At 63.2% G+C, this 56,556-nt stretch carries 54 protein-coding genes, 1 tRNA gene and 1 pseudogene (2 of these 56 cut by a window edge); 31 read left to right on the plus strand and 25 right to left on the minus strand.

Translation table 11 applies throughout. From position 1 onward, the window contains the following. Nucleotides 1-550: the 3' portion of an SDR family NAD(P)-dependent oxidoreductase gene (locus tag LY632_RS04985; protein ID WP_234093143.1), read on the plus strand. Its footprint begins 257 nt before the window's first position; only the last 550 of its 807 coding nucleotides appear in the window; its start codon lies off the left edge, out of view; the stop codon is at nucleotides 548-550. Nucleotides 551-973: 423 nt separating this feature from the next. On the opposite strand, the gene LY632_RS04990 is transcribed toward LY632_RS04985, so the two are convergent. Beyond that, complete coding sequence (locus LY632_RS04990; RefSeq protein WP_234092703.1) at nucleotides 974-1,177, minus strand: hypothetical protein; 204 nt, start codon at nucleotides 1,175-1,177, stop codon at nucleotides 974-976. A gap of 150 nt (nucleotides 1,178-1,327) precedes the next feature. After that, on the minus strand, nucleotides 1,328-3,004 hold the full coding sequence (locus LY632_RS04995; protein ID WP_234092704.1) for an alpha/beta fold hydrolase: 1,677 nt from the start codon (nucleotides 3,002-3,004) through the stop codon (nucleotides 1,328-1,330). Between the two features lie 125 nt (nucleotides 3,005-3,129). Between LY632_RS04995 and LY632_RS05000 the strand changes: the two genes are divergently transcribed. Together LY632_RS05000 and LY632_RS05005 are read left to right on the plus strand one after the other, a co-directional pair. Continuing rightward, the gene (locus LY632_RS05000; RefSeq protein WP_234092705.1) at nucleotides 3,130-3,405 is read left to right on the plus strand and encodes a hypothetical protein; all 276 of its coding nucleotides are present in this window, start codon (nucleotides 3,130-3,132) and stop codon (nucleotides 3,403-3,405) included. A 57-nt stretch (nucleotides 3,406-3,462) separates the two neighbouring features. Next, complete coding sequence (locus LY632_RS05005) at nucleotides 3,463-4,455, plus strand: tetratricopeptide repeat protein (protein ID WP_234092706.1); 993 nt, start codon at nucleotides 3,463-3,465, stop codon at nucleotides 4,453-4,455. A 13-nt stretch (nucleotides 4,456-4,468) separates the two neighbouring features. Here LY632_RS05005 and LY632_RS05010 read toward each other — a convergent pair whose 3' ends face one another. Beyond that, nucleotides 4,469-5,536 carry a fatty acid desaturase gene (locus LY632_RS05010; RefSeq protein WP_234092707.1) on the minus strand — a complete coding sequence of 356 codons (1,068 nt, stop codon included), beginning with the start codon at nucleotides 5,534-5,536 and terminating at the stop codon, nucleotides 4,469-4,471. A gap of 453 nt (nucleotides 5,537-5,989) precedes the next feature. On the opposite strand from LY632_RS05010, the gene LY632_RS05015 reads away from it, so the two are divergent. The 4 genes and pseudogenes from LY632_RS05015 to LY632_RS05025 all read left to right on the plus strand — a co-directional run bounded on the left by LY632_RS05015 (nucleotide 5,990) and on the right by LY632_RS05025 (nucleotide 10,007). Then, the gene (locus tag LY632_RS05015; RefSeq protein ID WP_234092708.1) at nucleotides 5,990-6,571 is read left to right on the plus strand and encodes a hypothetical protein; all 582 of its coding nucleotides are present in this window, start codon (nucleotides 5,990-5,992) and stop codon (nucleotides 6,569-6,571) included. Further along, nucleotides 6,568-8,199: an ATP-binding protein gene (locus tag LY632_RS05020; protein WP_234092709.1), complete on the plus strand. Its 1,632-nt coding sequence runs from the start codon at nucleotides 6,568-6,570 to the stop codon at nucleotides 8,197-8,199. Before LY632_RS05015 ends, LY632_RS05020 begins: the two co-directional genes overlap by 4 nt. A gap of 80 nt (nucleotides 8,200-8,279) precedes the next feature. After that, nucleotides 8,280-8,342: pseudogene (locus tag LY632_RS14360) on the plus strand (hypothetical protein); the annotation flags it as partial. A 177-nt stretch (nucleotides 8,343-8,519) separates the two neighbouring features. After that, nucleotides 8,520-10,007 carry a sigma factor-like helix-turn-helix DNA-binding protein gene (locus LY632_RS05025; protein ID WP_234092710.1) on the plus strand — a complete coding sequence of 496 codons (1,488 nt, stop codon included), beginning with the start codon at nucleotides 8,520-8,522 and terminating at the stop codon, nucleotides 10,005-10,007. 19 nt (nucleotides 10,008-10,026) lie between these two features. Here LY632_RS05025 and gmk read toward each other — a convergent pair whose 3' ends face one another. Genes gmk through LY632_RS05040 form a run of 3 tightly spaced genes read right to left on the minus strand, consistent with a single transcriptional unit; the run spans nucleotide 10,027 to nucleotide 11,677 of the window. After that, a complete protein-coding gene (gene gmk, locus LY632_RS05030; RefSeq protein WP_234092711.1) occupies nucleotides 10,027-10,668 on the minus strand; it encodes a guanylate kinase in 642 nt (213 codons plus the stop codon). Nucleotides 10,669-10,715: 47 nt separating this feature from the next. Continuing rightward, the gene (locus LY632_RS05035; RefSeq protein WP_234092712.1) at nucleotides 10,716-11,135 is read right to left on the minus strand and encodes a hypothetical protein; all 420 of its coding nucleotides are present in this window, start codon (nucleotides 11,133-11,135) and stop codon (nucleotides 10,716-10,718) included. A gap of 38 nt (nucleotides 11,136-11,173) precedes the next feature. After that, nucleotides 11,174-11,677 carry an SspB family protein gene (locus tag LY632_RS05040; protein ID WP_234092713.1) on the minus strand — a complete coding sequence of 168 codons (504 nt, stop codon included), beginning with the start codon at nucleotides 11,675-11,677 and terminating at the stop codon, nucleotides 11,174-11,176. A gap of 82 nt (nucleotides 11,678-11,759) precedes the next feature. Here LY632_RS05040 and hisB point away from each other — a divergent pair, with 82 nt between their 5' ends. From hisB to pal, 13 genes are all read left to right on the plus strand, one after another. After that, complete coding sequence (hisB, locus tag LY632_RS05045; protein ID WP_234092714.1) at nucleotides 11,760-12,353, plus strand: imidazoleglycerol-phosphate dehydratase HisB; 594 nt, start codon at nucleotides 11,760-11,762, stop codon at nucleotides 12,351-12,353. Between the two features lie 120 nt (nucleotides 12,354-12,473). Next, entirely contained in the window at nucleotides 12,474-13,103 is a 630-nt protein-coding gene (hisH, locus tag LY632_RS05050) for an imidazole glycerol phosphate synthase subunit HisH (protein ID WP_234092715.1), read from the plus strand. Then, the gene (hisA, locus tag LY632_RS05055) at nucleotides 13,100-13,840 is read left to right on the plus strand and encodes a 1-(5-phosphoribosyl)-5-[(5-phosphoribosylamino)methylideneamino]imidazole-4-carboxamide isomerase (protein ID WP_234092716.1); all 741 of its coding nucleotides are present in this window, start codon (nucleotides 13,100-13,102) and stop codon (nucleotides 13,838-13,840) included. The genes hisH and hisA overlap by 4 nt, the downstream gene beginning before the upstream one ends. Before the next feature lie 142 nt (nucleotides 13,841-13,982). Continuing rightward, nucleotides 13,983-14,744 (plus strand): imidazole glycerol phosphate synthase subunit HisF, encoded by a 762-nt coding sequence (gene hisF / locus LY632_RS05060; protein WP_234092717.1) that lies wholly within the window; start codon nucleotides 13,983-13,985, stop codon nucleotides 14,742-14,744. A gap of 110 nt (nucleotides 14,745-14,854) precedes the next feature. Next, complete coding sequence (locus LY632_RS05065) at nucleotides 14,855-15,028, plus strand: PEP-CTERM sorting domain-containing protein (protein WP_234092718.1); 174 nt, start codon at nucleotides 14,855-14,857, stop codon at nucleotides 15,026-15,028. A 55-nt stretch (nucleotides 15,029-15,083) separates the two neighbouring features. Next, nucleotides 15,084-15,413 carry a phosphoribosyl-ATP diphosphatase gene (locus LY632_RS05070; RefSeq protein ID WP_234092719.1) on the plus strand — a complete coding sequence of 110 codons (330 nt, stop codon included), beginning with the start codon at nucleotides 15,084-15,086 and terminating at the stop codon, nucleotides 15,411-15,413. Between the two features lie 252 nt (nucleotides 15,414-15,665). Continuing rightward, complete coding sequence (locus LY632_RS05075; protein ID WP_234092720.1) at nucleotides 15,666-16,052, plus strand: histidine triad nucleotide-binding protein; 387 nt, start codon at nucleotides 15,666-15,668, stop codon at nucleotides 16,050-16,052. 75 nt (nucleotides 16,053-16,127) lie between these two features. Continuing rightward, nucleotides 16,128-16,598, plus strand: coding sequence for a YbgC/FadM family acyl-CoA thioesterase (locus tag LY632_RS05080; RefSeq protein ID WP_234092721.1), 471 nt, complete (start codon nucleotides 16,128-16,130; stop codon nucleotides 16,596-16,598). Beyond that, the gene (gene tolQ / locus LY632_RS05085) at nucleotides 16,595-17,287 is read left to right on the plus strand and encodes a protein TolQ (protein ID WP_234092722.1); all 693 of its coding nucleotides are present in this window, start codon (nucleotides 16,595-16,597) and stop codon (nucleotides 17,285-17,287) included. Before LY632_RS05080 ends, tolQ begins: the two co-directional genes overlap by 4 nt. 102 nt (nucleotides 17,288-17,389) lie before the next feature. Continuing rightward, the gene (locus tag LY632_RS05090; protein ID WP_234092723.1) at nucleotides 17,390-17,833 is read left to right on the plus strand and encodes an ExbD/TolR family protein; all 444 of its coding nucleotides are present in this window, start codon (nucleotides 17,390-17,392) and stop codon (nucleotides 17,831-17,833) included. A 9-nt stretch (nucleotides 17,834-17,842) separates the two neighbouring features. Beyond that, on the plus strand, nucleotides 17,843-18,628 hold the full coding sequence (locus LY632_RS05095; RefSeq protein WP_234092724.1) for a hypothetical protein: 786 nt from the start codon (nucleotides 17,843-17,845) through the stop codon (nucleotides 18,626-18,628). 3 nt (nucleotides 18,629-18,631) lie between these two features. Then, nucleotides 18,632-20,011, plus strand: a complete 1,380-nt coding sequence (gene tolB / locus LY632_RS05100) for a Tol-Pal system beta propeller repeat protein TolB (protein WP_234092725.1) — start codon at nucleotides 18,632-18,634, stop codon at nucleotides 20,009-20,011. A gap of 73 nt (nucleotides 20,012-20,084) precedes the next feature. Further along, nucleotides 20,085-20,603, plus strand: coding sequence for a peptidoglycan-associated lipoprotein Pal (gene pal / locus LY632_RS05105; RefSeq protein ID WP_234092726.1), 519 nt, complete (start codon nucleotides 20,085-20,087; stop codon nucleotides 20,601-20,603). A 212-nt stretch (nucleotides 20,604-20,815) separates the two neighbouring features. Here pal and LY632_RS05110 read toward each other — a convergent pair whose 3' ends face one another. After that, complete coding sequence (locus LY632_RS05110; RefSeq protein WP_234092727.1) at nucleotides 20,816-20,968, minus strand: hypothetical protein; 153 nt, start codon at nucleotides 20,966-20,968, stop codon at nucleotides 20,816-20,818. 181 nt (nucleotides 20,969-21,149) lie between these two features. Between LY632_RS05110 and LY632_RS05115 the strand changes: the two genes are divergently transcribed. Then, complete coding sequence (locus tag LY632_RS05115) at nucleotides 21,150-21,683, plus strand: J domain-containing protein (RefSeq protein WP_234092728.1); 534 nt, start codon at nucleotides 21,150-21,152, stop codon at nucleotides 21,681-21,683. A gap of 65 nt (nucleotides 21,684-21,748) precedes the next feature. Continuing rightward, nucleotides 21,749-22,648, plus strand: coding sequence for a sterol desaturase family protein (locus tag LY632_RS05120; RefSeq protein WP_234092729.1), 900 nt, complete (start codon nucleotides 21,749-21,751; stop codon nucleotides 22,646-22,648). A gap of 87 nt (nucleotides 22,649-22,735) precedes the next feature. On the opposite strand, the gene LY632_RS05125 is transcribed toward LY632_RS05120, so the two are convergent. The 10 genes from LY632_RS05125 to pdeM all read right to left on the minus strand — a co-directional run bounded on the left by LY632_RS05125 (nucleotide 22,736) and on the right by pdeM (nucleotide 33,431). Then, a complete protein-coding gene (locus LY632_RS05125; protein WP_234092730.1) occupies nucleotides 22,736-23,503 on the minus strand; it encodes an SDR family NAD(P)-dependent oxidoreductase in 768 nt (255 codons plus the stop codon). Between the two features lie 4 nt (nucleotides 23,504-23,507). Continuing rightward, nucleotides 23,508-24,695 (minus strand): formate-dependent phosphoribosylglycinamide formyltransferase, encoded by a 1,188-nt coding sequence (gene purT / locus LY632_RS05130; RefSeq protein ID WP_234092731.1) that lies wholly within the window; start codon nucleotides 24,693-24,695, stop codon nucleotides 23,508-23,510. Nucleotides 24,696-24,907: 212 nt separating this feature from the next. Continuing rightward, on the minus strand, nucleotides 24,908-26,227 hold the full coding sequence (locus tag LY632_RS05135) for a cystathionine gamma-synthase family protein (RefSeq protein WP_234092732.1): 1,320 nt from the start codon (nucleotides 26,225-26,227) through the stop codon (nucleotides 24,908-24,910). 167 nt (nucleotides 26,228-26,394) lie between these two features. After that, on the minus strand, nucleotides 26,395-27,708 hold the full coding sequence (locus LY632_RS05140) for a tetratricopeptide repeat protein (RefSeq protein WP_234092733.1): 1,314 nt from the start codon (nucleotides 27,706-27,708) through the stop codon (nucleotides 26,395-26,397). Nucleotides 27,709-27,823: 115 nt separating this feature from the next. Beyond that, nucleotides 27,824-28,537 (minus strand): DUF4331 domain-containing protein, encoded by a 714-nt coding sequence (locus tag LY632_RS05145; protein ID WP_234092734.1) that lies wholly within the window; start codon nucleotides 28,535-28,537, stop codon nucleotides 27,824-27,826. Further along, entirely contained in the window at nucleotides 28,537-29,190 is a 654-nt protein-coding gene (locus LY632_RS05150; RefSeq protein ID WP_234092735.1) for a DUF4331 family protein, read from the minus strand. Before LY632_RS05150 ends, LY632_RS05145 begins: the two co-directional genes overlap by 1 nt. 89 nt (nucleotides 29,191-29,279) lie before the next feature. Beyond that, the gene (locus LY632_RS05155; protein WP_234092736.1) at nucleotides 29,280-30,689 is read right to left on the minus strand and encodes a DASS family sodium-coupled anion symporter; all 1,410 of its coding nucleotides are present in this window, start codon (nucleotides 30,687-30,689) and stop codon (nucleotides 29,280-29,282) included. 62 nt (nucleotides 30,690-30,751) lie between these two features. Next, a complete protein-coding gene (locus tag LY632_RS05160; RefSeq protein ID WP_234092737.1) occupies nucleotides 30,752-31,906 on the minus strand; it encodes a DUF547 domain-containing protein in 1,155 nt (384 codons plus the stop codon). A gap of 172 nt (nucleotides 31,907-32,078) precedes the next feature. Further along, complete coding sequence (gene infC / locus LY632_RS05165) at nucleotides 32,079-32,597, minus strand: translation initiation factor IF-3 (protein ID WP_234092738.1); 519 nt, start codon at nucleotides 32,595-32,597, stop codon at nucleotides 32,079-32,081. A gap of 144 nt (nucleotides 32,598-32,741) precedes the next feature. Further along, nucleotides 32,742-33,431, minus strand: coding sequence for a ligase-associated DNA damage response endonuclease PdeM (gene pdeM / locus LY632_RS05170; protein ID WP_234092739.1), 690 nt, complete (start codon nucleotides 33,429-33,431; stop codon nucleotides 32,742-32,744). A gap of 44 nt (nucleotides 33,432-33,475) precedes the next feature. On the opposite strand from pdeM, the gene hemF reads away from it, so the two are divergent. Genes hemF through LY632_RS05195 form a run of 5 tightly spaced genes read left to right on the plus strand, consistent with a single transcriptional unit; the run spans nucleotide 33,476 to nucleotide 39,143 of the window. Then, the gene (gene hemF, locus LY632_RS05175) at nucleotides 33,476-34,333 is read left to right on the plus strand and encodes an oxygen-dependent coproporphyrinogen oxidase (protein WP_234092740.1); all 858 of its coding nucleotides are present in this window, start codon (nucleotides 33,476-33,478) and stop codon (nucleotides 34,331-34,333) included. Beyond that, nucleotides 34,330-35,202, plus strand: coding sequence for a Rieske (2Fe-2S) protein (locus tag LY632_RS05180; protein ID WP_234092741.1), 873 nt, complete (start codon nucleotides 34,330-34,332; stop codon nucleotides 35,200-35,202). Before hemF ends, LY632_RS05180 begins: the two co-directional genes overlap by 4 nt. After that, the gene (locus LY632_RS05185; protein WP_234092742.1) at nucleotides 35,202-36,530 is read left to right on the plus strand and encodes a TrkH family potassium uptake protein; all 1,329 of its coding nucleotides are present in this window, start codon (nucleotides 35,202-35,204) and stop codon (nucleotides 36,528-36,530) included. Before LY632_RS05180 ends, LY632_RS05185 begins: the two co-directional genes overlap by 1 nt. Further along, a complete protein-coding gene (locus LY632_RS05190; protein WP_234092743.1) occupies nucleotides 36,520-37,182 on the plus strand; it encodes a TrkA family potassium uptake protein in 663 nt (220 codons plus the stop codon). The genes LY632_RS05185 and LY632_RS05190 overlap by 11 nt, the downstream gene beginning before the upstream one ends. 44 nt (nucleotides 37,183-37,226) lie before the next feature. Beyond that, nucleotides 37,227-39,143, plus strand: coding sequence for a M1 family metallopeptidase (locus LY632_RS05195; RefSeq protein WP_234092744.1), 1,917 nt, complete (start codon nucleotides 37,227-37,229; stop codon nucleotides 39,141-39,143). On the opposite strand, the gene LY632_RS05200 is transcribed toward LY632_RS05195, so the two are convergent. Continuing rightward, nucleotides 39,140-40,531 (minus strand): patatin-like phospholipase family protein, encoded by a 1,392-nt coding sequence (locus LY632_RS05200; RefSeq protein WP_234092745.1) that lies wholly within the window; start codon nucleotides 40,529-40,531, stop codon nucleotides 39,140-39,142. The genes LY632_RS05195 and LY632_RS05200 overlap by 4 nt on opposite strands. Nucleotides 40,532-40,668: 137 nt before the next feature. On the opposite strand from LY632_RS05200, the gene LY632_RS05205 reads away from it, so the two are divergent. Next, nucleotides 40,669-42,762 carry a bifunctional (p)ppGpp synthetase/guanosine-3',5'-bis(diphosphate) 3'-pyrophosphohydrolase gene (locus LY632_RS05205; protein WP_234092746.1) on the plus strand — a complete coding sequence of 698 codons (2,094 nt, stop codon included), beginning with the start codon at nucleotides 40,669-40,671 and terminating at the stop codon, nucleotides 42,760-42,762. Next, the gene (locus LY632_RS05210) at nucleotides 42,762-43,121 is read left to right on the plus strand and encodes a VOC family protein (RefSeq protein ID WP_234092747.1); all 360 of its coding nucleotides are present in this window, start codon (nucleotides 42,762-42,764) and stop codon (nucleotides 43,119-43,121) included. Before LY632_RS05205 ends, LY632_RS05210 begins: the two co-directional genes overlap by 1 nt. Here the strand turns inward: LY632_RS05210 and LY632_RS05215 are convergent. From LY632_RS05215 to LY632_RS05225, 3 genes are all read right to left on the minus strand, one after another. Beyond that, entirely contained in the window at nucleotides 43,118-43,432 is a 315-nt protein-coding gene (locus tag LY632_RS05215; protein WP_234092748.1) for a DUF1905 domain-containing protein, read from the minus strand. The genes LY632_RS05210 and LY632_RS05215 overlap by 4 nt on opposite strands. 235 nt (nucleotides 43,433-43,667) lie before the next feature. Next, on the minus strand, nucleotides 43,668-44,780 hold the full coding sequence (locus LY632_RS05220) for a peptidylprolyl isomerase (protein WP_234092749.1): 1,113 nt from the start codon (nucleotides 44,778-44,780) through the stop codon (nucleotides 43,668-43,670). 103 nt (nucleotides 44,781-44,883) lie between these two features. Continuing rightward, nucleotides 44,884-45,291: a metallopeptidase family protein gene (locus LY632_RS05225; RefSeq protein ID WP_234092750.1), complete on the minus strand. Its 408-nt coding sequence runs from the start codon at nucleotides 45,289-45,291 to the stop codon at nucleotides 44,884-44,886. Nucleotides 45,292-45,426: 135 nt separating this feature from the next. Between LY632_RS05225 and LY632_RS05230 the strand changes: the two genes are divergently transcribed. Beyond that, a tRNA-Ser gene (locus tag LY632_RS05230) sits at nucleotides 45,427-45,517 on the plus strand. 310 nt (nucleotides 45,518-45,827) lie between these two features. Here the strand turns inward: LY632_RS05230 and LY632_RS05235 are convergent. Genes LY632_RS05235 through LY632_RS05245 form a run of 3 tightly spaced genes read right to left on the minus strand, consistent with a single transcriptional unit; the run spans nucleotide 45,828 to nucleotide 51,693 of the window. Then, on the minus strand, nucleotides 45,828-47,189 hold the full coding sequence (locus LY632_RS05235) for an efflux transporter outer membrane subunit (RefSeq protein WP_234092751.1): 1,362 nt from the start codon (nucleotides 47,187-47,189) through the stop codon (nucleotides 45,828-45,830). A gap of 14 nt (nucleotides 47,190-47,203) precedes the next feature. Next, entirely contained in the window at nucleotides 47,204-50,326 is a 3,123-nt protein-coding gene (locus LY632_RS05240) for an efflux RND transporter permease subunit (protein ID WP_234092752.1), read from the minus strand. Next, on the minus strand, nucleotides 50,323-51,693 hold the full coding sequence (locus tag LY632_RS05245; protein WP_234092753.1) for an efflux RND transporter periplasmic adaptor subunit: 1,371 nt from the start codon (nucleotides 51,691-51,693) through the stop codon (nucleotides 50,323-50,325). Before LY632_RS05245 ends, LY632_RS05240 begins: the two co-directional genes overlap by 4 nt. Nucleotides 51,694-52,160: 467 nt before the next feature. On the opposite strand from LY632_RS05245, the gene LY632_RS05250 reads away from it, so the two are divergent. Then, nucleotides 52,161-55,241, plus strand: a complete 3,081-nt coding sequence (locus LY632_RS05250) for an ATP-binding protein (RefSeq protein WP_234092754.1) — start codon at nucleotides 52,161-52,163, stop codon at nucleotides 55,239-55,241. A 14-nt stretch (nucleotides 55,242-55,255) separates the two neighbouring features. Here the strand turns inward: LY632_RS05250 and LY632_RS05255 are convergent, their stop codons facing one another. After that, nucleotides 55,256-56,556, minus strand: the 3' portion of a protein-coding gene (locus tag LY632_RS05255) for a glycosyltransferase family 2 protein (protein ID WP_234092755.1). 127 nt of this gene lie beyond the right edge of the window; only the last 1,301 of its 1,428 coding nucleotides appear in the window; the start codon falls outside the window, past its right edge; the stop codon is at nucleotides 55,256-55,258.

The raw sequence follows: 56,556 nt of genomic DNA on the forward strand, positions 1-56,556 counted from the left end.
GCTCGACCTCCTTGTCAACAATGCCGGTGCCGCCTGGGGCGAGCCCTTCGAGGAGTTCACCGAAGCCGGCTGGGACCGGACGATGGACCTCAACGTCAAGACGCCTTTCTTCCTGACCCAGAAGCTTGCGCCCCTGCTCAAGGCGGCGGCGACACCTGAACGCCCGGCCAAGGTGCTGATGATCGCCAGCATCGACGGGATGAAGTCCAACCCCTGGCCGACCTATCCCTACCAGGCCTCGAAGGCAGGTCTTATCCACCTAACCCGGCGGATGGCAGCGGAGCTTGTGCGCGACAACATCATCGTCAACGGCATCGGCCCGGGGGCCTTCCCAAGCGCCATGAACCGCGCCGCGCGCGACAACCCGGAAGCCTCGGCCCGGGGTATCCCCTCGGGCCGGGTCGGCGTGACCGAGGACATGGCGGCCGGTGCGATCTACCTGCTCAGCCGCGCCGGAGACTATGTCGTCGGCACGACGCTGGCGATCGACGGCGGGGTGGTCAACGCCAATGTCGGCGCCGGCAACTTCGTCGATCCGTCAGGTAAATGAAACGTCCTGTCGATCGCCGAATAGCTGCGGGTTTGTCCTGCCAAGACACGGGATTCCAGCAGGGTATGGTCCGGCGCGGGCATATGAAAGCCTTGCCTTGATTGCGAGCGGCGGATGCGGCCGCAAAATGGCCGAGCAGGACCACGCGGAACTCCAGCTTGCAGGACAAGAATGATGGGACCGCGATGTAGATGCCCATCTCCTCGCTCCGCATAACGGCTCGGCGGGCAAAACTGTCGTGGGTCTGCGCCGGAAATTTATGTGCGTGAGTTGAGGGCGCCTGGACGGAACTCGTCGGATGACAATTGCAGTCCCCCTTTGCATAGCATCTGCGGGAGCGTAGGCTCAGGCGCAATCCGGCATGACCTGCATCGAATGTACCCCTGAAAAACATTCATCCTTCGCATTCACGCTCGATTGCCTTCACCGGCGCTTGACCTGAGCGGCCTCGCGTTCTGGAAAGTCGCTGGCGAGTACAGGCACCGCTACCGATGCATGCATGGGGTGCGTTGCAGCGTCGATGCCAATACCTGCCGCGCCGTTCTCAATACGGGTGGCAAAATCACGATTTCCCACGCCACCAGGGCCATCGCAGTCGTCCAGAATCAATGGGGTAAATGCTGCCAACGAAAAGGGCACTTATATCCGAGCAGATCCCCCCATGTCGCGGAAGAATGCTTTTTGAAGCCCGTTTCGTCCGAGACAATTGCATAGTGAAGTTGTGGCGTGCCGAGATGCCGATACCAGCAGACTGTTTCGGTGTGTCGACAGAATACACTAGCGTTGCTCCATCAGCTCAGCGGCGACTGCCTCCGGGTGGGTGTACATCAACATTTGACCAGCTCCACGGATTGTGCGGCATCGCAAGCCACGCACCTTCTGCGAAAAGTATTTCTGTGCGTGTCCGGGATCGTGGAGGACGAACGCGGATCCGAACAGGGCCACGCAGTCATGTTTAAAGGTCCCGCCGCACGGCTCCCACCCGCGTGCCCAGCCTACGTTTTCGATCACGTAGCCGTCGAGGTTGGCTTTCAGCGGACTTGTAGCGCGGAGATAATCGTTCACCATGACGGGATCGTCGAGACCCTGCAGGTCGGGTGGACTTTGCGCAAAGGCGCGGCGCATGGAGTTGCGCAGGCGTTCCGGTGATGTCAGGCGTAATAACAGGCTGATGAGAGCGCGCATCGATGTGGGATTGCGAGTAAATCTCCGTTTGATCGCGCCGAGCGGTCCGCGATCCACAGGTGTAAACGAGACGGCTGGCGTAGGATTTATCAGGACTACCCGATCAACGAGATCGGCCAGAGCAGCTGCGATGGCGATCGTAATCTGTCCGGCCCCCCGCCCGACAAGTGACACGGGACCAAGAGCATGATGCGAGATGATCGAACGCAGATCGCTGACGGCGGTCTCGAAATGTCGTTCGGCATCCAGGGTAGCGGGGCTGTCCGTCGTTCCGAAACCCGGTCGGTCGATTGTCACGACCCGCCAGCCACCTTCCAGCATCAAGCGCACGAATCGTGATGGCGGGTGACGACAGCTTATGGTGCTGTGCATAATGGCTGCGACTGGACCGGTGCCCTCACCATACATCGAGTACCCCACGTTGCGACCGTCATCCTGACGCAGTGTGCGATCGATGCCGACGGGCAATCTCTGCAAAGCTTGCCCGTCGATCGACGCAAGATGTTCCAGCACGAGCCGCGCCTGACCGACAAGCGAGGAGAGTTCGGCCGTCGAACCGAGAGCAAAATCGTCGAAGACCTGTCCGAGAAGCGCCTTCACAGTCGACAGTGATTTGCCCACGTCCTTCGCGACCCGGCTACGTGAATTGCCGTCGGCCAGCGACAAAACGATGGCGAGTTGGCGTGGGGTTAGATCAAGAAGGTCCGCCAGTACATTGTCGACAGCCACGCCACCCTTGTCATGAGGCTGGCACATCAGCGTCAGGACGTGGCTCACGAGCTCTGCTACATTGCGCGCACCGCATTTCTGGCGCAACCTCACAAGTGCGTTTCTCGAAGTCGTTGGTCCGACCCCGATCCGGCCCGATGCGTCGTCAAGTTTGCCGAATTCGATCAGTTCTCGAACGAGGCGCTGTTCGAGTTCGGTAAGTCCAAACGCGTGCGCGACTCGCGCCACCGCGCGGTCCCAGTATTGCGACGTGAATCGGACGAATAGTCCAGCAGGCTCTCCGCACGCGGAGGCGCATGCCGTCCACTGATGCCAGTCCGGCGCCAAGACCCCCCCAGGCAAGTGAAACACCCTGCCACGCTCGTCCCACGTTGGAATAAGCTCGGCCCCCAGGATGGAAATGCCGCCATCGCGGCGTAACGCTTCTGCCGCCTGATCGATTTCGATCTGTAGCGCAGCCTTGTCCGCTGCGACTGTATCCAGGTTTGTACCGGTGCCATCCCGGTCCAATATGATTGCCGCGAAGATCGTCTCACGCATACTTTTGAGATGACGCCAATTATTTTCGCGCGCAAGCATACAAATGGCCATTCCTCCGAATGCTCGCGGGTGAGAATGATTACACCACGAGGTCGCTTTATGGTCTCGACCAAGGGAGGAAGCACATGTTGAGAAAGAAATCTTCGTTCGCAGCGCAAATCATTACGGCATCGACCGTCTTGGTTTCCGCAGCGGCCATCGCGGGAACCGCCGTTTACGGTTACGGATCGACCCGGGCCGACGCGATCAGGGACGCGAACGCGCAGGCGGAGTCAGCTTCGATGGCGCGCTTCGGCAAGCGGACCTGTATCACTCGCGCCACGCATTCCACCTGCAGCAAGGACAGCGAAGGTTGGGTGTGTACTGCGTATGTCGCCAATCATGCCGGAAGCTGTCGTTGATACGGAATGCGGGGCGCAGGATTAGGCGCGCCCCGCACTTTCGAAAAGGGGAACGCGATGAAGAATTTGATCCGGTCAGCCATTGGCGCGGTCAGTATTGGGTTGTGCCTGACGCCGACCACTGCACTAGCCGATTTCGCCAGCCACCCCATAGACAGCAGCGACCGCACTCTTGATCGCTGGAATCTTAGCGATGCCGACTGGCTTGTGCTGACCGGGCCGGAACTGCGGCGGAAGGCAGGTCTTCCGGAGAATATCGCTGCAGTCATTCGTGAGGCGAAAGGAGGGGATGCCAAGGCGGCAGCACTCTTGTCGGGAGCTTATGCGACAGGTGTTGGCGTACAGAAGAATCCGCAGGAGGGCCTGCGCTGGGCCAAAGTGGCCGCCGATGCCGGTCTGCCTTTCGGCCTGTTTGTTTACGGCCAGTACTTCCGCAACGGAATAGGCGTGACCGCCGATTATCGCCAGGCTGCCCAATTGTACGCAATTGCCTACCAAAAGGGGGTTAGGGCCACTGCAGTGGAATACGCAACCCTTCCCGCGTTTAGCGAAACAAAAGACATTCTGCCGATCTATACCGATCAGATAGATATGCTCGAACAAGCGCGAGATGATCAAGCGCCGCTGGCTGCCGAGTTCCTTGAGATATTCGCGCTACAGGAGGAGTTCGGCAAGATAATCGACGGAATGCCAATGTGGAAAACATCCCGCGGCTTGCTTTCGGGACATGTTGATTTCGCCCTCCCGCTGAACGCCTGCACAACAGTCATCAGAACGACTGGAGGTACCCGATTCACGCTCCTTTGGAATTTGGGATACAAGGGCCGCAACCCACAGAGCACTAGCTTTGTCCTCGAAGGGCGCATTATGGCGGGTTCGTCATCGAGCCAGTCCATCAATGGGCCGCATGATGGCACTTGGGAACTGGGCGTGTTCTTGAAGGAAACCAACACGTCTTTCACGCCGTCCGAAACCCGCGCGAAATTCGCCCGACTGAGCACGCTTGCCAATCAGCTTTCCAGTAAATGCGTGACTTACGTCGGAAGCTGACACGAACCAGCTACTAGCCCGCAACAACGTATTTGCCAGCGGCCCGCAACCGCCTCGCCTCGCGGAAGGTCACCAGCTTGCGCTGCTGCTCGTCCCACAGCGCCAGCATCATCGGCTTGACGGTCTGGCGCAGGGTGAAGCGGTTGAGCTCGGCCAGCCGCGGATGCGCGCGCAGCGCTTCGGGCAGGCGGTAGAACGGGATCCGGCTCGCCAGGTGGTGGACATGGTGGATGCCGATATTCCCGGTGAACCACTGTAGCCACGCCGGCAGCTGGAGATAGGAACTGCCCCCCAGCGCCGCCTCGTGAAACTCCCACTCGCCCTTGCGGTCCCAATGGGCATCCTCGAACTGGTGCTGGATATAGAACAGCCACACCCCCATGCTCGCCGCGGTCAGCAGCACGGGGAAGAACACCGCCGCCACCGCGCCGATCCCGAAGGCCCAGATCAGCCCGCCCAGGATCGCCGCGATCATCGCATTGGTGCCCATCGAGCTGATCCAGTACTCCTTGCCTTCGCGCATCAGCCCGATCGGCAGGCGATGGCGCAGCAGGAACAGATAGGCAGGGCCAAGCCCCATCAGCACCACCGGATGGCGATAGAGCCGATAGCCGAAGCGCTTGAGCCGGCTCCCCTCGAAATACTCGCGCACGGTCAGCGTATCGACATCGCCGAACCCCCGCGCGTCGAGATTGCCGGTCGCCGCATGGTGCAACGCATGGCTGCGCCGCCAGCAGTCGTAGGGGGTCAGCGTCAGCACGCCGAGCGCGCGCCCGACCCAGTCGTTGCCGCCGCGCTTCTTGAAGAAGGCGCCGTGGCCGCAATCGTGCTGGATGATGAACAGCCGCAGCAGCAGCAGCCCGGCGAGCGGCGCCAGCACCAGCGCCGCCCAGTACCCGCGCTCGACCGCGAACAGCATCGCGCCGAACACCGCGATGAAGGGGGCGAGGGTGATCGCCAGCTCGGTCCAGCTGCGCAGATGGCGCGGCTCGTAGAACGGCTTCAGTTCGCGCGCCAATTGACGCGGGTTGATCTCTTCTGCCTGCGCCAACTGCGCCGGGGCAAACTCTTGCGGCCTCACTGCGATCCTCTTGTGCGATGGGTTTGGCAGCGATGTAGCAGGCGGAGTGTGAATGTCACGTGGCAGCGGTGCATTGGCTGGCGAGAAGGCGGCGGCAGCGGGGTTGTTGCACGCCACGCAAGTTGATGAAGTACAGGCGGAACGCAGGGCCGGAAGAGATCCATGGAGGGAGCCCAGATACGACAAAGCCCCGCGGATGAGACGGGGCTTTGTGGCGAAGGCCTGGGATGGCGGGCGAGGCGGAGGCATGGCGGCGGCGCGGTGGTAGCGGGGAGGGGGCGTGTAGGAAAATGGTTTGTAAGGGACGTGGCTCTCGAACTCTATCGACGATAGTTGCCTGTTGGCGATTTGCTGACAATGAAGTCCAAAATCCGGACTTGATCACATGTATTAATCTACTACGGTCCGCATACTGCGAACATCGATGCATTGTGAGGAAAGCTGGAGCGAGAGTTGAGCGGAAAAGCCACCCTATCGAATGACAAGATCGTCGTTCTTGCAGCTTTTCTCGCCGGTGCGGACAAGGGGCTCGCAGATACTGAAGATATCGCAATGCGAGCCAATGATCTTGCCCCCGGAAAATTCACTTGGAGAAAATACCAAGAGCAAATCAATATCGAGGCCGTGCGGAAGAGACTTTACGACGCCGCGAAGGAATCTCGTGGCGGACTAATAGCGGGAGGAGAACGTGAGGGGTGGCTACTGACCTCCGCTGGCATTGCGTTCTGCAAAGAACATGCGGGACTGTTGGAGCGGGGGTTGAGCTTTTCACCGCGCCTCTCTGCCAAGGAAAGAACTTGGCAGCATAGGGAAAGGATCAGAATGCTGGCGGAGGCTGCCTACAGAAAATGGAAGGCCGGCGAAGCCGACCAAATTTCTAAACAGGAAGCCGAACGATTTTTTGCGGTGGATGATTATATCAAAGATGCAGCACGAGCGAAGCGAGTAGAGCGATCAGGGCAAGTATTCCGAGGTGATCCAGAGTTGGAGGAAGCGATCTCGGAGATTGGTAGGATTCTAGGAGGATATCATTGACGGGCCTTTCGGTAACAAGCCATGTGGGAAGGGACATCCTCCAGAGCTCGGCCCTTTTTAAGCACGAGCATCAAGTAGTATGGGAGTACGTATCAAACGGCCTCCAATACATAGCGAACGAACAGCCGCTGGTCAGGGTAACCATCGACCAAGTTGCCAAAAAAATCACTATCATAGATAATGGTCGTGGAATGGGTTTCGCGGATTTGCACCAGTTCTTTCAGATGCATGGTGAGAATATCGACCGCGCGTCAGGAAAACCAGGGCGTGGCTTCTTCGGTACAGGTAAGTCGGCAGCTTTTGGAATTGCCAACAAGTTGAGAGTGACAACCGTCAAAAATGGGAAACGATCAACTGTTGAGCTCACGCGGAGCGACATCGAATCGCCAGCTGCAGAGACGAAGGTCCCGGTTACAGTAGTTGAACGCGAGGTAATTGTTGAACGTCACGATGGGACACAGATTGATATCGAAGAGATCAACATCAAGAAGATTGATCGAAACAGCATTATCAAAGAGATTGAGCGGCACGTTGCCCACTGGCCCAATGCAACGGTTTATGTCGATCACCACAAATGCGAGTATGTTGAGCCAGTTGCGGGGAGGCAGGTTGCTATTCCGGTTGCGGGAACCCCTTTCGAGGGACACCTAGGAGGAGTTGAGCTTGTCCTGAAGGTTGCGAAGGCGCCACTTGAGGAGGGGTTACGAGGCATTGCCATTACATCCAAGGGCGTTCTGCACGAAACGACGCTGGCGGGATGTGAGTCAAAACCCCTCTCGAGATATGTTTTTGGTGCGATCGAGGTTCCACAACTTGCGGAAGACACGAGCGGCATCTCGCCGTTCGATATGTCTCGATCAATGATCCTCAACCGCCAAAACGAGACCGTACGAAGCCTAATCGCTTTCATCGGTATGAACGTTCAGAATCTCATTAGCGAATTGGAAAAAGAAGAGAGGGACAGAAAGGCGTCTGAGGACGCAAAAAGGCTCAAAAAGGAAGCAGACAAGATCGCAGAAATAATCAACTCCGATTTTCATGACTGGAGCGCCCAGTTGAAGAAGGTTGTTGCCGATGCTCAGGGAACGTCGGACATGCGCGACGGTCCGAGTGCCTCAGGAGAGACCGAGATCCTTACTCAAGGAGATGACATACTCGCAATCCTCATTGATGAAGAAGCCGGTCTAAACGTCATCCATGATCAGTCCACGCCACCTGGCGCGAACCCAGAGCCTAGGCCCGGACCGGAGTTCGAAGCGAACGAAGATGGCGAGAAGCAGGCTCAGGCAAAGCCTGCATCGCCAAATATCAAGCGAAGGCGAGGGGGATTCAATGTTGATTTCCGCGAAATGGGTGAGGAGAACGCGCGGGCCAAGTACGAAGATAATACGAGGACGATTTTGATCAATTTGGACCATCCACAGATTTCGGCGGCGAAGAGAAATAACGGAATTGAAGACCCGCTGTTCAAGAGAATGGCTTACGAGGTTGCGTTCTCAGAATATGCAATTGGCTTGGCAGCCGAGTTCAACAACGCGGGTTGGTACATTGACTCGGCCGAGCCTATCGTAGCCATCCGCGAGACGCTAAATCGCCTGTCTCGCGCAGCTGCCTCACTTTACGAGTGACGGTGGGCGCGACCCTCCCCTTAGGCCCAGCTGGCTTCACCCAGCTAGACTTCCTCCTTTCTGCTGAGGTTACGGAGCTAATGCTTCCACCGCGAGCGGAAAACGCATTCAAGCTTTCCAATATACGATACGTCGGTCAACTAGTCCAAAGGCGACCAGCCGACTTTTTACGTATGGCTAATGTAGGAAGGACATCGCTTCGAGCTACAGAACATACCCTTTCAATCCTCGGGCTCCATTTTGGGATGGATGTTGGCTGTTGGAATGTCGAACGCGCTGCTTCTGTTCGAGCTAGTCATACCGAACAATGCAGGAGAGCTGTGGCAGTTGCGCTGGGTCTCTTTAAGTCAGCCTATCGGTGTATCGGGGACGAAATTGAAGCAATATTGTCTGTCGTCTTGGAGGGTCGAAATAGGGAGCTTGCTTCCAAGTATTGGGGCTTCTCTGGCGAGAAACCTCGGACTTTGGAATCGGTGGGCCAAGAATATGCCATGACCCGCGAGCGTGTAAGACAAATTGTCCAACGAGCGGAAGACCTGTTGCGACAATTGTGGTTGCCGACCGCGAATTTGCGGATGGTCCTTACACGCCTTTCAAAGAGAGCTCCGCTTCCCATTCGAGATGCGGAAGGTTTGCTAGCGGAGCGCACGGGCGGAAGCTCATTGAGCATCGAATCAATCTTGAGGGCTGCTGAGATATTCGAGGTTTCAACCGACGTCATTTTGATCAGGGAAGGTTCTGACGTTTTTGTCGATCAAAGGGGGCGTATCCCGAGCGTCCACGAAGTTGTTATTGATTTCCGCAAGGCTACCAGCACTAGCGGCTGTATCAACGTGGACCGGATGAGCCTGCGGCTCACTGGAGGACTAGATGTCAGTCGCGCGATTCAAAGCATATTAGGTGGTCTCGAAGAAGCGATTTGGCTAGATAGCGCGCAAACCTGGGCTTGCTCTTTGCTGCCGGAACGCAGCCGTTTGGACAATATCGTAAACAAGGTTCTATCCGTCTCGGAGACAATCCATATTTCGGAGCTTCGACAAGCGATATTGAGGTATTATCGTGTCAGCTTTGTCCCGCCGCAGCCAGTCCTTGCCAGCTTTGTCGAAACCATCAGTGGCCATTGTGTAAGAGACGGAATGGTCCACCGTGGATCAAGATTCGTTCCTACAAATTTAGGTGATGTTGAAAGTGCATTTGTCGCTTGCTTCCATGAACTTGGATCTCCTCTAAGACGAGAAGTTATTGAAGATTTTTGCATAGATCGGTACTCGATCAATGCGAATACATTTTATGTCTACTTGAGTTATTCGCCGATAGTGCAGAAAATTGGAACAGGCATTTACGGTCTGGTGGGAGCGCACGTTCCGGTCGGTACGGTCGAACAGTTCGAAGCTGAAAAGAAAGCCGAGGTGAGAACTGAACACGGCTGGGACAAGGCTGGACGCTTGTGGTTCGCTACGCGCTTGAGCCGGATGAGCATACGAATGGGAATATTCTATCTGCCATCATTTGTGCTCAATCTGACAGTTGGAGAATGGTTTGCCAAACTTTCCGACGGAACTACATCCGGGATTCTAGAAATAACTGAGAGGGGAATGACTGGCCTCGCCCCCATCCTCACACTTGCTGGTGCAGAGTCTTCTGACGTCCTCTGCGTGAGGTTCGATTTCAATGCGAAAGTGGCGGAAATAGAAATTGGCAGCGATGAGCTATTCGATATGTCATTTGTTCCGGTTTCTGACGGTGGAAACTTTCAACTTGAAGCCGAAGAAGAGCAGATGGAGAAATCTGAAGACCGCGATTGCTGAGAGGGGCGATCTCCACCCCCTACCCCATCAACCCCCGCACAAACGGGATCAGCCCGGTCTGCCGGGTCCGCTTCATCCGCTCGGCGTGCAGGATCTCGCGCACCTTGACGAAACACGCGTCGACATCGTCGTTGATCACGACATAATCATATTCCGCCCAGTGGCTGATTTCGGCCCGGGCGCGGTCCATGCGGCGGTCGATCACGTCCTCGCTGTCGGTCCCGCGGCCTTCCAGCCGCTGGCGCAGCGCCTCCAGCGTCGGCGGCAGGATGAACACGGTGACGACGTCCTGCTCGTCCTTCTGCTTCAATTGCTGGGTGCCCTGCCAGTCGATATCGAACAGGAAGTCGCGCCCTTCCTTCAGGCCGCGGCGGATATAGCCCTTGGGCGTGCCGTAGCGGTGGCCGAAGACATGCGCCCATTCGTAGAAGTCGTCTTCCTCCACCATCGCGTCGAACTTCGCATCGCTGACGAAGTGGTAGTCGACCCCGTCGATCTCGCCGCTGCGCGCAGGGCGGGTGGTGGCCGAGACGGACAGCTCGATCGCGTCGTCGGCGCCCAGCAGCATCCGGCTGATGGTGGTCTTGCCCGCGCCACTGGGCGAGGAGAGGATGAACAGGAGGCCGCGCCGGTTGAGCGCGTCGGATTGATCGTGAGCCATGCGCGTCCTTGCACCGGCAGGGGGACGGAAATCAAGTCGCAGGCGCGCTAGTCCTCGCCTTTCGCCTGCCTGGCCAGCTTGCGCTCGCCCTTCAGCCGGGCGCGGCGCTTGTTGCTGAGGTCGAGCAGCATCTTGAGCCCGATCCCGGTGCCGACCACCGCCGCGCCGGGCACCGAGCGGGTCGCCAGCCGCGCGGCGGCGAAGGCGGCGAAGGTCTGGCCCGGCTTCCGGTTGGCGAGGATTTCCTTGGCCGTATCCTTGCCGTACCGGCCCTTGAGCAGGTTCTTCTCCACCGCACGCCGGACGATATAGCCGCCCGCGCGGATGAGGATGTCGGCCATGACGAGATTGGTGACGGGATCCGGGCTCGGGCCGGGGACGGCCGGCTCCGCAGCAAGATCGACCTCAGGCCCTGCAGCCGGTTCGACTGTCTTGCTGCTGGCTTTGCGTGTGCGCTTTGCGGCCATGGGTCCCTTCCGTGGCGCATCTTCTGGCGGTGCGCCGGTTACTTCTTGCGGCCGAAATCGACCGTGACGACATTCGATCCGTCGTCCTTTTCGGTAACGGCTGGATGGGTGCCGTGTTCCGACTGGTCGTTTTCCGGATCGTCATGCGGCTCGGGCGCCATGTCGGCGACAGTGGCCTGGAACTGCAGCCCGAAATCGACCGCCGGATCGACGAAGGCGGTGATCGCGGCGAAGGGGATGTCGAGCTTGGCCGGCATCTGGTTGAAGCTGAGCCCGACGGAAAAGCCGCTGTCGCTGACCTTGAGGTCCCAGAACTTGTTCTGCAGGACGATGGTCATCTCGTCCGGGAAGCGTTCGGACAGGTGCTGGGGGATGGAGACCCCTGGCGCACCGGTCTTGAAGGTGATGTAGAAATGGTGGCTGCCCGGCAATTCGCCGCCGCCCTGCTCGATTTCCCCCAGTACGCGGCCGACCACGGCGCGCAGCGCCTCCTGCACGATCTCGTCGTAAGGGATGAGGCTGTCGGGGGTGTCGTCGCTCATGCGCGTCACCTGACTTGTGGCGCGGCGCGGGTCAAGCGCAGATTGCTTGCCTATCCGCCACCTAAGGTTGTAGCGGGCCCGCATGCGCAGCGGCAGAATCGAGCGGAACACCGCGGAAACGAAGATCCTCGTCGAGGTCGGCCTCGACGGGACCGGCAGTTATGACGTTTCGACCGGGATCGGCTTTCTCGACCATATGGTCGAACAGTTCAGCCGCCACTCGCTGATCGACGTGACCATGAAGGTCGACGGCGACCTGCATGTCGACCAGCACCACACCACCGAGGATAGCGCCATCGCGCTCGGCCAGGCGCTCAGCGCAGCGCTGGGCGACAAGGGCGGGATCGGGCGTTACGGCCAGGCCTACAGCCCGATGGACGAGACGCTGAGCCGGGTGGCGCTCGACATTTCCGGGCGGCCCTACCTCGTCTGGCGGGCGGGCTTCACCCAGGAGAAGCTGGGCGAGTGGGACACCGAGCTGATCGAGCACTGGTTCCACTCCGTCAGCCAGAGCGCCGGGATCACGCTGCATATCGAGCTGCTGTACGGTTCGAACAACCACCACATCTGCGAGAGCATCTACAAGGGCTTCGCCCGGGCAATGCGGCAGGCGGTCGAACTCGACCCGCGCAAGGGCGGGGCGATCCCCAGTACCAAGGGGCAACTCGGTGGGTAGGTTTTTTTATTTCCGCACGCCCCTCCGGGCGCGCGATTTCCTCGCTCATGCGATCGAAGATCGCGTCGCTGCGGGCGGGCGGTCGCCCTTGCGGTCGCTTCGCGCCCGAAGGCGCTAGCAATGGCTGAAACCATTGCCTTGATCGATTACGGCGCGGGCAATCTTCACTCGGTGCACAACGCGCTGAAGGCGGCGGGGGCGCATGGGGTGAAGGTGACCCACAACCCCGATCTCGTGCGCCGGGCCGACCGGGTGGTGCTGCCGGGCGTGGGCGCGTTCGGCGCCTGCGCGGCGGGGCTGCGCGGGGTCATCGGCATGGTCGATGCGCTGGAGGAGCGGGTGCTGCTCGGCGGCGTGCCATTCCTGGGCATTTGCGTGGGGATGCAACTGCTCGCGACGCGCGGCCTCGAGCATCTCGAGACCCCCGGGCTCGACTGGATCCCGGGCGAGGTGCGGCTGATCGAGCCGGCCGATGCCAGCGTCAAGGTGCCGCACATGGGCTGGAACGATGTTGCGCTGACGCCGCATGCGCGCGATCACGCGCTGGTGGCGGCGGGCGAGGCCTATTTCCTCCACTCCTACCACTTCCATGCGCGCGAGGGGCGGCATGTGCTGGCGATGACCGACCACGGCGGCGGACTGGTGGCGGCGGTCGCGCGCGACAATATCGTCGGGGTGCAGTTTCATCCCGAGAAGAGCCAGGCCTACGGGCTGGGGCTGTTGTCGCGTTTCCTGGAGTGGAAGCCTTGATCATCTTTCCCGCCATCGACCTCAAGGGCGGCGACGTCGTGCGGCTCGCCGAGGGCGATATGGCCCGCGCCACCGTCTATGGCGACAACCCGGCGGCGCAGGCGCTGCTGTTTGCCGAGGCCGGGGCGCAGCATCTGCATGTGGTCGATCTCGACGGCAGCTTCGCCGGGCGCGCGGAGAACCGCGAGGCGGTCGAGGCGATCGTCGCGGCGTTCCCGGGCTACGTCCAGCTGGGCGGCGGGATCCGCACGCGCGAGGCGGTCGAGGGCTGGTTCGATCTCGGCGTGGCGCGGGTGGTGATGGGCTCTGCGGCCTTGAAAGACCCCGAATTCGTCAAGGACATGGCGCGCGAGTTTCCCGGCGGGATCGTGGTCGCGGTCGATGCCAGGGACGGCATGGTCGCGACCGAGGGCTGGGCCGAAGTGTCCGACGTGCCGGTGGTCGAACTCGCCCGCAGGTTTGAGGATGCCGGGGTCGCCAGCCTGCTGTTCACCGATATCGGCCGCGATGGCCTGCTCAAGGGGGTGAACATCGAGGCGACCGTGGACCTCGCCCGCCGGGTCGATATCCCGGTCATCGCCAGCGGCGGGGTCAAGGGACTGGACGACATCCACATCCTCTCACTCCACGCGCATGAGGGGATCGAGGGGGTCATCACCGGGCGCGCGCTTTACGAGGGGCGGCTGGACCTCGCTGCGGCGATTGCGATGGGCCAAAGGGCGGAGGCACGCTCGTGATCCTCCCCGGAACGGAGAGGGGGACCAGCGAAGCTGGTGGAGGGGCAGGCTCGGCTGCTCCGTTCGTCGGCGGTGCGGCTCACACCCATGTGCCCCTCCACCATCCTTCGGATGGTCCCCCTCCCCGTTCCGGGGAGGATCTATGACCGTCCGCATCCGCGTCATCCCCTGTCTCGACGTTGCCGATGGCCGCGTGGTCAAGGGGGTCAATTTCGTCGATCTGGTCGATGCGGGCGACCCGGTCGAGCAGGCGCGGGCCTATGATGCGGCGGGCGCGGACGAGCTGTGCTTCCTCGATATCTCCGCCAGCCACGAGGGGCGCGGGACGCTGCTCGATGTCGTGCGGCGCACGGCGGAAGTGTGCTTCATGCCGCTGACCGTCGGCGGCGGGGTGCGCTCGCCTGAGGATGCCCGCGCGCTGCTGCTGGCGGGGGCCGACAAGGTCGCGATCAACAGCGCCGCCGTCGCCCGGCCCGAACTGGTGCGCGAGATCGCGGAGAAGTTCGGCAGCCAGTGCGTGGTCGCGAGCGTGGATGCGCGGCGGGTCGGCGCGGGCAAATGGGAAATCTTCACCCACGGTGGCCGCAAGCCGACCGGCATCGATGCGGTCGAATATGCCGGGCTGGTGGCTGACCTGGGCGCGGGCGAATTGCTGGTCACCTCGATGGACGGCGACGGGACCAAGGTGGGCTATGACCTCACTTTGACCCGGACTATCGCCGACAGCGTTTCCGTGCCCGTGATCGCCAGCGGCGGGGTCGGCAATCTGGAGCATCTGGTCGAAGGCGTGACCGAGGGCCATGCCAGCGCCGTGCTCGCGGCCTCGATCTTCCATTTCGGCACCCACACCATTGCCGAGGCGCATGCGGCGCTGCGGGCGGCGGGGCTGCCAGCGCGCGGATAAGTGTCGGGCTGGCTTACAGCCTTCACCAGCCGGCACATATGGTTAACCATCGAATTGGCGGAGATGCGGGCCGCTGCGGATTATGGCGCGGCTCTTGCTTAACCACGGGCATGGACCGCTTGATCGCCGCCGCTGCCCTGCTGCTGATCGCTTCGCCCGCTTGGGCAGAGGGCGGCACCGCGATTCCGGAACCGAGCAACTGGGCGCTGTTCGCGCTGGGCGTTGCCGGGATGCTGATCGGCCGTTTCGGGATGCGTAGCCGCAAGCGGCCCGATGACAAGTAGGCTGCCTCACTTCCCCGCTTGACGAGAGCGCCTGCGCACCCGCATGGCGCAGGGCATGGATACGCTAAAGCGCCTCGAACAGACCATCGCCGCGCGCCGCTCGGCCGATCCTGACAAGAGCTATGTCGCCAGGCTTCATGCCAAGGGCTTGGGCGCAATCGCGCAGAAGCTGGGCGAGGAAGCGACCGAGACAGTCATCGCCGCGCTCTCCGGCACAGCCGAAGAGCTGACCGGCGAAGCGGCAGACCTGCTGTTCCACCTCACCGTCCTGCTCGACGCCAAGGGGGTGACGCTGGCCGAGGTGATGGCCGAACTCGACCGGCGCGAGGGCGTGTCCGGTCTCGATGAGAAAGCTTCACGGAGCGAACGGGGCCTGTCCTTGTGAGCTGGAAACGTTGTCATCGCGTCAGGAAGCCCGCTGGACAGGAGCGGCGTGCAGCAGGGGCTGGTTGCCCCTGCAATCGCTGCGACGAAGCCAGCGGGCTTCCTGACGCGACCCCGCAGAGGCGGGCCGCTTTTGGCCCAGCGCCACTTCGCTCGTCGGTCACGATGCGTAGACATCGCTCCCTCCTCGCTTCTCGCGCTGGGCCAAAAGCGGCTCCGTGCCAATGCTTCCAGCTCACAAGGACAGGCCCCTATGCCGATCGACGCCACTCAGCCCTATGATGACAACAATATCTTCGCCAGGATCCTGCGCGGCGAGATCCCCTCGAACAAGGTCTATGAGGACGAATGGGCCTATGCCTTCGAGGATATCAACCCGCAGGCCGAAATCCACACGCTGGTGATCCCCAAGGGGCGCTACGTCAGCTGGGACGATTTCTCGCACCATGCGAGCGACGCGGAAATCGCCGGCTTCGTCCGCGCGGTGGGCGAAGTGGCGCGCGCGAAGGGGGTGGTCGAGCCGGGTTACCGCCTGCTCGCCAATATCGGTGGGCACGGCCACCAGGAGGTGCCGCACCTGCATGTCCATATCTTCGGCGGCCATCCGCTGGGGCCGATGCTCGCACGCCAGGCACGCTAGGCCGCGCATCCCCCGACGAATAAAAATCCCATACTTGCGGTGCGACTCGCCGCTCCGCTAAGGGCGGCGTCAAGCATGGTGGCACACAATCATCCCGATCTCCCGCGGCCAGGCGGCGTCTTCGACGGCGCGGTGCATCTCTATGCCGTGCGGGTGTATTACGAGGATACCGATCTTTCGGGCATCACCTACCACGCCAACTACCTGCGCTGGTTCGAACGGGCGCGGTCGGACGTGCTGCGGATGCTGGGGATCGACCAGCGCGCTGCGATCGAGGCGGGAGAAGGTGCCTATGCCGTGGCGGACCTGTCGCTCAAATATTTCCGGCCCGCCAAGCTCGATGACGATGTGATCATTCATACGCGGTGCAGCCAGATCAAGGCAGCCAGCGTCACCATGCACCAGCGCGCCTATCGCAATACCGAATTGCTCACCGAAGCGACTTTCCGCGTCGGCTTCGTGGCCCCCGATGGCCGCCCGCGCCGCCAGCCCGAAGCCTGGCGCACGGCCTTCCACACCGTTCTGTCCGAGGACCCTGCCGAATGATGCTCGAAATGCTTGCCGTTGCTCCGACCAGGCTCGAACCGATGAAGCTGTTCATGGATGCCGATATCGTGGTCAAGGTCGTGATGATCGGCCTCATCCTGGCGTCGATCTGGAGCTGGATGATCATCGTCAGCTTCATGCTTCGTCTCGGCAAGCTGCGCAGCACCTCGGCAGCGTTCGAGAAAGAATTCTGGCAGGCCGACGATTTCGAGACGATCATGCGCGAATATGCCCGCAAGGACGTCCCCAGCGCGCGCATCGCCGGGGTGGCAATGAGCGAGTGGAAACGCTCGACCGCGAAAGGCCTGAAGGATCGCGATGCCGCCTCGCAGCGTATCGGCGCGGCCATGGCAGGGCAGGTGGCGGAGGAAGCGGACAGCCTCGCCGCGCGATTGAATTTCCTTGCCACCACCGGTTCGGTCGCGCCCTTCATCGGGCTGTTCGGCACCGTCTGGGGCATCATGAACAGCTTCTTCCAGATCGGGCAGCAGGAATCGAGCTCGCTCGCGGTCGTCGCACCGGGGATTTCGGAGGCGCTGTTCGCCACCGCGATCGGGCTGTTCGCGGCGATCCCGGCGGTTATCGCCTACAACCGCTTCAGCGCCAGCGTGAACCAGTACGAGGCCAAGCTGCAGCGCTTCGCCGACAAGTTCCACGCCAACCTCGGCCGTGAGCTGGAGCGGCTGTGATGGTACTTCGCTTTTTGCACCCGTTCGCCTCGAGCGTAGTCGAGAGGCCTCACGTGGAGTGTCTCGACTTCGCTCGACACGAACGGGAAGGGGGGCGCTGACATGGCGATGGGTGTCCTTTCCTCGAAGCGCGGGCGCAACAGCCGCCGGGCGCCGATGGCGGAGATCAATGTCACGCCGTTCGTGGACGTGATGCTGGTGCTGCTGATCATCTTCATGGTCACCGCGCCGCTGCTCAATGCGGGCGTGCCGGTCGATCTGCCCGAAAGCCGCGCCAACCCGCTGCCCGAAGAGCCCGATCCGGTTTCCATCTCGATCGCGCCTGACGGGGTGATCTATATCGACAACGAGGCACAGGCCCCGGGCCGGCTGGCCGAGGGGTTGGCGAGAATCCCGATGGCGGCTGACGGCGCACCGCCGCAGATCACGCTGCGGGCGGACCAGACGCTCGATTACGGCAGGGTGATGGCGGTGATGGGTGAGTTGAACCGCGCCGGCTTCAACTCGATCCAGATGGTCACCAACAGTTCATCTCAGGAACCATAGCCGTTCATCATGAGCACAACCGCCCTCCGCCGCGAAGATGGCCTCGGTCTCGGGGTGGCGGTGGTGTTGCACCTGCTGCTGGTCGCCGCGTTGCTGACGCAGGCGCCGGATAGGCTCAAGATCGGCTCCAGCGGGACGATGACCGTGACCATCGGCGACGGCGACAGCGAGGCCGGTAGCGCCCCCGCCCTCGGTGTGCCCGACGCGCCCGAATTGGTCGAGGAAGCCGTGGCGCAGGACGAACTGGTGATGGAGCCGGAACCGCAGCCGACCCAGAAACCCAGGCCTGACGCCAGGCCGAAGCCGCAACCGACGCAGAAAGCCCAGCCCAGGAAGACCCAGACGCAGCAGCAGCAGACAGGCTCGCCCAAGACACCGGTCAGGGGCCAGCAGGACGGTCAGGCGGGTGCGACGGGCAAGAGCAGGGAAAGCGTCAAGGACGCCTTCGGCGACATTGGGCAGGGCAGAGGCAGCACCGCCGAGGTGCAGGCGGAGATCCAGTTCAGCCTGCGCGGCAAGGTTGCACCCTTTTGGAGCCGTTGCAGGATTTCCGGCTTGGACACCGACAAGCTGAAGGCCGTAGTGCGGTTCCGGCTCAATAAGTCCGGCAGCCTGTCGACCTACGATCCGCCCCGGGTAACCGGCCAGACAGCGAGCAATGCGCCCCAGGTGTCGATCTTCGGCGAATGCGCCGTGCGAGCAATCCGCCAAGCCGCCCCCTTTACCGATCTCCCTGCTGATCACTATGATCTGTGGCGAGAAAACGAACTCACTTTCACTGCAACCGTAAGGTAACCCATGCAGCGCTTCCGCATTGTCCTTCCCATCGTCCTCCTCCTTTCAGCGCCTGCGCTTTCGGCACAGGAGGTCTCGACAGTCGATCCAACCGGTGAGGCGCCGTCACAAGGCACCATCAACCGTGAGGAGGTTACGGGGGTCTTCAGCAGTGACGACCTCCAGATGGCCATCCCCGCCTTCGCGGCCGACCGCGATACGCCCACGCCTGCCAACGCCAGCGGCACCGCTGCGCTCGGCGTTGAGTTGGCCCGCGTTATCACCGCTAACCTGCAGAACAACGGTTTCTTCAAGCCGACCGGCCCCGATGCTTTGCCCAAGCCGAGCTATTCGCAGATCACCGATCCGCAGTGGGCCACCTGGTCGAGCCGGGGCGCGGAGATGCTGGTGCAGGGCTATGTCCGCGCGCGCGGCGACGGCAAGCTGATCGTCGGCTGCTATCTCTATGACATGGCCCTGCAGGACGAGCTGGCCCGCAGCGGCTGGGTGGTCGAGCCGCAGGACTGGCGCCGCGCCGCGCACAAATGTTCGGACCTCGTCTATTCGCGGCTGACCGGCGAAAGCCCGTTCTTCGACAGCCGCGTCGCCTTCATCGCCGAGACCGGGCCGAAGGACAACCGCACCAAGCGGCTGGCGATCATGGACAGCGACGGGGCCAATCTGCGCTTCATCACCAGCGGCCGCGCCACCGCGCTGACCCCGCGCTATTCGCCCGATTACAAGCGGCTGATGTACCTCAGCTATGTCGACGGCAACCCGCGCATCTACATCTACGACATCGGCACCGGTCAGCAGCAGCTGGTGACGCAGAGCACCAACCCGACCTTCGCCCCGCGCTGGAGCCCGGACGGCAAGTGGATCCTCTATTCCATGGCGGTGGGCGGCAATACCGATATCTATCGCGTCAGCGCCGAAGGCGGGCCGAGCGTGCGGCTGACCAATGAGGCCGGGATCGACATCGGCGGATCCTATTCGCCCGACGGCAGCCAGATCGTTTTCGAAAGCGACCGTTCGGGCAGCCAGCAGCTCTATGTCATGAACGCCGACGGCACCAACCAGCGGCGGATCAGCTTCTTCGGCGGCCGCGCTGCGACGCCCGAGTGGAGCCCGCGCGGCGACCAGATTGCCTTCACCCACATCGCCGGCGACTTCAACATCGCGGTCATCAGCCCCGACGGGCGCAACTTCCGCAAGCTCAGCAATGGCTGGCAGGACGAGGCCCCGACCTGGGCCCCCAACGGCCGCATCATCCAGTTCTTCCGTACCGAGCGCAACAGCGGCAACACCGCGCTGTACCAGGTCGACCTGACCGGCGAGAACCTGCGCAAGCTCGATACGCCGGTCGATGCCTCGGACCCCGCCTGGGGACCGATTCTGCCTTAGGATCGTTCATTGAATTTATGCGGGTCGCACCGTGACGAATGCCAAGTAACGCCCATCTGTGAGGAGATGCCCGATGAATGCTCGTATCGCCACCGCCACCATGCTCATCGGCGCTGTCGCGCTGGCGGGCTGCAAAACCAAGGTTCCCGACGATGTCGTCGATCCGGGTGTGGCCGTCTCGCAGCCTGACACGCGTGACACTGCCACTCAGCCGACCGGTCCCACTCTCGGCACACAGGCGCATTTCGAACAGGCGGTCAACGGCCGCAACGTGATCTTCTTCGACACCGACCGCTACAATATCGACAGCGCCGATGCCGCCGCGCTGCAGACCCAGGCGCAGTATCTGGCGCAGTATCCGCAGCTCAACATCACCATCGAAGGCCACTGCGACGAACGCGGCACCCGCGAATACAACCTCGCGCTGGGCGAACGTCGCGCCAATGCGGCGAAGAACTATCTCGTCAGCCTGGGCATCGACGCCAGCCGGATCCAGACCGTCAGCTATGGCAAGGAAAGGCCGGTCGCGCTGGGCTCCAACGAAAGCGCCTGGGCCCAAAACCGCCGCGCGGTCTCGATCGTTATCAGCTAAGCGGGAATACTCCGCCCTCGTCCGGCCTCAGTGCTGGACGGGGCATTGCACCCAAATCCGTTCGGGCTGAGCTTGTCGGAAGCGAAGCTGGCCAAGGGCCAACCCCAGCCACCATGCTCGATGCGAGGTCGAGGCTGTCCTTCGGAAGCGAAGCTGTCGCGAAGCGACACTGGCTCGGGGTGAACGGAGAAGGGTTCTGAATTAATCGGGCGTCAATTCTGGACCGGTGCGGCAATCGCCAGCACTTCGGCACCACCTGCGCCGCCGCCGGCCTGGCCCACGCTCATGGTCAGCGCGAACAGCGCCATTGCCAGCACACTCACGGTGGCGGCAAAATTCAGCTGCTGGCTCATATCGCGGAACATGGTCGGGGGTCTTCTCGTTGGATTGCGGAGCGCCTGTAGCGCCAGATAGTGAACGATCTGTTGCAGCGCAACATTTCACATTGCAACTGGTTCCCGAACTATCTTTCCGCCGCAACAATCCCTAGACTGGACGCCATGACTGCCCGACCAACGACATTGCCGACAGCAAGTGGCTTGGCCGATGGCTAGGGCCGGACGATCGAGCGACTGGGGCTTTCCCCGCTGGCGCGGCTATGGCGCGACGCGCGAAGCGGTTAATGTCCGCATCTGCGACCGCCACGGGTGTGACGAGCCGGGCGATTGCCCTGCGCCCAAGGCCCCCAACAGCCCCGAACGCTGGTATTTCTGCCAGCGCCACGCCGCCGAATACAATTCCAAGTGGGACTATTTCGAGGGGCTGGAGAAAGCCGACCGCGAAGAACGCGCCCGCGCCGAACAGGCCGAAAGCGCCGGCTATGCCGAGGCGCAGCACTATGGCTGGGCCGCGTCCGGCGACGGCAGCCGCAGCGCCGACGAAATGCGCGCGCTGGAAGTGCTGGAGCTGGAAAGCGACGCGGAGTTCGTGGCGATCAAGAAAGCCTGGCGCGAAAAGGCCAAACTGGTCCACCCCGACGTAAAACCGGGCGACAAGGACGCCGCGGCGGAGTTCCAGAAGCTGCAACTGGCGTATGAAGTGCTGAAAGCAGCCGAGGAGCGCAGGGTTTGGCGGGGGTAGGGTTTGTCTGCTTCCGACTCCATAACGGACATTGCGCTGACCGATCTCAATGATATTCTCCATCAATGGAAAACCTACGAGAAGCGATCGATTTCATCGGGGGTCCGTCGGCGATCTGGATTCTCGCAACGGTCTATTTCGGTAGCGTCATCGGTGAGCGGATATGGGCAATCCGCGGCAATCCGGAATACAACAACAAGGACGCGCTCTGCTCGATCGGGCTGAACCTGCTCAGCAGCGTGCTGAAGCTGCTGACGGGCATCGTGATCCCGCTCGCGATCTATGTGCTCGTCTACGACAATTTCCGGCTGTTCGACGGTCTTCCGCTGTTGCTGGCCATTGTCATCGCCTTCTTCGTTCACGACCTCAGCTATTACTGGGAGCACAGGCTAGGCCACCGGGTCGGACTGCTCTGGGCGTTTCACTCGATCCACCACTCCTCGAACGAGTTCAATCATTCGACCGCGGCGCGGGGGTTTTTCCTCGACGGACTGCCGCGCCCGCTGTTCGATAGCGTAGCAGCGCTGCTCGGAGTCCCGCCGGTGGTGTTTGTCGCCGTCAGCGTCGTCAAGAACGCATTCGGGATATGGAACCATGCCAGCTACGTAGGACGTCTTGGCTGGCTCGACCGGTGGCTCGCAACCCCGATGATCCACAAGGTTCACCATGCCAATCAATCGCAGTATATCGACAAGAACTATTCGCAGGTGCTGATCGTCTGGGATCGGCTGTTTGGAACCTATGCCGAAATCGACGAAGAGCCCAATCCTGGCCTTGTCAAACCGACCTACGACTACAATCCGCTCACCGCGCAGTTTGTCGGACTTAGGCAGCTAAAGGACCGGGTGGACACGGCAGATCGCTGGCAGGACAAGCTGGCGTATCTCTGGCGCCCTCCCGAATGGTCGCATGATGGCGTGTGTCGGTCGGACTGCCCCAAGTATGCTGGCATGAACCCTGCCTAGCAAATGCAACTGGAATACGTGTCCGGTTTCCACCCCATATCGGACGCTGCGAATCTCTGGGCGAAGAATAGACAGTATTACTCCCAATCAATTATCATTCCACCACGGCACATCCGTCCACGGCCGCAAGTCCAGCTCGTGCGTCCATGCGCTCCTTGGCTGGTGGGCAAGGTGCCAGTAGGTCTCCGCCACTGCCGCCGGGCTCAGCACACCGTCCTCGCCCTTGTGGTCCTTGAAGGCCTCGAACTTCTCGCCCAGCATCTTGCCGAGCGTGTCGGGTGCGTCGACCGGGCCGTCGATCACCACATGGGCGACGTGGATACCGTTTGAGGCGAATTCGGCGTTGAGGGTCTGGCACAGCATCCGCCGTCCGCCCATCGCGGCGGCGTGGCTGTGCTGGCCGGCATTGCCGCGCACGGCGGCGGTGGCGCTGGTGACGATCAGGCTCCCCGATCCGCGCTCGACCATGCGCGGCATCAGCGCGTGGGCCAGGCGGAACAGGCCGAAAGTGCCGAGCCGCCAGCCCAGTTCGAAGGTCCGGTGCGGCGTGTCGCCCAGCGCGCGGTTGCCGATCTGCGCGCCGAGATTGTAGAGCGCGCCGCTGATGGGGCCGATCTCGCCCTCGACCTGCTCGACCAGCGCTTCGATGGTACCGTCCTCGCTGGCGTCGAGCAAGGTGCCGGTGGCGCTGCCGCCCGCGTCCTCGATCTCCGCCACGAGGTTTTGCAGCCCCTCCGCGCCGCTCCTGCGCGCGAGCACCACGTGATATCCGCCAGCGGCGAACCGCTTGCCGACATGCCCCCCGATCCCGGCCCCCGCGCCGATCACCAGGAAGACCTTTTTCGGATCGGCCATGTCGCTACTCCCCGTAGTGGATCCGGATCTTGCTCGCGGCGCTGACCGCCGCCTGGCGCGCGCTGTCGGTGTCCGGCCCCGTCGCCAGCGCCACCCCCATGCGGCGATAGGGGCGGGTAGTCGGCTTGCCGAAGATACGCACATCCGCCCCCTCGGCCATCGCCTCGGCGAGACCCGAATAGCTGACCGTGTCGCTCTCGCGGTCGGCCAGGATCACCGAGCTGGCGGCGGGGCGGGCGCGGATTTCGTCGGGGACATGCAGACCCATGATCGCGCGCGCGTGCAGGTCGAATTCGCTCAGGTTCTGGCTCAGCGAGGTGACCATGCCGGTGTCGTGCGGGCGGGGGCTGAGTTCGGAGAAGATCACGTCCTCGGTGCCGTTTTGTCCCTTGGCAACGAAGAACTCGACCCCGAACAGGCCCCAGCCTTTGCCCTTGCCCTGCAGCGCGGTGACGACCTTGGCCGCCATCTCCTGCGCCGCCGCAATCGCGGCGTCCGACATCGGCGTCGGCTGCCAGCTTTCGCGATAGTCGCCGCGTTCCTGCCTATGGCCGATGGCGGGGCAGAAGGTGATCCCGCCTGCGTGGCGCACGGTCAGAAGGGTGATCTCGTAGTCGAAATCGATGAACTGCTCGACGATCACCCGCGCCCTATCGCCGCGCATATTGGCGACGGCATAGTCCCACGCCGCCTCCAACTCATCGGCGCTGCGGACCGTGCTCTGGCCCTTGCCGCTGGAGGACATCACCGGCTTGATGACGCAGGGCACGCCGGTGAACTCCGCCGCCGCGCGGACCTCCTCGATGCTCTCGGCATAGCGATAGCGCGAGGTGGTGACGCCCAGCTCCTGCGCCGCCAGATCGCGGATCGCGTCGCGGTTCATGGTCATCTGCGTGGCATAGGCGCTGGGGACGACATTGGTGCCCGCTGCCTCGATCTCGGCCAGCACTTCGGTGCGGATCGCCTCGATCTCCGGCACGACATAGTCGGGCGCGTGCCTGGCGACGACCGCACGCAATGCCTCGGCATCGAGCATGGAGAAGACTTCGCAGGCGTCCGCCACCTGCATCGCCGGGGCGGCAGCGTAGGAATCGCATGCCACCACATAGGCGCCGAGCCGCTTGGCCGAGATCACGAACTCGCGCCCCAGCTCGCCCGAGCCGAGCAGCAGGATCTTTGCGGTGTGTGCCATGGGTGCGCGAGTCCTCCGCTTGCGGTCAGGCCGCCAGCGTTGGCACAGGGGCGCTTGAAAGGCGAGCCTTGCACATCATCGATAGCACAGATGGACCCCGGCCTTCGCCGGGGTGACGTGGATGGCTTGGACAAGGACACACTTGCCGTCACCCCGGCGAAGGCCGGGGTCCAGATATCGTCAGCGGCCTCGTGTCCCCCTCGCTGGTGATCCTAAACCGCGTCGAGCGCCTGCGCGAAGTCGGCGATCAGATCGTCCGGGTCCTCGATGCCGATGCTGATGCGCACGAGGTTGGGCGTGATCCCCAGCGCCGCCTTGCGCTCGTCGGGGACGGAGAGGTGCGTCATCGCCGCCGGGCAACTGGCGAGCGTTTCCGTGCCGCCGAGGCTGACCGCCAGCTTGGCGATCTTCAGGTTGTCGAGGAAGCGGAACGCCGCCTCCTCGCCGCCCTTCACGAACAGCGAGAAGGTGCTGCCCGCGCCGCTGCAATGGCGCTCGAAGATGTCCTGCTGGCGCGGATCGGTGATGAAGCCGAGATAGCCGAGCCCTTCCACCTTCGGATGATCCTTCAGGAAGGCGCAGACCTTGGCCGCGTTCTCGCCCGCGCGCTGCATCCGCAGTTCGACCGTCTCGAGGCTGCGCATCAGCATCCACGCGGTGTTGGGGTCGGCGATTCCGCCCATGGTGTTGCGCAGGGCGCGGACCGGGTCCATCCAGCGCTTCGCCCCGGCGATGCTCCCCGCGACGAGGTCCGAATGGCCGCCGACATATTTGGTCAGCGAATAGACCACGATATCCGCGCCCTGGTCGAGCGGGCGCGCCCACAGCGGCCCGAGGAAGGTGTTGTCGATCGCGATCGGAGTGACGTGCGGGTCGAGAATCGCGTCGCGCGCGCCCTTGACGGCTTCGACATCGACCAGCGCATTGGTCGGGTTGGCCGGGCTTTCGAGATAGACCATCGCCACCTTGCCGCCCTGCGCTTCGGCCTGAGCCTTGGCACGCTCCAGCACCGCGTCGATCTCCCCGCGCGTGGCCCCGGCGGCGAAGTCGAGATAGGTGATGCCGAACTTGCTCAGCACCTTGGCGATGAAGCCCTCGGTCGCGGCATAGAGCGGGCCGGAATGGACGATCACGTCACCGGCGTTGCAATAGGCCAGCAGCATCACGGTGATCGCGGTCATCCCGCTGGAGAAGCTCAGCGCGTCCTCCGCCCCGTCCCAGATAGCGAGCCGGTCTTCGAGGATCTCCTGGTTCGGCCCGTTGAAGCGCGAATAGACCAGGCCTTCGGCCCCGCCGGGACGCTTGCCGGTGATGCCTTCGAAGTGGCGCTTGCCGGCAGCCGAATTCTCGAAGGCGAAGGTGCTGGTGAGGAAGATCGGGGCCTTGAGCGAACCTTCGGACAGGGCCGGGTCATAGCCGTGGCCCATCATCAGCGTGCTGGGCTTGAGCTCGCGGCCGCCGATGGTCTTGATCGGCTGCTTGGGATTGCGGCGGGGGGTGGGGGTGGTGACTGCGTCGGTTGCGTCCGTCATGCGGGCGGCCTTCCTTGCTTGGCACGCTCCCAGGAAGGCAGGAGCTGGCAAGGCCGCCGGTGGCACCCGTTGCTAACCTCCGCAGCAACGCCTCTCCGCCCGGGGCCGAACGGTGGCCCCCGGATAGGGCGGAGCGGCGGGCATTTCAACCGGCGATGATGCCGGTTTCAATAGTGTCCGAACCGCAGCAGCTTGCGCAGATCGCCCGCCGCATCGGGGTTGAGCGTCGCGGCGCGATCGTAATAGCGCCGTGCCTCGCCGTCGCGCCCCAGCGCCTCCAGCACTTCCCCCCGCGCCATGTCGAGCGAGACGGCGCGATAGCCCTGCCGCTCCGCGCGCTCGAGCCAGGCGAGCGCCTCTGCCGGTCGGTCGTTGGCGAGATAGGCGGAGGCGAGCACTTCGATCGCTTCGCCGAAGGGGCGCTTGGCAACCTCCTCGCGGGCCAGCGCCAGTGCCTTCGCCGGATCGCCGAAGTCGAGATGGTGCTCGGCCGCGTGCAGGCGGTAGGCATCGCGTGCTTCGGCGAGCTTCGCGTCCCACTGGCGCGTGGCGAGGCGGGTCCAGCGACCCGCCTCCTCCTCGCGTCCGGCATGGCGCAGCAGGCCCACTAGCGTATCGATGACTTCCGGTTCGGAATCGCGCTGCGCCAGCCGCTCCAGCGCTGCGATGGCGGCATCTGCCTGGCCTGCGGCAGCGAGCCGCTGGGCGGCATAGGCTTCGACCAGCCAGAAACCGGTGAAGGCGCGCTCAGCCTGCTTTGTCCAGTTCCCCGCCGCCTCGAGCTGGCCGGCGGCATAGGAGAAATCGGCCAGCATCAAAGCTGCACGGGCTCGATCCTGCGGGGTCAGGCGGGATTTCTCGAGTTCCTGCCGGGCGATCGCCAGAGCTCGGCCGGGGTTGCCGCGCCACAGAGCGACATTGGCCAGGCGGGCGGCAGAACCGAAGCCGGGGCTGGCGGCATGCGCCTGGCGATAGAGTTTTTCGGCCTCATCGATCCTGCCGCGCTGGAACGCCACATCGCCGCTCAGCGCCAAACCGGCGGCCGCTTCATCGGGCAGCTTCACCGCAGTCCGCTCGAAGCGGGCGAGCGCGGCCTCGGCGCCATCCAGATCGTGCTGCATCAGGGCAAGCTGGGCGGCAGTAAGGCTGGGACCGGCCGGATCTGGCGCGGCGGCGAGGGCGGAATCCAGCAGTTGCTCCGCTTCGGCCAGATCGGCCGTGGCCCCGGTCAGCCGGAACCGTGCAATAAGGCCGAGCGAGAGGACTTCCCGCGGCAGCCATTCGCCTGGCGCGGCCTCGACCATGGCCCTGCCGCTGGCGATGGTCTCGTCGGCCCGCTGTGTGGCGGCGGCATGGCTGGTCGGGCCGTAGCCGGCCATGACCCATTTCCGTTGCGGCGGTTCGCGGTCGGTATCCAGCCAGATGGCTCCCCCGACTGACAACAGTCCGGCAGCGGCAAGCGTAAGCGCGATATTCTTCATGGCGTCACCTGGATTGTGGCAGCGCAAGGGCGGCAGGGGCTGGCAAGGCGCGGATGCCGTCTGTCGCTGCCTCTTGTTACCGAAGCGCCAGCGACAGACGGTCTTCAGCCGCGCCTCAGTCGGCGCAGATGTTGAGCCCGGCTCCGGTCAGATCGTCCCGCAGCGCCTCGGTCAGCGCCGTCAGGGTCGCCACGATGCCGGCGGCATATTGTCCGCTGGCATCCTGCACCGGGCCGCCGTCGTTATAGGCCAGCTTGCTGCCGCTCGGCACCAGCGCGGTCGAAACCGCCGGGAAGCCCATCCGGTCGACCCGCTCGTAGGCCGAATCGGCATCGGTGCGGAAATTGAACTGCGTGCCGGTTGTGGCGGCGATCGGCGGGCTGCCCTGCGGCGGCGCGAGGAACGGGAAGCCCGATGGCAGCGCGACGTCGTTGGCACTGGGATTGAGCGGGATCTGCGCCAGCGTCGCTGCACTCTGCCCTGGTGCGTCGATGTCGAGGAAGATCGCCGCCAGCGTCACGTCGATGACCGGATCGGCCAGCTTGCGGCCATTGGGGAAGCCCGCTGGCAGTGCCGGGTCGATCGTCAGCACATCGGGGATGACCAGGTTCTGGACTGTCGTTCCGTCGGCAAAGACGACTTGCGACAGGCACCGGCTCACGTCGAGCGTGCCGGTCGTGGGGGTCGGTGTCGGCGTGGGTGTCGGGGTCGAACCTATGGGAGGCGGAGCCATCGTGGGTTCGTCGGACTCGCAGGCGGTCAGAATCGCAGCCAGGGCGAGGGCGGCAGCACCGGTGAAGCGGCGCGTCATGGTTTTGGTGTGGCGCATCAGAGGTTCCCTCCGAACCGAAGAGTTTCCGCCCAGACCGTGATCTTGCCTGTTGGCGCGACGCTGGAAAGCGGGATTTGCAGGGCAAAGGCGGTGTCGTTCTGACCGGCGAAGAAATCGCGCTGGTTGTTGAAGGCCAGTGTGCCGGTCTGGACCGTCTGCTGGAATCCTTGCAGGTCGAAGAAGAACGGATCGTCGAACAGGCCGGCGCGCAGGGTTGCACCGTTGCTGCTCAGATTGGTGTTGACCGGACCCGCCAAAGTGTTGGCCCCGGGGATACCGGTGGCTTGCACCCCGAATTCGTTCGGACCATCCTGGCCGAAGCGGACCCGGATGACATTTTCGGTGTTGCGGGCGTCGCCATCGGTCGAGATGTTGACCCTGTAGAGCACATCGCGGTCGAACGTGGCGGGCCGGTCGGCAGCCGCAGGGCCGGCAAAGGTGACAATGACATTGAGGTTGCCGTCTTCGGCCCAGGCGAAGACATCGGCGATGTCGGCGGCGGGGTCAGGGGTGTTGTCGACACTCGGGTTGGTGCGACCCGGCGGATCGAGGTGGTCGGCAGTGCGGGCTGCATCGCCGGGTAACAATGCAATCCCGCCCACCACGGCAGCGACGGCCCCGGCGGTCAACAGATAAGGCTTCATGGACATGACTCTCTCCTGCGCATGGCAAGGGCCTGCGAGGCCCTGCGTACAGCTACCCGCAACGAGCTGATCGGATGCGGCAGGACAGAAATTTTTCAGATTATGGCCGCAACGCCCCACACCACTCCGACAATCAGCATGATGCCGAAGATGTCGAGCCACAGTCCGGCCCGCACCATTTTGCGCATGGAGATGTGGCCGGTCGACCAGGCGATGGCATTGGGGCCGGTCCCGGCAGGCAGCATGAAGCCCCAGCTGGCAGCGATGGCCGCGGGCATGGCCAGCAGCATCGGATCGACCCCCAACGCCACGACCAGGCTCGCCACCACCGGGATGATCCCGCTGGCGGTGGCAACATTGCTGGCAAACTCCGTGATCAACACCACCATGGCGACGATGGCCAGTGCCACCACCACCAGCGGCAACGCCTCCAGCGGCAGCAGCGCCTGCCCCAGCCAGTCGGCGAGGCCCGAGGCGGCCATGCCCGCGGCCAGCGCCAGCCCGCCGCCGAACATCATGATCACGTCCCACGGGGCGCGGTTGGCTTCCTGCCATACCAGCAGCGGGCGACCCGTTCCGTCAGGGATCAGGAACAGCGCCATGGCGGCGAGGATGGCGATGGTGCCATCGGTCCAGCTGCCCTTGGGCAGGTAGGGCGCGGCCCAGTATTGCGTGACCCACAGGAAGAAGGCGAAGGCGATGACCGGCAACAGGCGCTTTTGCGCGCTGGTCCACGGCGCGCGGTCGTCGATCGCCGCGCGGGCGGCATGGACGTCGAAGGGGTGGGCAGAGACCCTCTGCACCCTGGCGATGATGAACGCCGCCAGCGGGATACCGAGCAGCACCACCGGAACGCCATAGGCCATCCATTCGACGAAGCTGATCTGCACGTCGATCACGTTGTCGAGCAGGCCGACGGCGATGCCATTGGTGGGCGAGCCGACGATGGTACCGAGCCCGCCGATGCTGGCAGCAAAGGCGATCCCCATCGGCAAGGCCCCGGCAAGCCCGTCCCTGTCCTCCAGGTTGACCCCGCCGCCTGCCAGCACCGCCAGCGCCATCGGCATCATGATCAGCGCGGTCGAAGTGTTGGAAATCAGCATGGAGAGAACCGCCGCGCTGATCATGAAGGCCAGCAGCAGCCGCGACTGGTCGCCGCCGCTCCCCACCACCTTCAGGATGGCGAGGCTCAGCCGCTTGTGCAGCCCGGTCCGCTCGATGGCGAGGGCGATGAAGGCCCCGCCCAGCAGGAGGAAGAGGATCGGCTCGTAATAGGCGCTGGCCGTCGCTTTTGCGTCGAGCACACCCGCAAAAGGCAGCACCAGGAACGGCATCAGCGCGGTCGCGGTCAGCGGGATCGCCTCGGTCATCCACCAGCTCGCCATCAGCACCACCAGCCCGGCGACGACAAAAGCCTCGCGGGTCATGCCCGCCGGCGGCGGCAGGAATATCCCGGCCGTCAGTGCCAATGCGCCGATGATGAGGCCGATCCGGCTAGCTGTCATGCAAACTCCCCTTGCGCGCCAGTCCTACCGGACCTTAGCGCAAGGGCAAGCGCGGCCAGCGGTTATTCGACTTCGTAAGCGTCGCCTTCGGCGCTTTCCATGTCGATCACCAGAACCCGCGGGGTCAATTCCTTGCGGCGGATCATCTCGTTGATCTTGCGGCGATGCTCAAGGATCAACCGGGCGACCGAGCTCGGTACACGGGTGCTCTGGGCCACGGTGATGCCGTCTTCGCCCAGCGACTGGATGTCGGAATAGCTCGGCTCGCGCTGGCCCCCGGCGAGGTCGGAGATATCGGTTTCGTAAAGCGACGCCTCGCTACGGTCGGTCTTGGCGAGGATATCGGTCACGTCCTCGCGCGCGTACTTGCCGACATGGGCGCGCAGGTCCGCTTCCCAGTTGCCGAAATAGAACGGGCGGGCTTCCTCGTAGATCTTGGAGACATGCATGGTCGAGCCGATCTTCTCGACCCCCCGCAGGCTGTTGACGAATTCGCGCGCATTGTCCGCCAGCAGTTCCGAGATATTGTCGGCGGTAAAGGCTTCGCCGGCGATGGACGGCCCACCGATCTCGCCGCGGAAGAAGCCGTAGATCACCTTGGGATCGCTCCAATTGGGATAGACGATCTTGGTGCGGATGTCCTTCGGGCTCATCGCCACGCCGTTGACGGTGATGATCCTCGCTTCGTCGAGGGGGAGCTGGTCCGGGCCGAATTCGCCCAGCGAGGGCGAACGAACGGGATATTCCTGTGCCAGTTGCTCGATCACGGCGGCATTGTGCAGGTTTATCCAGAAGGCCAGCTGCTCGTTGCGCGGCAGGGAAGCGATATCGACCTGGTCGGCGACGCTTTCGAGGTCCTTCTTGTAAGCCGTGAGGCTGTCGATGATCTCCTGTTCAAGGAACGAGAAGATGATCCGATTGCCTTCCAGCCGGTAACGCGACTGGTGGCCGCGCTTGATCCGTCCGGCGAGGCCGACCTCGACCGACGGCGCGGCCTCGCGCGAGGAGCGGCCCATGCGGTAGACCATGTAACGCAGCGCCTCGTCCCACACCGAATAATCGAGCTTGGTCTTGCTCGCCGCGGCCTTGGGCGTGAAGCGTTCGAACCCGGCGCTGGTTGCCGCCGCGTCCTGCGCCGCGACGGGCGTCGCACCGATCATGGCGAAGGCGGCACCTGCGGAGAGAGTGGCAAGCAAGCGGCGGCTGAGAGGGGTCATGGGGGCGGAACTCCGTTGCGACGAGGGAGGCAGGTTTGCACCAGTTGCACCGCAGGCCCTAGGGCCTGTGGTGCCATGGCCAAGCCATGGGTCGATCAAACAGCCGCAGCACTCGACGAAGGGCAGGAAAGTCTTATCCGCCGCTTCGCCCAATGCCCGTGGCTGCGATTACTTATTTGGGTGCCAGCACCATCAGCATCTGGCGCCCTTCGAGGCGCGGGAAGCTTTCGACCTTGGCGATTTCCTCGACATCGTCGCGGACGCGGTTGAGCAGGTCCATGCCGAGCTGCTGGTGCGCCATTTCGCGGCCGCGGAAGCGCAGGGTCATCTTGACCTTGTCCCCTTCGCCGAGGAACTTTACCACGCTGCGCATCTTCACGTCATAATCATGCGTGTCGATGTTGGGGCGCATCTTGATTTCCTTGATTTCCTGGGTCTTCTGCGTCTTGCGCGCCAGGTTGGCTTTCTTCTGCGCTTCGTAGCGGTATTTGCCGACATCAAGGAACTTGGCCACCGGCGGGTCTGCGTTGGGAGACACTTCGACGAGGTTGAGGCCGAGTTCGTTGGCCTGCTCCATCGCTTCGCGGGTGTACATGACCCCGAGGTTCTCGCCTTCGTGATCGATCACGCGGACCTTGGGGGACTGGATGAGATTGTCGTATCGCGGACCGCTCTTGACCGGCGGCTGCATGGAACGACGAGGTGGACGGGCTATGGGGCGCTCTCCTGTAATGGCCTGTTAGAAGCGGGCTATGTAGGCGTGACCGCGCGGATTCGCAAAGGTTCAGGCCGCTGCGGGAAAAATTCCCTCCGCCCTGTTGCAAGGGAGCGCCTGTTACGCAGCTTCGCGCCATAGGGGGAAGGTCGATAGCTTGCCGCGCACCGGCAGCAGCGCATCGATGCTGCGTGACGGTTGCAGCGCCCCCAGGATCGCCGGATCGCCTGCGTCCATCCCGCCGGTCAGCGTGCCGAAAGCGGGCAGGATCATGCGGTCGCTGTTCGCGCCTCTGGCCCGCACCGCACAGGGCCGGCTGATATGGCGGGTACGGACCTTGAGCCGCAGCTTGGGGTGGTAATGGCCCGACAGTTCGGGCCGGGTCTCGCCCCTGCGCGCCTCGTGCCGCAGCACGATCCCGCCAATCTCCATCTCCTCCGCCACCGCGCCGCCGAAGCTGCGGTGCAGCACCTCGTCATGATTGCCGGTGATCCAGACCCAGTCGAGCGAGCGGGTCAGCGCCTCCAGCATCCCGGCGGCATAAGGTTCGAGCCGGGTGGTGCCGTCCTCGTCATGGAAATTGTCGCCCAGCGTGATGACCCGCCGCGCACCCGTCGCCTTCACCGCGTCCGCCACCCGCTCCAGCGTCGCGCGGCTGTCATAGGGGGGTAGCATCTGGCCATGGCGGGCGTAGAAGCTCGCTTTCTCCAGATGCAGGTCGGCCACCAGCAGTGCCCGCTCGGCCGGCCAATAGAGCGCGTGGCCTTCGGTCAGGACCAGTTCGTGATGTGCGAACGAAAGGGGAACCATGGCTTTCACTTGCCGCCTTCGGCGCGCTTTGGCAAGTGTGCTGAATGACCGACTGGACACCCCACACCGCCCGCGCCCGCGAATGGTTCGAAGCCTTGCGCGATTCCATCTGTGCCGAGTTCGAGGCGATCGAGCGCGAGGCCGGTTCGGACGCCGCCTTCCAGTACACCGCGTGGGACCGCGAGGAAGAGGGCAATTCCGATCCCGGCGGCGGGGTGCAGGGCCTGATGAAGGGCAAGGTGTTCGAAAAGGTCGGGGTCAATGTCTCGACCGTGAAGGGCAATTTCAGCAAGGAATTCGCCGGGCAGGTCAATGGCGCATCGGCCGAGCAGCCGGGCTTTACCGCCACCGGGATCAGCCTGGTCGCCCATATGGCCAACCCCCATGTGCCCGCGGTGCATATGAACACGCGCTTCCTGACGACGCAGACCGCATGGTTCGGCGGCGGGGCGGACCTCAACCCGCCGCTCCCCTATGAGGAAGACACCGAGGAGTTCCACGCCCGGTTCCGCGCCGCCTGCATGGCGCACAACCCGACCTATTACGAACGCTTCAGGAAATGGGCCGACGACTATTTCTTCATCCCCCACCGCGGCGTGCATCGCGGCGTCGGCGGGATTTTCTACGACCATCTGGAATGCAGCGATGATGCCGCGTTCGAGCGCAATCTCGCCTTCACCCAGGATGTCGGCAAGGCGTTCCTCGATATCTATCCCAGGCTGGTCCGCCGCCGGATGGAGAGCGCCTTCACGCCGGAAGACAAGCTGACCCAGCTCGAATGGCGCGGGCGCTACGCCGAATTCAACCTGGTCTATGACCGGGGCACGCTGTTCGGCCTCAAGACCGGCGGCAATATCGACGCCATCCTGATGAGCCTGCCGCCCGAAGCGGTGTGGACTTGATCGAGATCACTGCCGCCGACCGCGAGGGCTTCTCCGGTCGCGCCAAGGCGATTGACTATGCCGTCACCGGGCGGCTGCACCATGTCGGCAACTATGTCCGCAAGATCCCGTCGAACCTGACGCGGATGATGGAGAACGCGCACGACTGGGAGCATCTGCCCTTTGTGCATCCGTCGTCCTTTGCGGCCATCGCCGAGGTCGAGAGCGGTCCATGGGGCTGGCGTTGCAAGACCGCGCTCCCCCACGGCGGAGAGCAATTGATCGAGCTGCTGGTCGATAACGACCGGCACTATTGGGCCACCACCGTGGTCGACGGCCCGGGGCAGGGGACGCAGATCCACACCCAGGCGAGCGCGCTCGATGCGGGCGGGATCGAGGTCGATGTGCGTTTCTACCTTCCGCAAGCGCCGCAGAGCGTGGAACAGCAGGCGATGATCCTCGGCTATCTGCAGGCGCAATACGCGGCCCTCTATGACGAGGACGAGGCATTGATGCTCGGGCGGCAGGCGGCGCTGGACGAGCGCAAGGCCCTTCGTTCGGTGACGCCGGCGGAGGTGCTGGACCTTGGACCCGAGGCTGCCCTGGATCGCGACGCGGTGCAAAAGGGCATGCTGGGCCGCGAGAAGGTACTGGTCCGTTTCTGGCAAAGCCGCTGGATCGCCCATTCCGCGCGCTGTCCGCATGCGCTGGCCCCGCTGGACGAAGCCCAGCCCGACGCGGAGGGTGGCCTTACCTGTCCGTGGCACGGTTACCGCTTCGATCTTCGCACCGGGGCCGAGGACTACAAGCGCTGCGGCTCGCTCCCACTCTTTGAGACTGTAATCGAGGGCGCTCGACTGATCGTGCGGCACGCTGTATCGCGCCGCTGATGCGGGCGTTCCTCCACCCCGTGCGGCTTATCCCGCTGCTGTTTGCCGTCGCCATCGCGATCGGCACCGTGGTGCTCATGTTACCGGTTTCCAGTGCCGATGGCAGCGGCACCCCGTTCCTGACGGCGCTGTTTACCGCGACCTCGGCGGTCGCGGTGACGGGATTGATCGTGGTCGATACCGCGACCTATTGGTCGGGCTTCGGACAACTTGTGATCATGTTGCTGTTCCAGCTCGGCGGCCTCGGGATCATGACGGCGGCCACGCTTCTCGGCCTGATGGCCGGGCGAGGCTTCGGGTTGCAAATGCGGCAGGCAACCCATGTCGAGCGCTCGCGTCTAACCGGTCGCAATGCCGCTTCGGTGCTCAAGCTGGTCCTGGTGATCACCGTGGTGGTCGAGGTGACGATTGCGCTTGCACTCGGCATCCGCTTCGCCACTGCGCATGCCATGCCCGCCGGCGAGGCCACCTGGCACGGCATTTTCCATGCCATCAGCGCTTTCAACAACGCCGGTTTTTCCAGCTTCTCGGCTGGCATGATGGAATTCCAGCTCGATGGACTGATCCTGGGCCCGGTGATGCTGGCGGTGGTGATCGGCTCGCTCGGCTTCCCGGTGTTCGAGGACTGGCGCGAGCATGGGATCGATACGAAGCACTGGACCCTGCACAGCCGCATCACGCTGGCGGGCACCGGCTTCCTCCTGTTGACTGGGGTCGTCGCCCACCTGGCGATGGAATGGAGCAACCCTGCGACCCTTGGTCAGATGGCGACAGGCGACAAGGTACTCAACGCCGCGTTCCATTCGGTCATGCCGCGCACCGCCGGGTTCAACAGCCTCGATGTCGGTGCCTTCCGTGAAGAGACGCTGGTGACCAACTATGTTCTGATGTTCATCGGCGGTGGATCGGCCGGGACCGCCGGGGGCGTCAAGGTGACGACTTTCTTCGTGCTGGTGGCGATCATGCTGGCGGAGATACTCGGCCGCCGCGATGCCTCCATGTTCGGGCGGCGGTTCGGCCATGCGATCGAGCGGCAGGCGCTGGCGGTGATCATGATGGCGCTGATCCTGATCCTGAGCGCGACGATGTATATCACTTCCGTGACAGACCTGATGCTGGAGGAGGTGTTGTTCGAGACGATTTCGGCCTTCGCCACCGTCGGGCTCTCGACCGGGATCACCGCCGACCTGCCGCCATCGGCTCAGTTGGTGTTGATCCTGCTGATGTTCGTCGGGCGGGTCGGCACCATTACCGCTGCGACTGCGCTTGCCCTTGGCGGGTCGACCCGCAAGTATCGCTACCCTGAGGAGAACCCCATTGTCGGCTGAGAAACGCAAACCTGTGCTGGTGATCGGTCTTGGCCGCTTCGGCAGTGCCGTTGCCAGCTCGCTTGAACGCATGGGCCACGAAGTGCTGGGGGTCGACCACGATGCCGAGATCGTAAGGGACCATCGCGACATGCTGACGCAGGTGGTCGAGGGCGATTCGACCGAAGTCGAGACGCTCGAGCAACTCGGCTGTGCGCAGTTCGAATCCGCAGTCGTCGCGATTGGCACAAATATGGAAGCCAGCGTGCTTTCGGTGCTGGCGCTGGTCGACCTCGGTGTCCCCAATATCTGGGCCAAGGCCAATAACGAGCGCCACGGCCGTATCCTCCAGCGCACCGGAGCGCATCATGTCGTGTTTCCCGAGCAGAAGATGGGCGAGCGGGTGGCGCGGCTGGTAAACGAGCGCCTGCTCGACTTCATCGCCTTTGGCGACGACTTCGGCATTGCCCGGCTCAAGGCACCAGAATCGATCATGGGCCTGCCGTTGGTGATGAGCGAGTGTCGCAAGAAGCACGATATCACTGTAGTTGGAGTCAAGCGCCGAGGCGAGGATTTCATCCACGCAACGCCTGACACGATCATCCTGCCCGATGACGAGCTGGTCGTGTCGGGCCTGGTCGAAAAGATCGAGGCATTTGCGGCCCAGAGCTGATTTGCGCTAACGCGCTCGCCAACAGATTCCACCGGAGTACCCCCATGCGCCTGATCGCCGCTGCTGCCTTGTTTTTGCTGTCCGCCTGTTCTCTGACAGGCGAGGCTCCTGCCGAAGTGCCAAAAGTCGCGCCGATCCTCGACAGCAAGGATGCCGAAGACGCCTACAGCTTCGCCAAGCCGCTCGAGGCGCGGGTCAGCCATGTCTCGCTCGATCTCGATCTCGACTTCGACAAGAAGGCGGTGTCGGGCAAGGCGGTGCTCGACGTGATCGCCGAGCCGGGCGTCGATGAGGTCATCCTCGACACTGACGGGCTGGACATCGCCAGTGTCACCGACGCTGAGGGCAAGCCGCTCGAATGGGAGCTGGGCGAAGCGGTCGAAGGCGATGACGAGGGCCTTCACGGCGCGCCGCTGACGGTCAAGATCGGCGCCACCGAGAGCGAGGAACCGCGCCAGATCACCGTTACCTATTCCGCCGCCAATGCCGATGCGCTGCAATGGCTCAGCCCCGAACAGACCGCCGGGGGCAAGCATCCCTATCTGCTCAGCCAGGGCCAGCCGACACTCAACCGCAGTTGGATCCCGACGCAGGACAGCCCGGGCATCCGCCAGACCTGGGACGCGCGCATCACCGCGCCTGAGGAACTGACGGTGGTTATGTCGGGCCTGTCGGGCGGCGAACCCGAAGAACTCGACGACGGGCGCCGCGCCTTCCGTTACAGCATGGACAAGCCGGTTGCGCCCTATCTGATCGCGATCGCGGCGGGCGATATCGTGTTCCGCGAGCTCGGCCCGCGCACCGGCGTGTGGAGCGAGCCGGCGATGATCGAGGCGGCGGCCAAGGAGACCGAGGATACCGAAGCGATGGTCGAGGCAGCCGAGAAGCTCTACGGCCCCTATCGCTGGGGTCGCTATGACATGATCGTGCTGCCACCAGCCTTTCCTTACGGAGGGATGGAAAACCCGACGCTGACCTTCCTGACGCCGACCTTCATCGCCGGCGACAAGAGCCTCACGGGCCTCGTCGCGCACGAACTGGCGCATAGCTGGTCGGGCAATCTCGTCACCAATGCCAACTGGACCGATAGCTGGCTCAACGAAGGGGTGACGAGCTATTTCGAGAACCGCATCGTCGAGGAAATCTACGGCGAGAAGCGCGCCGTGCAGGAGGCGCTGCTCGATTTCGCGGCAATCGAGGAGACCTTGGCCGAGGTCGGTGCGGATGCGCCGGGCACCGCCCTGCACCAGCCGATCGGGACCGAAAGCGCGGGCAGTGCCATCGTCTACAACAAGGGCGCCGCGTTTCTGCGCACGCTGGAGCATGCGGTGGGGCGCGAGAAATTCGATGCCTGGCTGCGCAGCTGGTTCGATCGGCACGCCTTCCAGCCCGCCACCTCCGCCATGTTCCTCGCCGACCTGCGCGAAAACCTGGTCAAGGGCGACAAGGAGCTCGAGCAGAAGCTGATGCTGGAGGAATGGATCTACCAGCCCGGCCTGCCGGGCAATGTCTATCGCCCCGATGCGACTGCCTTCGCTGAGATCGATACGGCGGTGAAGGCCTATGCCGACGCGCGCACCATCCCGGCTGCCGCGACTTACGACGGCTGGACTTCGGCCGAGCGCCAGCGCTTCCTCGACAACATTCCCAAGACTCTAACCGCAGCTGACCTCGCCAAGCTCGAAAGCACCCTTGGCCTGTCGAAGACCGGCAACAACGAAGAGCTGTTCCTGTGGCTCGAGCTGGCACTGCAGAACCGCTACGAACCTGCCGTGCCCCAGGCCGAGGCGTTTCTCTCGCGGGTCGGGCGCACCAAGTTCGTCCGCCCGCTGTTCGAAGTGCTGATGGAGCAGGGCAGCTGGGGCGAACCCATTGCGAGGCGGATCTATGCCAAGACACGGCAAAGCTACCACGCGGTCACCCGCGGCGCGGTGGACAAGGTTGTGGGGGTGAGCTCCTAACTCCCCCAGCCAGCGGCCGCGACCTTGACCTGCCCATAGGCGATCAGGCAGCGCATATAGCGCTTGTGGAACTGGATCGGGTTGTCCTGCGCGATGTCCACTGCTATCCACTGCGCGCAGGTCAGCTGCCCGGTGTTGCCGGCGTTGAGCGGGGCGGGCAGGGTGATGCCGAACTGCGCCACATCGGGCTCGATCCGCAGAAAGTTGAAGCAGCCCGCATCCTCGCAGGCCTCGGCCTCGACCGAGGCGGCGGAGAAGCGGTAGACCTGGTTGACCAGCAGCCGCTCCGACCGCAGCGCCAGTTGCAGGATGTTCCAGTCCTTGTGCTGGCCCGCGCTGGTCCAGGTTGGCGGATCACCGCTGCAATCGGCCGGGTTTTCCTTGGGGCAGACATTGGGCGGCAGAGTCAGCGTACCGTCGATCACTGCATAGACGCGCGGCGGGGTGGGGGCATTGTCGTCGTTCCGGGCGGCTTCCTTGCGCGCCTTGAAGGCCTCGATCACCGAATCCCCGAACAGGCCGAAGCGGACCCCGCCGTCGATATACATGGTGTTGTCGATGAAGACGGGCGGTGCGGCCATCGGGGTCGAGGAGGACGCCACGATGGCGTCGATATAGCAGTCGAGCCAATGCGCCGCCTTGCCGTTCTGGTTGGCGATAGTGCGCGCGGCCATGTCGCCCATGTCGAACGCCACCCCGTCGCCGCTGTCGGCATCGACCGCCCCGACATAGAGCCGCCGCCCTTCGGCATGGCGCTTGGCCACTTCGGCCAGCGCGGTGGTGGTGATGATGACCCCGGTCGGGCCGGTGGTCTGGTAGCTCTGGGTCAGATAGCCTTCGAGCCGGGTCTTGAGCGGCTCGAGATCGGCAAAGGCCCCCTTCTTGAGCAGGTCGATGAAGTTGCCTACGTCCGGCTGGCCGTTCTTCGGTTTGCTGTAGACGTTGAGCAGCTGGCTCTCGCTGTCGATGGTGTAGCCGTCAGCGGCGAAATCGCCCTTGTCGACGAAGGCGAAGGTGGACAGGATCGACCCCGTCGATACGCCGGTCACCACCTGCAGGTCGGGGATATCGCCGTCGCCGCCCCAGCCGCTGAGGATGCCTGCGCCGTAAGCCCCGTGCTCGCTGCCGCCGGACAGGAACAGCACCTGCGCTTCCTCGCCGCGTTCCACACCCGTGTCATGCGCGGCCAGGCTTTGCTCGATGGCCTGGGCAAAGGGCGAAAGCGGGCTATCGATCCCTTCGCGGTCCTCCGGGATGGCCACGGCCAGTTTGTGGGTGACGAAATTGCACATGTCGCCCTGCGCGGTCAGCGGAGCCTTCTGGTTGATACTGCATCCGGCCAGCATGGCGCCCAGCGCCAATGCCCCGGCCACGAACCTCGCTTGCATGTTAGGCCCCTCTTCCACCCCAAGATGACCGCACGATAGCGGCGCGTCACCAAAACGCGATAGCGCCATGATACATTTCGCCTGGCGCACCTTTTTGCATTGCAATATGCCCTGATACGGCCACATTCTGATGGACGATGCTGCGCCAGTACGAACTGATCGAACGGGTCAAGGAATACGACCCCGACGCCGATGAGGCGCTGCTCAACCGCGCCTATGTCTATACCGTGCAGAAACACGGCAGCCAGAAGCGTGCCAGCGGGGATCCTTACTTCTCCCACCCGGTCGAAGTCGCCGGGTTGATGACCGATCTCAAGCTCGACCAGGATTCGATCATCACCGCGCTGCTGCACGACACGGTCGAGGACACGCTGGCGACGATCGAGGACATCGAGCGCAACTTCGGCCCCGATGTCGCGCGGCTGGTCGACGGGGTGACCAAGCTCAGCAAGATCGAGCAGATGCCAGAGAACGAGCGCGCGGCGGAAAACCTGCGCAAGTTCCTGCTGGCGATGAGCGAGGATATCCGCGTGCTGCTGGTCAAGCTGGGCGACCGGCTGCACAACATGCGCACGCTGCACCACATCAAGAACGAGGAAAAGCGCCGCCGTATCGCTCGCGAGACGATGGATATCTACGCCCCGCTCGCCGAACGCATCGGCATGTACGAATACATGCGCGAGATGCAGCTGCTGGCGTTCGAACAGCTCGAGCCAGAGGGCTACAAGACCATCACCGACCGGCTGGCCAAGCTGCGCCAGCAGGACGGCGGGCAGGTCGATGCCATCGCGCTGGCGATCAAGCAGGCGCTGGCCGAGGCTGGGCTCAAGGTCGAAGTCAGCGGCCGCGAGAAGCATCCCTATTCGATCTGGACCAAGATGGCCGAGCGCCACGTCAGCTTCGAACAGGTCAGCGATATCTTCGCCTTCCGCATCATCACCGACGGTGTCGAGGACTGCTACCGCGCCATGGGGGTGCTGCACACGACCTGGCAGTTCCTGCCGGGGCGGTTCAAGGACTATATCTCGACCCCCAAGAACAACGGCTATCGAAGCTTGCACACCTCGCTGATGTACGAGAATTCCATGCGGGTGGAGGTGCAGATCCGCACACGCGAGATGCACCAGCGCAACGAATTCGGGTTCGCGGCGCACTGGGCCTACAAGCAGCACGAAACGCCCGATGGCGCGGTCGGCTGGCTGCGCGACCTGATCGAGATCGTCGATGCCAGCCACGATGCCGAAGAATTACTCGAGCACACGCGGATGGCGATCTACCAGGACCGCATCTTCGCTTTCACCCCCAAGGGGGCGCTGTTCCAGCTGCCCAAGGGCGCGACCCCGGTCGATTTCGCCTTTGCGGTGCACACCGATCTCGGCGCGCAGACTGTCGGCGCGAAGATCAACGGACGGCACATGCCGCTGCGCACCGCACTCAACAATGGCGACGTGGTCGAGATCATCAAGGGCAAGGAGGCCGAACCGCAGCTGAGCTGGCTCGGATTTGTCGTCACTGGCAAGGCGCGGGCCTCGATCCGCCGCGCGGTACGACTGAAAGAACGCGCCGAAGTCGCGGAACTGGGCCGCAAGCTCTATGAAGACATCGCCGACCGTGTCCCCGCCAAGATCGGCAAGAAGGCGCTTCGGCTCGCGCTCGGCCGACTGGAGCTGGAAGACGAGGAAGACCTGATGTACGCCATCGGCGCAGCGCAGATTTCCGACCTCGCGGTGATGGAAGCGCTGGTCCCGGGCTGCACCGCCGAATTCGCTGACGAGGTGCCGGACTGGTCCAAACGCGACAAGGCGATCTCCATCCGCGGGCTCACCGCCGGGGTCGGCTTCAAGCTGGCCGATTGCTGCCACCCCGTTCCGGGCGACCGGATCGTCGGTACGCGCAAGCCGGGCGAGGGGGTGGAGGTCCACACCATCGACTGCCTCACGCTCGCCAGCGGGATCGACCAGGACTGGATCGATCTGCAATGGGGCCAGCGGAGCCAGGGTGCGGTGGGGCGCCTCAGGATCACCTTGTACGACCGGCCCGGCACGCTGGCGGAAATGGCCGGCATTTTTGCCAAGAACCACGTCAATGTGACCCATCTCGAGCAGACCCAGCTCGACCATCCCTTCACCGCCTACGAGGTCGATCTGGAAGTGCAGGACCTCGCCCACCTGACCCGCATGCTCAGCGCGCTGCGGGCGAGCGATGCGGTGGCGCAGGCCGAACGCATCTGATGCCAGTCTTGGGCCTCGATCATGTCCAGCTGGCCATCCCGGCTGGCGGCGAGGACAAGGCGAGGGCGTTCTGGACAGGTTTGCTGGGCCTGACCGAAGTGCCCAAGCCGCCGCAGCTTTCGCCGTCCGGCTGCTGGTTCACAGGCGGGGCGCTCAGCCTGCACCTGGGCGTCGACAAGGACTTCCGCCCGGCGACAAAGGCGCATCCCGCGCTGCTGGTCGATGATCTCGCCGACCTGCGCGCAAGGCTGGAGGCGGCAGGCCACACCACCCGCGACGACACGGCGATCGAGGGCTACGCCCGCTTCTTCGCCGATGACCCGTTCGGCAATCGCTTGGAGTTCATGCAGCGGACTTAGAGCAGTTCGAGCGTGAGGTGGACCGGATCGCCCACGGCCAGATCCTCCGCCCGCAATACCTTCTTTCCAACCAGCAGTATCCAACCGACCTCGCGCGAGGGAAACACCGATGTCTTCCACCGCGTCTCGCCGACCTGCGCCCAGCATTTGACCGAGCCGAACCCGCGCCGCGTGCCGAATTCGAGCCTCTGCAACGTCGCATGCATGGTGATCGCCTCGGCAGGCTCGCCGCCAAGGCGGACGAGGTGATAGGCGGCTGAGCCGTCCCACAAGACGAGCGGGGTGGTGAGGATGAGGTGGTCGCTTGTCATGGTTCGCGCAGAGGGCGCAGAGGAAAGGAGAACGCTGAGGTGAAGCCGACAGCGGCGAAGCCGCACTCAATTGTTTCGCGCCAAGACGCAGAGACGCCAAGAGAGAGTGCATCGGGCCAGCCTGGCGCAACTCCTTCGCGCCTTGGCGTCTTGGCGCGAACAAAATTACGGCTTCGCCGCGAGCACGAAACCTCCGCGCTCTCCTTTCCTCTGCGGTCTCTGCGTGAACCCATCCTCACTCCGCCACCGGGCGCACCGGCACGGGGATGTTGCAGATATCCGCGCCGCCCGCCGGCACGATGAAGAACGGATCGCGGCGGTTGGCGCGGGCGTCGGCATAGCGCGCGAAGCTTTCGCTCTCGGTCGAGAGATACTCGAAGCGCGGGCGTGTTTGTTGGCCTACCGCTTCGCTGCTTGAGGCCGGGTCGGCTTCGGGCAGGTCGCTGGCGACGCGGACGGTCAGGATCGGGGTGCGCTTGTCGAACTCGTCCTCCGCATAGAAGCCCAGATCGCCCTTGCCGCGCGGCAGGGAGGAGAGGAATTCCATCCCCGAAATCACCCGCCCGACCAGCGCGATATTGCGGTCGAGATGCCGCGGCGCATGGCCGATCACGGTGTAGAGCTCCGCCCCCGAGCCGGTGTCCGGCGAATAGTTCCGACCGACGCCGACCATGCCGTAGCAGTGGGTGGGCCAGAATTTCTCGTCAGTACCTGCTATCGGCCAGCCTTGGGCAAAAGTCGCAAAGTCGGAGTACCGATCCGCGACGGCTTCCCGCCCCAGCTGATATTGCTCTGCAGCTGCCAGCTTATCGAACGAATCGATGTCAATGCCCGCAGCGATCAATGCTAGTGTAGTTGCCTTGCTTGCTGCCGCATTTCTTCCGACGCCTTGGGCCTTTAGTGCTGAAGGGTCATAAAAGAATGGAGCAATATACGCATCCTCCCCCATGACCTTCAGCCCCTCGGGCAGCGGCTTGGTCTCGCCGGTTGCTTCGGGGTTGTCGTAATTGGGATCGCCCCACTGGACGACGTAATTGTCCTGCACCCGGTTGACGCTGATGTTGTCGTACCACTTGGCGCGGGCGAGGGTGCGGATGTTGCTGACCCACCCTTGCGAGAACGGCGCGGGCATCAGCTGGATCACCACCTGGCGTGGATTGCCCTCGGCATCGGGGGCAAGGGTCATCACCAGCAGGTCCTCCGCCGGGATCGCCACCCAGTCCGACGCGGGCGCGGCGGCGACGATTTCGCCCGGCGAAGGCGCCCCCTGCGGTTCGTCCTGCGCGGCAAGCGGCAGAGTGAAGGCAAGGGCGGCTAACGCGGCGGTGACGGCGAGGTGTTTCTTCATGGAGAAGGTCATGCCATGCCCACCCCGCTCCGGCTAGCCTCTCCTTGCGGATCGGCAAGCCTCGCTCCCCTCCCGCTTGCGGGAGGGGCTGGGGGTGGGCGCGTCAATCGCCCGCCATATCCTCAAGCGCATGGATATCCTCGTCGCTCAGCCCGAAGTGATGGCCGACCTCGTGGATCACCACATGCGCCACCAGATGCTCCAGCGTCTCGTCCCCGCGCTCCGCCCATTCGTCGAGGATCGGGCGGCGGAACAGGCGGATGCGGGTTGGCAGCGTGCCGGACATCTCGATGCTGCGCTCGGTCAGCGCATGGCCTTCATAGAGCCCGGTCAGTTCGAACGGATCCTCGATCCCCATTTCCGCCAGCGTCTCCTCGTCGGCGAAATCCTCGACCTGGAACACCACATCGCCCATCTCGGCGCGGAACACCTCCGGCAGCCGCTCCAGCGCGGCGAGGCCGAGTTCTTCCATCTCTGCGAGGCTGATCGGGGTGCCGAAAGTGCGGGTCATGCCGCGCAGGTAAGCGGCGACGCTTGCAAGGGCAAGCGCCCCCCGCTAGAGGCGCGCGTTCTTGTTTGGCCTAACGCTTCGCTGCATGAGGCCATGACGCGCTCAAGCAGCGAAGCGATAGCGCGGACAAGAAACGGAGCAGTGGCCGAGTGGTCGAAGGCGCACGCCTGGAAAGTGTGTATACGGTAACCCCGTATCGAGGGTTCGAATCCCTCCTGCTCCGCCACCTCCCGGAGAGGAGCTTTCAGAAGTTCGCCTCGGTCCACGCCAACGTCCACAACCAGTTCGCTTCGCGGCCCTGCGGGTCAATCTCGAACGCCACCTGATCGACAGGGAGACCTACAAGACCTGCCGCTCAGCCGCACTGGCTGGGTTGCAGAGCTTCATGGCCGATAGCTGCGCCGATCCGAGACGAGTTGCGGTTGGACTGCCAGCACCCCCGGAAGACCTGTCCCTTCCGCCAAAAGCCGCGGGCGGAGAGGCCAGCAACCCGGTCCGGACCGGCAAAGTGCTCTTGTCCTGACAACACCGGCTTTTCAGTCTGCGTCGGGCTCGGCGCTGCTTTCGACAGAACTTGCTGCGGCGGAATGAAGCGAGATGAAAGCGCTGGCCAATGCGGCTGCATTGTCGAGTTGCGCCTGCCTGCTTGAAATCAGCTGGCGCTGCGCATCGAGAACGTCGAAGAGAGTCGCCAGGCCTTCCCGGTATAGAGCATTCGATTGGGACAGGGCTGCCTCGCTCTGTTCGATTGCAGCAGCCAGTGAGGCATCTCTCTCCCGGAAGGCTTCGATCCCCACCAAGGCGTTCTCCGCTTCTCCCACCGCCACCAGGAAAGCCTGACGATACTCCGCCAAGCGAGCCGCCAATTCGGCCTCGGCGGCCTCGACTTCGGCTCGCCGTCGCCCGCCGTCGAACAGCGGCAGGTCGAGCGCAGCACCCAAGCTGGCGATGAAGCTTGAAAACAGGCCGTCCAGCGAACCATCGCCGATCAGGATCGATCCGGGCACGACCAGCGATGGTCGCAGATCCGATCGCTCGATCCCGATCTCGGCCGCCGCTTCTACCAGGCGCGCTTCGGCGGCGAGTATATCACCCCGCCGCCGCAACAAGTTTGCTGGAGTACCCACCGGTGGGCCGAGCCGGTATTCGGGTATGATATCGTTTTCTTGCGCCCGTTCGATCTCCAGTGACCCGGGCGTTACCCCGACCAGCACAGCCAGAGCATGCGCTGCTTCGGCCCGGGCTATCTCGATCAGACCCAGCCTTGCTTCGGTCTGTGCCAGATCGGCTGCAGCCCGTCGCACATCGAGATTGGCGGCAAGGCCCGCTTCGAAGCGCAGGGTCACGATCCGCAGGGTTTGCTGCTGCAATTCAGTCGATTGCTTCAGAAGTTCGAGCTGGGCGCCGGTACGCCGGTATTCCACATATTGCGCTGCTATCGCTGCTGCGACCAGTCGACGCTGGTCGGCACGCAGGTAGTCAGCTTCGGCGTAACGCGCGGCTGCCGCTCTCGTTTCTTCGGCGAGGCGCCCGGACAGGTCGGGGTCGAAGCTGCCAAGCAGTCCGAAAGCGGTTGTGGCAGATGTTCCGCCATCGCTCAGTTCCACCCCCCCTTCCAGGAAGCCATCGAAGCGGGGCAATCCGTCGGCCCTTTCGGCACGCAACAGCGCCTGTGCGGCCTTCATGCGTTCGCGTGCGGTCGCAATTTCCAGATTCTGCGCAAGGCCCCGCTGGATCAGGCCGTCGAGTACTGGGTCGGAGAATGCCGTCCACCAAGCCTCATCGACGCCGGACGAAGGAAGGTCCGTAGCATACTGTGTCGGCACGTCGAAAGCCACCTGGGGCACTTCCACCATGCCGGTTGCGCAGCCTGCAAGGAGAAATGCGGCCGCTGTCATGGGGACCACCGCTTTCATTGCTTCACCGCCCCAGGGCCTGGCAACGTCCCTGTCGCGCTTTCTTCGGCCAGTTCAAGCTCAAGTCGGGCCAGATCCACACTTCGTGGTTTGCCCAGCGGGGCAATAAGCGCATAGAGCGCCGGCACCAGAAACAGGGTGAAAACTGCCGCCAGGCCCAATCCTCCGAAGATTACCCAGCCAATGGCCGTGCGGGCTTCCGCGCCTGCGCCGCCGGCCAGAACCAGCGGCACCGCCCCCAGCACGGTTGAGATCAAGGTCATCGCAATGGGGCGCAACCGCAGGGTTGCGGCATCCAGGATCGCTTCGCCCACGCCAGCGCCTTCCTGTCTGCGCTGATCGGCAAACTCGACCAAGAGGATGCCATTCTTCGCCATCAGGCCGATCAGCATCACCAGACCGATCTGCGAGTAGATGTTCAGCGATGTTCCTGAGAGGAAGAGCGCGAAAACGGCCGCTGCGAGCGCGAACGGCACCGACAGCAGGATTACGAACGGACTGGCAAGGCTTTCGAACTGCGCCACCAGCACCAGGAACACGATGAGGAGGGCAAAGGCGTATGTAAGCAGCAGTTCGTTGGAGCTTTCTTCAAGCTGTTCTGCTTCACCCTGGAGGATCATGTCGACGTCCTCGGCCACAGCCATTTCAGTCAATCGTTCGATCTCGGCGACGGCTTCTCCCAGCGAAACACCCGGAGCAATCTCTGCCTCGACCTCGATCGCGCGACGTTGCTCGGTCCGGTCCAGTTCGGCAGCGATGCCTTCTTCCCGAAACTCGGTGAGCGAGGACAGCGGCACCAGTGCACCGCTCCCGCTGCGTACGAACAAATTTCCCAGGTCGTTGGGGCGCGTGATAGAGACCGTCTCGGAGGTGAGATAGATCGGTATTGCCTGGTCGTTGACGTTGAGATCGACCACCTCCTCGCCATCAACCATTGCCCTCAGGGTCAGTGCCAGATCGTCGAGGTCGACGCCCAGATCCGCCGCGCGCGCCCGGTCAATGCGGATCGAAAGCTGCGGCTGGGTAGGCTGATAAGATATCTGCGGGTCAGAAAGGATCTCGGACTCCGTGTCGATCGCTTCGGCCAGCGCCTGCGCTGAACGGTAGATGCCCTCATAATTGCCACCGGTAAGCGCGACCTGCAATCCGCCGCCTCCGCCACCGAACCCGCCGCTCAATGTGCCGCGCCCGCGAGCCGATGCTTGCGAGCCAGGCAGCGCATCGAGCTCATCTTTGAGCGAATCAACAATCTCTCCCTGACTCCGATCACGCTCACCCCAATCGGCCAGGGTGGCAGTTACCTGGATGCGGTTCGGATCGTAGCGGCCGACGATGGAAAGAGTGGATTCGACCTCTCCGCTTTCCAGCAGCGGTTCGAGAATGAGTTCGATCTCATCCATCTCGCGGTCCATGAACGCCAAGCCGACGCCGTCCGGCCCGCTGGCATTAACGTAGAAAGTTGCGCGGTCCTCATCGGGCACGAGCTCCTGTTCGATCTGCGTGAACAGCAGGCCGGCACCCACCACGGCGACCAATGACAGCCCCAGTGTTCGCCAAGGGTGCGTGACGCATCTCGTCACTGCGTTTCGATAGCGAATTGCCGCACGGGTGGCGAAAGCCTGAAGCCTGGGGTCGGGTTCGGCGGCATCCCCGCCGAGATCGATCTTCGCTGCCAGCGCTGGCACAAGGGAAATCGAGACGAAGGTTGACAGGATAACGGCAGTTGCAAGGACAAAGCCGAATTCACGAAACAGACGGCCTGTCTCGGAAGGAAGGAAACTTATCGGCACGAAGACGGACACCAAGACGGCAGTTGTGGCGATCACCGCGAAATAGACCTGCCTAGTGCCAAGCACAGCTGCGGCCTTGCGTCCCAGGCCGTTTTCCTTCTGCAGTCGCTGGGCATTCTCGAGCACCACGATGGCATCGTCGACAACAAGTCCGGTCGCCAGGACCAGCGCGAGCAGGGTGAGCAAGTTGATCGAAAAGCCCAGTAGCCAAATGCTGGCGACAACCCCGATGAGGGCAACGGGAATTGCCGTGCTGGGGATCAGCGTGGGCTTGAGATGGCCGAAGAAAAGGAAGATGGTCGCCATCACCACTCCGACTGTCATGACCAGTGTAATGGCCACTTCACGCACCGAAACCTCGATGAAGGTGGCGTCATCGGCAATCACCCGGATTTCAAGATCGTCGAACCTGGCATCGATCCGCTCGACCGCGTCACGGGTCGCCGCTGAGATGGCGATGGTGTTGGAATTGGCCTGGCGGATAATTCCGAGCCCGATGACGGGTTCACCATCCAAGCGTACATAGCTGGTTGCATCGGCCGGAGCGAAATAGGTTTCGGCCACGTCCGCGATGCTTACTTCGTCACGGATAAACACAGCAGCCACTTGCTGCGGGTCGGCAGCATTGGCCTCGGCCCGCACGACCAGTTCCTGGGCATTGGAACGGAAGGAGCCCACCGGAGTGTCGAACGGTGCCTGCCGGAGCGCTGCGGCAACATCGCTCATCGTCAGGCGATATCGTGCCAGCCGGATCGGATCGACCGCCACACGCAGCTGCTGCTCGCGCGTACCGAAGGTATCCACACTGGCAACGCCTGCGGCGGTGAGAAGCTCGGGGATGATGTCGGTTTCAACAATCCGGGTCAACTCGGCGACGTCGTAGCGGTTGCTAGAGACCGCCAATGTCATGACGGCTTCGGCGTCTTCATCGGCTTTGACCACGCGAACCTGTTCAACGCGGTCAGGTAGCTCGCGAGTCACCCGGCTGACTGCTTCGCGGATATCCGAAGCTGCAGCATCAAGATCAGTCCCGGGAGTGAACTCGATGCGAATTCGGCTGTTGTTCTCCTCGCTCGATGACTGGATCTGGCGGACGCCATTGACCCGCGCTGCTGCATTTTCGAGGATCGAAGTCACCTCGGCATCCATTGTCTCGGGAGCCGCGCCCGGAAGTGTCGCGCTGACGGTAACGATCGGACGATCGACATTCGGCAGCTCGCGCACCTCGACCCCCAGAAGGGCTGCGATGCCGGCAATGACGATAAGCAGGTTCAGGACCAGTATCAGGAGCGGCCGCTTGACCGCGAGCAAGGGCAGGTCCGTCTTCATTGCGCGCCGGAAACCTTGACCTTGGCCTCGCGTGGCGCTGGCGGACGGACCAGTTTCACCGTCTGCCCTTCGCGCACTTTCTGGACACCTTCTACGATCACGAGCGCTTCCGCGCCGAGGTCTGCGTCGAGCAGGGCCAGCCCTTCGCGCCGAGAAGTAATCGTGACCGGCACTCTCACGGCCTTGCCATCGCGAACTGCGAAAACCGAAGAACCTTCACCGCCCCAAACTACTGCGGCTTCGGGAACCGCGGGCCGGCTCACGCCGCTATCGACGAAGCGCACGCTGAAGCTCATGCCCGGCCGGAGGCGGTCGCCTGTGTTGTCGATTACTGTCCGTGCCCGAAAGCTCCGCTGTTCCTGTTCGACCGAACTGTCGATCGCTTCGATCCGGCCCGATATCGCTTGTCCGGGGTCGGAGAACGCGACGACTTCAACGGTTTCTCCCGGGCGGAGGCGGCGGAAGACGGCTTCGGGCGCGTTGAAGTCGACGAAGAGGCGTGCACGCTGGTCAAGTTGGGCGATCAAGGTTTCCGGAGTCACGCGATCGCCGACATCCACCTCGGCCAGGCCGACATTCCCGGCAAAGGGCGCGCGAATGGTCCTTTCCGCAAGGGCGACTGCCGCTTGGTCACGTTCGATCCGGGCGGCGGCCAGCGCAGTTTCGCCTGCTTCGATCTGGCTTTCCGAAAGTGCGCCGGTATCCTCGATCCGGCGGTAACGGGCGAGCAGTTGCTCAGCCTCGCGGACGCGCACTTCTGCAAGCCGCAACGCTAGCCGTTCGCGCCGGGAATCGAGCTCCACAAGCACTTGACCGGCCTTCACGAAACCGCCCTGGCGGAAGCGGACGGCCACGACTTGCCCCGAGACCTCAGGGTAAATCTGTGCTGAGCGTGCTGCACGCGCCGTACCGATTGCTTCGACTACAGTTTCATCGGGCAGGTAGTTTACAGGTTCAGCCACCACGGTGACGCTGCGATCTGGGCGCTGCTCCGCTTCTCCGGAGCAGGCGGCTGTCAGCATCGCAGCCGCGATCAGAAGCAAATTGCGCATGGAGGATAATCTTCGCCAGGCCAGGTGAACAGTTTCGCGAACGGGAGTTCCAGCGAGATGTTCCGCAAGACACGTCCCGACTACATCATGCAACACCAGGACAGAATAGGCGATACGGCATTTCAGGTAAGTTGCAGAATGACATAAGCGGATCCTGGCAGACCGCCGGATCGACATCTGCCCCGAAACTTTGAGGCAACGGCGAAACCGTTCCGGTCCCCGCTTCGCTGCCGTTGGCAGGCGCCAACGGGCCAGCCCCTCGCAGGGCCTTCGCCAGTGATGCTGGACCCTCGGCAAGGTCTGCGTAAAGATCAATGGCGAGATGCACCACCTGTGGCGAGCGGTGGGCCAGGACGGAAGGCGCCTGAGAGCTACATCACGAAGTCGAAGGAGATGAAGGCAAAGCTGCAGTTTGCGAAGGAGCCTCTGAAGCACGAAGGCTTGCCAGAGCCCACGCCTCCACACGATCCGCGCCCCTGCAGCGCATCAATGACCGAATTGGGCAATGTCGACAAGCAGGGCTTTCCTCTCATTTCGGCGTCCCTTCCTTGCAACAACCGCCGATCGTGCCCCCGAGAGCAGCCTTCGACGCAATGCCGGTGCGCGTTTGCCCAAAGTCGAGGGGCGCGCAGCGAATTGCCCCGCTTCCGACCCGCCATCGGGTCCTCATGATTGGAAAATCCCGTTGATTCTGCAATGAGTGGTCGATGCCAATTCCGATATCTTCCGAGCCGGAGAATGCAGGGGCCCAGAAAGCGGGCATCAGCCCCGCCCTAGCCCTCTTGCTGGCAGCAGGATACGGACTGCTGGCCTACGCCTCGATCCAGTTAACGATCTCTTCCGGTCGAATTGCCGCGTTCTGGATCGGCAACGCTGTCCTCATCGGCCTGCTGCTTGGAAGCAACCTCCGGTCCAGGGTAATCGTTGTCGTGCTGTGCTCCGTCGTCAGCATCGGGGTTAACCTGGCTGTTGGCGACGTCTGGCCGGTAGCGATTGGGTTGAGCTTGGCCAACGCCGTGGAAATCATGGCCGTGCTTTACCTGCTTGACCGGCTCGTGGGTTCCGACAGCAATTTCGGCTCGCTCAGGGACATCGGACTGCTCGTCATCGTGAGCGTCATTGCGCCGGTGGTGCCCGGGATCGGAGTGACTGCTCTGTTGCACGGCTTCACGGATGCGGAACCTTTGTCGACACTGGTCCGGTGGATGGCTGCCCACAGCCTCGCCATTCCGATTTTCGGCTCCATGGCACTGATCATCAGGAGAGAGGCCAAGCAACCGTCTCTCACCGGTCTGTGGACGTCGAAACGCTGGCTCGCTGTGTTGCTGGCGCTTGCCGTGGCGGTGCCGGCGATCTTTGCCCAGTCCACCTACCCCTTCCTGTTCCTGGCCGCTCCGGTGGTGGTGCTGGCCGCTTTCATGACGGGAAAGCTCGGCACCGCGATCGTGGTCGCGGTTTTCGCGCTCGCTGCTTCCATCGCGACACTGCTTGGTTCCGGTCCCATCACGCTGGTGCAGGGCGGCACCCGCGAAGAGGTTGTCGCAATGCAGGCGTTTCTTGCCTCCTGTCTCGCCATTGGCCTGCCGGTTGCCACCACTCTCGCCAACAGGTCTGAGATAAGGAAAGAACTCAAGGAGAGCCGCGATTTTGTCAGCTCCATCCTCGAAGGCATCAGCGAGGCGGTCTTTCGCGTCGACCGGGAGTGGCGCTGGACCTATCTCAACCGCCGCTGGACCGAGATCACCGGGGAAAGCGCGGAAGACCAGATCGGGCGCTTGGCCTTCGGGACGATCGCAGCGGAAGACACCGCTGACTTCGCTGCCTTCAAGGCGGAAGTCGAGAACAGTCCGTCAGGGCACCGGCGTTGCCTGCTGGACCTGGTAACCGACGGCGGCGAAACAGTCCATCTGGAGGTCGACATTGTCGGTCAGTTCGATGCGGCCGGGGCATTCGTCGGCGCCATCGGGACGGCCAGCGACGTCACAGAAGCGCTTCGCCAGCAAAAGGAACTTGCGCATAGCCGGGAACAGCTTGCCCTGCTCGCCGACAACGCAACAGATGCCGTCTTGCGGCTCGATCTGAACGGGATTTGTCGCTACGCTTCGCCTTCTTCGCGCGATGTATTCGGGATCGATCCTCGCCTGTTTGTCGGCAACCAGTTCATTACCGGCTTTCACCCCGACGACGAGAGAAGAGTTGAGGAGCAGTTTGCGCTCCTGAGGAGCGGCGAGATCGACAGAGCCCGGCTGTCGTTCCGTTCCGCCAGCCTGGTCGAGGCGGGAACCTATAACTGGCTCGAAGCGAACTGTGGCCTGTTGCGCGACCCCTTCACCGGCGAACCGCGCGAGATCATCGCGTCGCTACGCAACGTCAACGAGACGAAGCGGCTTGAGGCGCAATTGGTCGAAGCAAAAGAAGCTGCCGAGGTGGCCGCAGCGGCGAAATCCACCTTCCTTGCCAATATGAGCCATGAAATCCGCACGCCGATGAACGGTGTGATCGGCTTTACCGAAGTGGCTCTTGCCGGCGAACTCGATCCGGATCAGCGGCATAATCTTGAAATGATTGCGGAGTCTGGTCGAGCGATGCTGCGCCTGCTCAACGATCTGCTCGACTTTGCGAAGATCGAATCCGGCCAGATGACGATCGCGCCAGAAGCGACCGACCTGCGTCACAAGCTCAAGAGTGCGATCCGGCTGATGGAGCCGGTGGCCGCGCAGAAGGGACTTTTGCTTTCGCTGGAAGTGGACCCCGACGTCCCCGACTGGGTCGAGCTGGATGCACTGCGACTGCGGCAGATCGTTCTCAATCTGGTCGGCAATGCGCTCAAATTCACCGACCACGGCGCAGTGATGGTTCGTGCCAGTGCCGACAATCACGGCAAGGAGCTTGCCATCTCCGTCGCCGATACCGGGATCGGCATCGACGGAGACAAGATCCAGCACATTTTCGGCATGTTCACGCAGGCCGACGATACGATTGCCCGGCGATACGGCGGGACCGGTTTGGGCCTGCCGATTTGTGCCCAGCTCGCCACCATGATGGGAGGCACTCTCACCGCCGCAAGTAAACCGGGTTCGGGTTCGACTTTCACGCTAACCTTGCCACTGACAGCTTGCGATCCTCCCGCCGAAGCGCCCACCACAAGGGTCGGAGATCCTGCGACTTTCATTCCCGGAACCGGCCGCATTCTTGTCGCCGAGGACAATGCGATCAATCAGGAGCTTACGACGACGATGCTGGCCAAGGCGGGTTACGAGGCCGAGGTCGTTGCGGACGGCCAGGCTGCCGTAGACCTGATCCTCGAACGCCGTGCCGCGGGCCAAGGCTTCGATGCGGTGTTGATGGACATGCAGATGCCGCGAATGGACGGACTACAAGCGACCCGCGCCGTTCGTCTCGCCGGGATCGACGAGCGCGAACTGCCGATACTGGCACTGACGGCCAATGCCTATGCCGAGGACATCGCTGCGTGCCGCGCGGCAGGGATGCAGGGGCATATCGCCAAGCCCTTGCGGATGAGAGACTTGACTGCAAAGCTTAGCGCCTGGCTGGGTCAACCGACGAAGCTCGACCCTGACACCGTCGAGCAGGAACAAGACCCGCGGCTCATCGCCATGTTCGCTGAACGAAAGCACCACGCGCTCACCCTGATCGAAAGGTCACTTGGCGCTATCGACCTCGACGATGAAGCACGATTGGAATTGGCGTCGGCGCTCCACCAGATCGCTGGAGTAGCGGCATTCTTCGGAGAATCGGAACTGGGAGAGGATTGTCTCGAAGCAGAGACCGCTATCGAGACCGGAGAGGCCGGTAAGGTGAGAAAGCTACTGGGCTTACTGCGCGACCGCTTGGCAAAGTAACCCCGCTTAGCGGTTCAGCGGCTGGCAAATCCGACCCGCGGGACCGCCGCCCATGCGGTCTCCTTCTTCAGGAAGCTGCGGATACCGCGCACCCGGTAAAGCAGGTTGATCTGCCTGAAGCCGAAGTTCTCGATGAAGGCTGCGGCACCGATCCTGGCGAGGTCGCGAGCGCTGGGGGCGCGACGAAGTTGTACTTCTTCGAGCGCCAGAGTGCCGAAACTGATTGCTGTCCCGAAGAGGACCGTCAGGCACAGGAAGGCAAGCGCGATGAGCGGATCGAGCACACCCAGCAGCGCCGCAGCGGGCACCACCAGATAACCCAGCAGCTCCGCCGGTGGCCCGATGACGTCCTCCAGGACCAGCTGTGGCATGCCGACGAGGCCGATGCGGCCATAGCGCGGGTTGAAAATCATCCGCCGATGGGCCGCCAATGTTTCCAGCGCCCCCTGCTGCCACCGCGCCCGTTGGTTCTTCAGTCCGGCCAGATTGACCGGCGCTTCGGTCCAACAAACGATGTCCGGCACGAATTTGACCGCGTAGTCTTCGCCCTTCTCGCGCATGTAGCGGTGAATGCGAACCACCACTTCCAGATCCTCGCCTACGGTGTCATGACGATAGCCCCCGATTTCCAGCAATACCGACCGCCGGAACATGCCGAATGCTCCCGAAATCAGCAGCAGCGTATCGATGCTGGCATTGGCGACGCGCGCGGTCAGGAAGGCGCGCAGATATTCCACGATCTGGAACCGCGGCACCCATTCGCGGGTCACGCCGATCTCGCGCAGGGCACCGCCTTCGATCGTGCAACCATTGGCGATGCGGATTGTCCCTCCGACCGCCATCAGGCGACCATCATCGTTCATGAAGGGCTCGGCGGCACGGAGCAGCCCGTCGGGTTCGATGATCGAATCCGCGTCGATGACGCAAACGAGCGGTGTCCTGGCAAAGCCGATCCCGGTGTTGACCGCATCGGCCTTGCGGCCGTTCTCCTTGTCCACCACCAACAGGTTGGGGAACTTGCGCGAGCGGAATGTTCGCAGCACCCTGGTATGCTGCAGCACGGCAATCTGCTCGCGCTCGCATTCGAACAGGTCGAAACCGTTTATCAGTGCCCCGACCGTATCGTCCTTCGAGCCGTCGTTGACGACTATCACCTCGTGATGCGGATATTCCAGCGCAAGCAGCGCCTTGACGCTGTCGACAATCGTCAGTTCCTCGTTGTAGGCGGGCGCAATGACGCTGACCGGCAGGGTCAGGTCGCCGTAGCGGTGCCACAGCTCGGCAGCGCTCTTGCCCGGCCTGATGCGGGTGGCGA

This window comes from Erythrobacter sp. SDW2, assembly GCF_021431965.1.
GTDB lineage: Bacteria > Pseudomonadota > Alphaproteobacteria > Sphingomonadales > Sphingomonadaceae > Parerythrobacter.

Coding starts and splice junctions, on each gene's coding strand:
- LY632_RS05155 (WP_234092736.1), bottom strand. CDS start 30,689: ATGACAGCTAGCCGGATCGGCCTCATCATCGGCGCATTGGCACTGACG.
- pdeM (WP_234092739.1), bottom strand. CDS start 33,431: ATGGTTCCCCTTTCGTTCGCACATCACGAACTGGTCCTGACCGAAGGC.
- LY632_RS05235 (WP_234092751.1), bottom strand. CDS start 47,189: ATGACAGCGGCCGCATTTCTCCTTGCAGGCTGCGCAACCGGCATGGTG.
- LY632_RS05225 (WP_234092750.1), bottom strand. CDS start 45,291: ATGACCCGCACTTTCGGCACCCCGATCAGCCTCGCAGAGATGGAAGAA.
- LY632_RS05080 (WP_234092721.1), top strand. CDS start 16,128: ATGGTGGCACACAATCATCCCGATCTCCCGCGGCCAGGCGGCGTCTTC.
- LY632_RS05000 (WP_234092705.1), top strand. CDS start 3,130: ATGTTGAGAAAGAAATCTTCGTTCGCAGCGCAAATCATTACGGCATCG.
- LY632_RS05185 (WP_234092742.1), top strand. CDS start 35,202: ATGCGGGCGTTCCTCCACCCCGTGCGGCTTATCCCGCTGCTGTTTGCC.
- LY632_RS05120 (WP_234092729.1), top strand. CDS start 21,749: ATGGAAAACCTACGAGAAGCGATCGATTTCATCGGGGGTCCGTCGGCG.
- gmk (WP_234092711.1), bottom strand. CDS start 10,668: ATGGCTCACGATCAATCCGACGCGCTCAACCGGCGCGGCCTCCTGTTC.
- pal (WP_234092726.1), top strand. CDS start 20,085: ATGAATGCTCGTATCGCCACCGCCACCATGCTCATCGGCGCTGTCGCG.
- LY632_RS05200 (WP_234092745.1), bottom strand. CDS start 40,531: ATGCAAGCGAGGTTCGTGGCCGGGGCATTGGCGCTGGGCGCCATGCTG.
- LY632_RS05215 (WP_234092748.1), bottom strand. CDS start 43,432: ATGACAAGCGACCACCTCATCCTCACCACCCCGCTCGTCTTGTGGGAC.
- hisH (WP_234092715.1), top strand. CDS start 12,474: ATGGCTGAAACCATTGCCTTGATCGATTACGGCGCGGGCAATCTTCAC.
- LY632_RS05070 (WP_234092719.1), top strand. CDS start 15,084: ATGGATACGCTAAAGCGCCTCGAACAGACCATCGCCGCGCGCCGCTCG.
- LY632_RS05135 (WP_234092732.1), bottom strand. CDS start 26,227: ATGACGGACGCAACCGACGCAGTCACCACCCCCACCCCCCGCCGCAAT.
- purT (WP_234092731.1), bottom strand. CDS start 24,695: ATGGCACACACCGCAAAGATCCTGCTGCTCGGCTCGGGCGAGCTGGGG.
- LY632_RS05110 (WP_234092727.1), bottom strand. CDS start 20,968: ATGTTCCGCGATATGAGCCAGCAGCTGAATTTTGCCGCCACCGTGAGT.
- LY632_RS05240 (WP_234092752.1), bottom strand. CDS start 50,326: ATGAAGACGGACCTGCCCTTGCTCGCGGTCAAGCGGCCGCTCCTGATA.
- LY632_RS05115 (WP_234092728.1), top strand. CDS start 21,150: ATGGCTAGGGCCGGACGATCGAGCGACTGGGGCTTTCCCCGCTGGCGC.
- LY632_RS05220 (WP_234092749.1), bottom strand. CDS start 44,780: ATGAAGAAACACCTCGCCGTCACCGCCGCGTTAGCCGCCCTTGCCTTC.
- LY632_RS05090 (WP_234092723.1), top strand. CDS start 17,390: ATGGCGATGGGTGTCCTTTCCTCGAAGCGCGGGCGCAACAGCCGCCGG.
- hisF (WP_234092717.1), top strand. CDS start 13,983: ATGACCGTCCGCATCCGCGTCATCCCCTGTCTCGACGTTGCCGATGGC.
- LY632_RS05035 (WP_234092712.1), bottom strand. CDS start 11,135: ATGGCCGCAAAGCGCACACGCAAAGCCAGCAGCAAGACAGTCGAACCG.
- LY632_RS05075 (WP_234092720.1), top strand. CDS start 15,666: ATGCCGATCGACGCCACTCAGCCCTATGATGACAACAATATCTTCGCC.
- LY632_RS05125 (WP_234092730.1), bottom strand. CDS start 23,503: ATGGCCGATCCGAAAAAGGTCTTCCTGGTGATCGGCGCGGGGGCCGGG.
- LY632_RS05195 (WP_234092744.1), top strand. CDS start 37,227: ATGCGCCTGATCGCCGCTGCTGCCTTGTTTTTGCTGTCCGCCTGTTCT.
- LY632_RS05150 (WP_234092735.1), bottom strand. CDS start 29,190: ATGTCCATGAAGCCTTATCTGTTGACCGCCGGGGCCGTCGCTGCCGTG.
- LY632_RS05205 (WP_234092746.1), top strand. CDS start 40,669: ATGCTGCGCCAGTACGAACTGATCGAACGGGTCAAGGAATACGACCCC.
- LY632_RS05140 (WP_234092733.1), bottom strand. CDS start 27,708: ATGAAGAATATCGCGCTTACGCTTGCCGCTGCCGGACTGTTGTCAGTC.
- tolB (WP_234092725.1), top strand. CDS start 18,632: ATGCAGCGCTTCCGCATTGTCCTTCCCATCGTCCTCCTCCTTTCAGCG.
- tolQ (WP_234092722.1), top strand. CDS start 16,595: ATGATGCTCGAAATGCTTGCCGTTGCTCCGACCAGGCTCGAACCGATG.
- LY632_RS05160 (WP_234092737.1), bottom strand. CDS start 31,906: ATGACCCCTCTCAGCCGCCGCTTGCTTGCCACTCTCTCCGCAGGTGCC.
- LY632_RS05040 (WP_234092713.1), bottom strand. CDS start 11,677: ATGAGCGACGACACCCCCGACAGCCTCATCCCTTACGACGAGATCGTG.
- hisB (WP_234092714.1), top strand. CDS start 11,760: ATGCGCAGCGGCAGAATCGAGCGGAACACCGCGGAAACGAAGATCCTC.
- hemF (WP_234092740.1), top strand. CDS start 33,476: ATGACCGACTGGACACCCCACACCGCCCGCGCCCGCGAATGGTTCGAA.
- infC (WP_234092738.1), bottom strand. CDS start 32,597: ATGCAGCCGCCGGTCAAGAGCGGTCCGCGATACGACAATCTCATCCAG.
- LY632_RS05145 (WP_234092734.1), bottom strand. CDS start 28,537: ATGCGCCACACCAAAACCATGACGCGCCGCTTCACCGGTGCTGCCGCC.
- LY632_RS05095 (WP_234092724.1), top strand. CDS start 17,843: ATGAGCACAACCGCCCTCCGCCGCGAAGATGGCCTCGGTCTCGGGGTG.
- LY632_RS05005 (WP_234092706.1), top strand. CDS start 3,463: ATGAAGAATTTGATCCGGTCAGCCATTGGCGCGGTCAGTATTGGGTTG.
- LY632_RS05065 (WP_234092718.1), top strand. CDS start 14,855: ATGGACCGCTTGATCGCCGCCGCTGCCCTGCTGCTGATCGCTTCGCCC.
- LY632_RS05210 (WP_234092747.1), top strand. CDS start 42,762: ATGCCAGTCTTGGGCCTCGATCATGTCCAGCTGGCCATCCCGGCTGGC.
- LY632_RS04995 (WP_234092704.1), bottom strand. CDS start 3,004: ATGCGTGAGACGATCTTCGCGGCAATCATATTGGACCGGGATGGCACC.